Consider the following 49,029-nt stretch of genomic DNA (forward strand, 5'->3'; position numbering starts at 1 on the left):
CATGATCTTGGTGGGGTTTAAAGTCAAGCTCAGAGGTCGCGCGGATAGGCGGGGTGGAGAAAGGAGCGGGTCGAGGGCCGAGTCCGGCAAGGCGGAGAAGGGAGACGCAGCGGAGCTGCGGCGACCGACGACAACGCCGCCAGGCGCGAGTGATCGACCCGCGACGCCGGCCCGCCTATCCGCGCGGCCTCTCAGTCGCCCGCCAGCAGGTCGTCGACCCGGGCCTCGCCCTCGCGGTAGCGGCGGGCGATCTCGGTGCTGCAGCCGTCGACCGTCCGCTGCAGCGACTGCCGGTAGCGCGAGACCTGCTGCTCGTGGCGGACCAGCCGGCCCATCGCGTCGTGGAGTTCCTGGTCGGTGCGGGCCTCGAGGTCGGAGAGCTGGACCTCGGCGAGCATCTCCTCGGCGAGCTGCCGGTAGCGCTCGCTGTGCGGGGTGCCCAGGGTGACGTGGCGGGCCGAGGAGCGGTGCCGGGACGGGGTGTCGGTGAGGATCTCGGAGAGCCGGTCGAGCACGGGGGCGTCCGGGGCGGTGCGCCGGGCGAGTTCGGCGCGGAGGATGTCGATCCGGCCCTGGAGGAGCCGCCGCAGGTACGAGAGGTCGGCCTCCTCCAACTGGGCCTCGCGGCGCGCGGTGCGCAGCCCGTCGAGAGTCAGACCGGCGAAGTCGGGCCTGGGGTTGCCGACGAGGAGGGGGGAGCGCGGGCCCGGTGCCTTGAGCATGCGATCGCCTTCCGCCGTGCCGGTCGTGATGCTGTGCTTCATCGCTGTCCGTCCCCTCGTCCCCCGCGTCGGGCAGATATCGATCGTGCCACCGACTAGCTGCGTCTCGCAGGCACCTGCACCCGAACGGCGGCTCCGGACAGTTGTGCGTGAGTCCAAGCGGGCGTACGGCCTCGGTGCCGCGCGCCCCCGGCGACCCGGGACAATGGCGGTATGCGTGCGGTGGCCCAGCGGGTGAGCGAAGCGAGTGTCGTGGTCGACGGCGAGACGGTCGGCGAGATCGTCGGTCCCGGCCTGTGCGTGCTGGTGGGGGTGACGCACGACGACACGGTGGAGAAGGCGGCCCAACTGGCGCGGAAGCTCTGGGGGCTGCGCGTCCTGCCCGGGGAGAAGTCCTGCTCGGACATCGCCGCGCCGCTGCTCGTGGTCTCCCAGTTCACCCTCTACGGTGACGCCCGCAAGGGGCGCCGCCCCACGTGGAACGCGGCGGCGCCCGGCCCCGTCGCGGAGCCGCTGGTGGACGAGGTCGTGGCACAACTGCGGGCGCTGGGCGCGCACGTGGAGACGGGCCGGTTCGGAGCGGACATGAAGGTCTCGCTCACGAACGACGGCCCGTTCACGGTCGTCCTGGAGATGTGATCCGGCCCGCCGGAGGGATCCGGTCAGACCTGTCGGGCGCTGCTGTCGGGCCCGTCAGGGCTCGACGACCGTCTCCTGCGCCGCCGCCGTCCCGTCCGCGAGCAGCGTCACGTCCACCGGGGTGTTGCGCTTGATCACGGCGAGGGCGATCGGGCCCAGCTCCCAATGGCGGGCGGAGGAGGTGACGGCGCCGACCGGGCGGCCGTCCGGCCCGTCCGAGGCCAGCCGTACGGGCGCGCCGTGGCCGGGCAGCTTGACCTCGCTGCCGTCGAGGTGGAGGAAGACCAGGCGGCGCGGCGGGCGGCCGAGGTTGTGCACCCGGGCGACGGTCTCCTGGCCGCGGTAGCAGCCCTTGTCGAGGTGGACGGCGGTGTCCAGCCAGCCCAGCTCGTGCGGGATGGTGCGGTGGTCGGTCTCCAGGCCGACCCGGGGGCGGTGGGCCTCGATGCGCAGTGCCTCCAGGGCCAGCACGCCGACGGGGCTGCCGGCTTCGGAGAAGAAGCGCGCGGCGCTGTCCGACCCGGTGGCGGACGACGGATGGGAGCGGGCCTCGAGTTCGCCGCGCGGCACGAAGACGTCGCGGCCGTACGGGACCTCGCGCACCGGCCACTCCTCCGGAACGGCGGCGATGCTGCCCGCGGGCAGGTGCACGACGGCGTACTCGCCGGTCCGGTCCGAGACGTCGACCTGGTAGAAGAACTTCATGCTCTCCAGGTACGCGACGAGTTCGCCCTGCGTGCCGGGCTCGACGTGCATCCAGGTGGTGGTGCCGTCGTCGACGAGGTAGAGGGCGTGCTCGATGTGGCCGTGCGCGGAGAGGATGAGCGCCTCGGTGGCCCGGCCGGGCGGGAGGTCGCTGACGTGCTGGGTCAGCAGCAGGTGGAGCCACGCGAGGCGGTCCTGGCCGGCGACGGTGACGACGCCCCGGTGGGAGAGGTCGACGAATCCGCTGCCGTCCGCCAGTGCGCGCTGTTCGCGGAAGAGGTCCCCGTAGTGCGCTGCGACTCCCTCGTCGGGGCCTTCCGCGGGAACGGCACCGGGGAGCGACAGCAGGGGACTGGTCGTTGTTTGGCGCTGCATGCCCACCACCCTACGTCCGGTTACTTGAACCCTCAGGCGTTCGAGGGCTTCCCCGTGCACTCCGCGCAGCGGCCGAAGATCGCGAAGTGCTTCATGTCCGTCTCGAAGCCGTATGTCTCGCGCAGGCGGGAGGTCAGCGGCTCGGCGACGGACACGTCGGCCTCGATGACCGACTCGCAGTCCCGGCACACCAGGTGCAGGTGGTGGTGCCGGTCGGCGAGGTGGTAGGTGGGGGCGCCGTGCCCGAGGTGGGCGTGGCTGACCAGGCCCAGCTCCTCCAGGAGCTCCAGGGTGCGGTACACCGTGGAGATGTTGACGCCGGAGGCGGTCCTGCGCACTTCGGTCAGGATGGCGTCCGGAGTCGCGTGCTCCAGCGTGTCGACAGCCTCCAGGACAAGCTGCCGCTGCGGCGTCAGCCGGTAGCCGCGCTGCCTCAGGTCGCTCTTCCAGTCCGTGGTGACCACGAGGACAGTCTAGGCAAGGGAGGGGGCGATCATGGAGTCCCGATCCCCCACGGCCCTACCCCGGCCCCCCCGGGGGCCGGGGGTGCGCCAAGGGCCGTGGGGCCGGCCGGACCGGCGGCCCGGTGGGTCCGGCGGTTCCGCTCAGCGGAAGAAGGCGATGCCGTCGTCCGGGAGGTCCTTGAGGTCCTTCGCCCACTCGCTGGGGTCGACGACCTTCTTCAGGTGCGCCGACATGTAGGGGCGCAGCGGCACCTCGGGGGTGGCCTTCTCGCCTACCCACATCAGGTCGCTCTTGACGTAGCCGTACAGGCGCTTGCCGCCGCTGTACGCGGGCGCGTCGGCGAGCCGGGCCACGGCGTCGGTGACGAGGTCGATCTGCGGCTTGGACTCGGCGAGCTCGCCGTACCAGATCTCGATGACGCCGTCGTCGCGGGTCAGCGTGACCTCGACCGTGCGGTCCTTGGTGATGCGCCAGAAGCCCGACTCGCTCTCCAGCGGCTTCGACGGCTTGCCCTCGGCGTCCAGCACCCAGGTCTTGGATGTGTACTCCAGGAACGACCGCCCGTCGTGGGCGAAGATCACTTCCTGCCCGAAGTTGCACTTCTCGGCGCCCGGGAAGTCGAAGACGCCCGCGCCCTCCCAGGTGCCCAGGAGGAAGGCGAGGGGAACGAGGTCGGGATGGAGGTCGGAGGGGATCTCGATCATGTTCAGCGCTGTCCCTGGTAGAGCTTCTTCACGGCCAGAGCGGAGAACGCGATGACGCCAAGGCAGACCAGGACGAGCAGGGTGTCGAAGAAGAACTCAATGGCGCTCACGAGCGTGCTCCTCGGGCAGGCGCGGACGGTCGGCGGCCCGGTGGGCCGGATACGAGTCTAGTGGGCGGATACGGGCGCGTCCGCGTGAGGTCCGCCCCACGCGGGCGCGCCCGTCCCCGCGGCCCCGATCCGTACGGAGTCAGCCGAGCAGCTGCGACTGGAGGACCACGGCCTGGTGGAGGGGGACGGCCGGCAGGGTCCCGGGCCTGGCGAGCACGATCACAGCCAGGACGTCGCCGGCCTGGACGTAGGCGTAGCGGACGTGCTCTGCCCCGCGCGGCTTGTCCTCGTCGAAGACGGAGATGTTCAGCTCGGAGTCCTCGACCGGAATCGCCTCCCAGTCGGAGTCGTAGTCGGCCGCCTCGGCCTTCGCCAGGGCGCAGTCGGTGAGAGTGCCCTTGGCGTAGGCCGCGTAGCCGAAGGTCTCGAACTGCAGCAGGTAGACCTCCGCTCGGGTTCCGTCACTCGTGGTCCAGGCGCGGGCCGCGATGTGCCGGAGGGCGTTCTGCTCGAAGGCGGCGGTCAGCTTCCCCCGGTCGTTCTTCCGGTAGAGCTCGACGAAGTCGCCGGTCTGCAGCCACCCGGTGGCGCCTGGGAAGGTCTTGTCGACCTTGGCGCCGGCAGGAGCGGGCAGCAGCAGGCTGCGGACGTCCGCGTAGTGCCGGCGTGCCCGGTTGCGTTCGCCGTCCTGCGGCCGGGGCGCCCCGGCCGGCAGCTTGGGCAGCTTCAGGGCGGGGTAGGTCCAGCGGCCGTCGTGCGGAGTACGCAGACCCGGGATCTCGGTCCGCTCGGGCTGCGTCACGGCGTACGCCGCGGCCCCGCCAAGGGCCGCGAACGCCACGACGGCGGCCGTCCACCGCACGGCGGCGCGCAAGGCCCGTCGATCGCGCAGTCGCTTCCGGGGGCGGTCCGCGACCGCCTCTCCGGACACGGCCCCCACCTCCGGGAGGAGTGCGTCCTCGGCCGCCGTCCCGGCCGAGGGCTCGGTCACTGCCTCCGCCGCGGGCACCACGGGCACGGGCTCGGACACGGCTCCAGGCCGGGCGACCTCGGATCCGGGCTCCGTCGCGACTTCGGATCCGGGCTCCGTCGCGTCCTCGGGCTTCCCGGTGCCCGACGCGGGCTCGGGCTCAGGCTTCATCGTGGGTGCGGCGGGCGGCTCCGCCACCCGCACGTCCTGCGCCCGGCTCGTCGGCGCCGGTTCCGCCGCCTCAGCGCCGGCGGTGCTGGGGACGGCCTCCACGGTGGTCGCCACCGCTGACCCCGCCTGTGCCGCGGCCTTCGCGTCGTCGCTCTGGTTCTGTTCGGTCATGCCGCCTCTCCCGGGTCCTCGACGCGGTCGAGTTGCTGCTTGAACAGATCCGCGGCCTCGTCCTTGGGCAGCGGCGAACGGCCCGAGACGGACATGCGGATCGTCAGGTCGCCCTCGGTCGCCACGCAGATCATGGTGTCGAGCTTCGCGCCGGGCTTCTTGGGTGGCAGGACGCAGCGCGCCTTGTCGTGCCCCTCGACCTTCGGGCCGTTCCTGAAGACCCCGAGCGCCTTGGTGAACTCCGTGAAGACGTCGGTCATCGCGCGGGCCGCGCGCTTGTTCTTCATCTGCACGACCTGCGTCTCGAAGGCGGTCGCCCCCGTCATCTCGCGGTACGTCCGCAGGCCGACACCCTGGATGTGAAGCTGCGCCACGGTCTTGTGCAACCGGTCCCGCTGCTTCTTGGGCAGTCCGGCGAGATCGCCCTCGAAGACGGCTACGGCCTGCTTTCCGGTGAACTCCGCGTCGTTGCCGTACGCGCCCACGTCCGGGCCCGGCATGTAGGTCGAGGGGACGGGCAGCAGCAGTTCGCCGAGGGCACCGTAGTGGCTGCCCCCGGACTGGGTGCCGTACTCGGCGGTCTTCTTCGGCTCGGGTGCCTTCCAGGCTTTCGAGCCGGCGTGACCGCCGTCTTCCTTCTGGTGCTTCAGCACGGCGAAGCCGATGCCACCGCCCGCGACGACGGCGACCAGCGCGGCGGCGAGGCCCAGGGCGAGGCCGCGGCGGCCGCGGCCGGTCGTGGTGACGGCCTCCGGCCTGGTGGAGCCGTCGGCGGGAGCGGGGCCGGCAAGCGGCGACTGCCCGAGCTCGGGCCCGGCCACCGGGCTTGCGGGCCGGCCCTGCGGCTGCGGCTGCGGCTCCGCGGGGGTGGGGATGTTCTCGTCGCTCACAGCCGCTCCCACTGCCGCTCGGCCAGGGACATGATGGTGGACTTCTTGATCGGCCGTGCCGACTGCACCCAGATGTCCATCATGACGGTGCCTTTACGAGCCAGAGCGCGAGCCGCGTACTGGGGCAGGTAGCCCGGCTCGGTCCAGGGCTTGGAGTAGACCCACGCCCTGCCGTCGAAGGTGCCGGGGACGGCCGTCCCCTTGTTGCCCGCGTACTTCTTCCCGCCCATGTACTCCTGCTGCCCCTCGAGCATGTCGGCGGTGTAGGGGTGCGTCTCGTCGCGGAACTGGATGAGGTGGACCTCGGTGGTCACGGAGGTGGCGTAGCCACCCGTCCGCCACGCGGAGACGGCCGCCCGCCGGAAGTCGTTGCCGTTCAGCATCGCGAACATGCCACCCGGCTCCTCGAAGGTGCTCGCGTAGTCGTACAGCGAGTACCAGTGGTCGCGGCCGATGTCGCCGTCGAGGTCCTTGGCGCCCTTCGGCCTCTTGAGCAGCAGCTTGCGCAGGTCGCCGTCGGAGGTGACCAGGGTGTCCTCCGCCGCCGTGAGCGGCTTCGCCGACGGGGCGGCGCCCTTGGGCTGCACGAGCTTCGGCTGGGCGAGCGGGGGAAGCGGGGTCTCGGGGCGGTCGTACTGGATCTTGTAACCGGCGCCGGCGCCCGCCAGGACCCCGAGGACCGCCGCGCAGGCGATCAGCAGGGTGGTCCGGCCGCGTCTGCGGGGCGGGCGGACGGGTGGCCCGCCCGGAACAGGGGCGTCCTGTTCCGGGACGGGGATGTCCTGGGTCAAAGGGTTCTCCACTGGGGTGTTCATCGATGTGGCGGCCGGAGTGCCGGCCGGTGCGAGGCAGGCATGAGGCCGGTCCGGGACGACGCCCGGGCGCGGCCGCTCGGGGGGCGTTGCGTACGGTGCGCCGTACAGCCCGGTCAGCGGCCGGTCTTCAGGCGCCGGTACTGCTGGTCGAGGAGCCGCGCGAGCAGGTCCTTGCCGGGGGTCTTCGCCCCGGTGACGGAGAGGGTGATGTGCACGTCGCCCTGGTGGGACAGGACGATCACCGAGCCGGTGCTCTCCGCGGAGGAGGACGACAGGCGGTACGCCTTGGCGGGGCTGCTCGACGCGGGCAGCGTGATCCGGGGCTCCTGGTAGTAGAAGGCGCTGTAGTAGGCGGTGGCGGAGCCGGCGTCCGCGAAGCGGACGAGCTGCACGGAGACCTCGTAGTCGCCGTCAGCGGTGAGGTAGGTCCGCTGGGCCGCGGCCTTGAAGCCGTGGTCGGCCAGGGCCCGCTCCATCTCGGCGGAGTCCGCCGCCTCGGAGCGGGACAGCTCGGAGCCCTCCTCGTCGCCGTAGACCTCGGCGCCGGCGGGCGGGGTGAGCAGGAAGTAGCGCAGGTCACCGCTGTGCCTGCCGCCGTCCACGGTGCCCTTGAGGGTGTGCGTGGGCGAGGGCGCCGCCGTCGCGGCGGGGCTCGGGGACGCGGTCTTCGACGACGGCCGCGGGTCGGCCGTCCCGGGACCCCGGCTGCTCGGCGCGGCCGCGGCCGGCAGCGCCGCCGACGACGACGACGAACGGCCGAACGCCACGACGGCCCCGGCCGTCACGGTCGCGAGCACAACAAGTCCGACGATCATGGCGATGACGGCGCCGGCACGCGATTCGGTACGCGCTTCCACAGGCCCCCCCGGGCAGACTTCCGCGACCGGCGCGCTGATCGCGCCTACGCGGGAACGCATTATGTCGAGCGTCGGTGAACGCTCCCACTGGTTTTGCCGTGAGACGAGCCACCTTAGGGTATGTGGCATGGCGAAGAAGCTCGTGATCAAGGTGACCGCAGGTGCGGACGCCCCCGAACGCTGCTCCCAGGCGTTCACCGTGGCGGCGGTCGCGGTCGCCAGCGGCGTCGAGGTGTCGCTGTGGCTGACCGGGGAGTCCGCCTGGTTCGCGCTGCCGGGGCGGGCCGCGGAGTTCGAACTGCCGCACGCCGCGCCGCTGCCCGAGCTGATCGAGGGGATCATGGCGGGCGGGCGGATCACGCTGTGTACCCAGTGCGCGGCGCGCCGGGACATCACGGAGAAGGACGTGCTGGACGGCGTCCGGATCGCCGGGTCGCAGGTCTTCGTCAGCGAGGCCATGGCCGACGGGACGCAGGCGCTCGTCTACTGAGCCGCCGTGAGGGTTCGTGCGGGCGGTCCGAGGGCCTCGCGGTCGCGGGATCGTCGGGAGTCCCGTCGGGAGTCCGGGGTCCGCTGAGGCCGCTTTCCGGGCGTCAGCGCTGGTCGCGGTGGTCGTCGCGGCGGTCCAGCTCGCGCCACCACTCGTCGGAGGTCGGGTCGCCGGTCTCGTCCCACCAGCGCTCGTCCCGCCCCCTGCGGTTGGCGACGACGGCGGCGATCGGCGGGATGATCATGGCCACCACGCACATGCCGACGGCCACCGGGACCGACCACAGCCGCACGAGGCTCCACGCCAGGACGAAGAGCAGGACGCAACTGCCCATCATGGCGTAATACCAACGACGACGCCGCCTCGTGGACACCCTTCCACCGTACGACCCGAAGGGCCGCGCTCCCACTCGGTGGCCCGGGTGGGAGCGCGGCCCTTCGATCGTCCGCGCGGCCGCCGGTCAGACGGCGATGGCGACCTCGGTGAGGTTGCCCTGCTGGGCCACGACGGCACGGTCCACCGTCGCGCCCGGCACGAGGGCACGCAGGGTCCACGAGCCGGGGGCGGCGAAGAAGCGGAACTGGCCGGTCGCCGAGGTCGGCACCTCGGCCGTGAACTCGCCGCCGCCGTCCAGCAGCCGGACGTAGCCGGTGACCGGCTCGCCGTCGCGGGTCACGGAACCCTGGATGATCGTCTCGGTCGAAACGTCGATGCCGGCCAGATCAGGGCCGCCGGCCTTCGCTCCACACATGGTGCTGATTCCTCCCGGTCGGGGGTCGGTCTCGTGGGCTTACTTCGCGGCGCCGAGCTCGATCGGCACGCCGACGAGGGAGCCGTACTCGGTCCAGGAACCGTCGTAGTTCTTGACGTTGGGCTGCTCGAGCAGCTCGTGCAGCACGAACCAGGTGTGCGCGGAGCGCTCGCCGATGCGGCAGTAGGCGATGGTGTCCTTGGCCAGGTCCACGCCCTCGTTCTGGTACAGCTCCTTCAACTCGGCGTCCGACTTGAAGGTGCCGTCGTCGTTGGCCGACTTCGACCAGGGGATGTTGCGGGCGGTGGGCACGTGGCCCGGGCGCTGGGACTGCTCCTGCGGCAGGTGGGCCGGGGCGAGCAGCTTGCCGGTGAACTCGTCGGGCGAGCGGACGTCGACGAGGTTCAGGCTGCCGATGGCCGCCACGACGTCGTCGCGGAAGGCGCGGATGGAGGTGTCCTGGGGCTTGGCCTTGTACTGGGTGGCCGGGCGGACGGGGACCTCGGAGCCGTCGACCAGGTCGCGGGAGTCCAGCTCCCACTTCTTGCGGCCGCCGTCGAGGAGCTTGACGTCCTCGTGGCCGTACAGCTTGAAGTACCAGTAGGCGTAGGCCGCGAACCAGTTGTTGTTGCCGCCGTAGAGGACGACCGTGTCCTCGTTGCCGATGCCCTTGGCCGACAGGAGCTTCTCGAAGCCGGCCTGGTCGACGAAGTCACGGCGCACCGGGTCCTGGAGGTCCTGCTTCCAGTCGATCCGGACGGCGTTCTTGATGTGGTTCTTGTCGTACGCCGACGTGTCCTCGTCGACCTCGACGATGACCACCTTCGGGTCGTCGATCCGGGCCTGGACCCAGTCGGCGTCCACCAGGACGTCACTGCGGCTCATTGCTGTCTCCTCCGGGGCAGTTGCGGATGTCTCGGCGCACGGACGGGTGCGCACGGATGCCGGACTGCGCCGCACGGGCGCGTCGCGGCCTTGCGCGGAAAAGGGTGGGGCCTGCGCGCTGCGCCGGCGGACGGCGCAGGGGCCCTTAGGGAACGCGACAGAGCATGGCGGCGACACGGCACAGGTCGACTGCCCGCCGCTTCGTGAGATCCGCCTGTCGCTTCATGGGCTCGATCGTAGGGAAGGGGACCGGCCGGTGTCACCGGCGGTCCGTATCCCGAGATGAGATTGTCCGTGATGCGGGATACGGAGCGAATGCCGGGCCGTGACCTCCGCGGCGGTCACGGGGGTCCGCCCCGCCCGCGCCGGCGGCGCGGGCGGACGCGGCGTCACTGGGCGAGAACGACGTTCTTGCCGGTCGCCGCGATGCTGACGCCGTCGGCGGTCGCGGTCACGGAGGTCAGTTCGATGCCCTGCGGCAGGCCCGACAGGGCGCGGGAGAAGTCGATCCGCTCGCGGATCAGGTCCTCCACGGCCGGGGGCAGCGACTCCAGCCCCGGTATCGTGCCCGCGGTCAGCTTGATGCCGCCCTTGTCGGTCAGGCTGACCTCGCTGACCACGCTGCGCTTGATCGTGCCGACCGGGGTGGAGACCTCGACCCCCACCTTGACCCGGCCCTCGCCGTTCGCCGAGGCGCCGCCGTAGCCGATCGTCACACCGCGCGGGGCGGCCTTGGCCAGATCCTCGTAGCTGACGAGGGCGGTGCCCTCGGCCGTATCGGCGACCGCGCTGCTGAAGCCGCTGCCCAGGCTCACCCCGTGCAGGTCGGCCTGGAAGCGGGCGACGCTCAGCGACTGGTCCCCGGCGCCGGCCCGCACGTCGTCCGCCGTCACCTCGACGTCGTCCAGCTTCTCGGCCAGCACCTGGGTGAGGAACGGAAAGCCCCGGATCTCGATGCCGGGCGGAGAGTCGAGCCCCAGCGTCCGCTGCGCCCGGTCCTTCGCCTCGGACTCCGCGAAGTGCACGGCGATCCGGTCCGCGGCGACGAACAAACCGCCGAGGACCACGACGAGGACGAGCAGGATCCGGACAGCACGCATGGGCCAACCCCCGAGTCGGTGTTCGGACCCCGACCCTAGTGGGTGCCTCAGCCCAGCAGGACCCGGGCCATCACATAGACGGCGGGGGCGGCGGCGGTCAGCGGCAGCGCCACACCAGCCGTGAAGTGGACGAACCGGGACGGGAAGTCGTAGCTGGCCACCCGCAGGCCGATCAGCGCGCAGACCCCGGCGGCGAGCGCGATCAGGGCCGCGTCGGAGGTCTCCAGCCGCCCGAGGGCGATGCCGGCGCCGGTGGCCGCGGCGAGCGCCACCAGGACGGAGACCACCCCGGGCAGCGGGATCGCGCGGGCGAGCGTCGCGACGGCGACCGCGGCCACCGCGGTGACGACGGCGTCGGCGCCCCGCGGGTCCGCCGTGGTCGCCAGGAAGCCGGTGGCCAGGATCGTCAGGAGCGTCGAGGCGGCGGTCGCGGTCAGCGAGGAGAGCCGCTCCTCGGCGCTGCCGCGGTGGCGCAGTTGCAGGACGAGGACGAGCAGCAGCCAGACGCCGAGGGTGCCGATGATCACCGACGGCGCGTTCTGCGCCCCGCCGGCCAGCACCGCGACCTCGGCGGTGACGCCCGCCAGGAAGGCCAGCACGATGCCCTGCCGGGCCGGCCACATGCCGTTCAGCCGGAACCAGCCGGCCGCGGTGACCGCCTGCAGCAGCACCCCCGCCGCGGCGAGCGCGGGACGGCCCAGCAGCACGCCGCCGGCCAGCAGGAGCGCCAGCGCGGCCGTGACGAGGGCGGGCTGCATGCCGGGGGCGATGATCGGCGAGCCGGTGCGGGAAGCCTGGCGGCGGCGGGCGGCGCGGCCGCCGCCGGAAGGCGGCTGCGGTGCGTCCGCGGCGGGCGGGAGGACGGCGGTGGTGTCGTGCGCGGGCATCGGGCCCGCGCCGCGGTCATACCAGTCGTGGGTGTCGGTCACGTGCTCATCCTCCCGCGAACGGCGGGAGCACCTCGACGGTGCCGCCGTCCGCCAGCCGGACCCCGGCGTGGTCGCGGGTGCCGACGGGGTTCCCGTCGACCAGGAACGAGCACCTGGCCAGTACGCGGGCGAACTCGGGGCGGGACGCGTGGCGCTCGCGCGCCGCGTCCAGCGCCTCGGCGAGGGTGCCCTCCCGGTACGGCTCCTCCGCGGCGCCGGCGGCGGCCTTGGCCGCGGCCCAGTACCGGATGGTTCCGTGTGCCGCCATAGCGGTCCTTCCGTTCGCCGGTGCCTGTCCTCCCGCGGTCCATGATGGCGCAGCCCGGCCGCCGCGCGGCGGCCGGGCCCGGGCGCCGGGTCAGCGGGGCGGCCGGGCCTGGCCGGCCCGTTCGGCCGTCCACCCGGCGATGCGGCGCAGGAGGGCGGACGGCGCGGCGTTCTCGGCGTGGCCGAACCCGGGCTCGATCCACAGGTCGGCGGCGCCGCCCGCGGCGTCAGCCAGGGAGAGCGGGTGGTCGAGCGGGAAGTACCCGTCGCGGTCGCCGTGCACGACGAGCAGCGGTGTGGGCGCGATGGAGCGCACCGCCTCGACCGGGGGCACGGGCACGGGGTCCCAGTCCTTGTGGTGGATACGGGTGTGCAGCACCCCTCGGGAGACCAGGCGTCCCACGGGCCGGGTGATCGCCCAGTGCACGCGGCGCATCGGCGCCGTACCCCGGTAGTACCAGCGGGCGGGCGCGCTCACGGAGACCACCGCGTCGACGTGCGCCCCGTCCTGCGCCGGTTTGCGCCCCGCGTGCCGCAGCACGACCGAACCACCCATGGAGAAGCCCACCGACGCCACCGCCGGGTGCCCGAGCCGCCGGGCCCAGCGCACCGCGGCTTCCAGATCGAGGACCTCCCGGTCGCCGACCGTGGAGCGTCCGCCGGAACGGCCGTGCCCCCGGAAGGAGAAGGTCACCACGCCGCCGACGCCCTCCGCATGGGCGAAGATCTGCGCCGCCCGCCGCACGGCGGGCCGCTCCAGGGCGCCGGTGAAGCCGTGCGCCACGACGATCGCCGGACCTCCGGGCGTCGCTCCGGGCAGGTACGCGGCGTCGATGGGCACCCGGTCCTCGGCCGTCAGCACCGCACGCAACCCACCGGAAACGATCGACGGCGCACACGAGCGCACGACGAGGGGCTCACTCACGGACTCCATGTGGGCTATTCTCTTTGGTCAAGAGGATCCGGGCAGCGTCGCCCCCGGGTCCTTTCGTGCTTTCCGGCCCGCCGGAGGGCACAGGTCGGCGCGCACACGTCCTCGCAGGGACCGAGGAGGGTCGCAATGGGCAAGCGGAACACGCATGACCGGACGATGCACGACAGGAGCAGCCGGTGAGCTCTCTCCTCCTCCTGACCAACGCGCTCCAGCCGTCCACCGAGGTGCTTCCCGCCCTCGGGCTGCTGCTGCACGACGTACGGGTGGCCCCGGCCGAGGGCCCCGCGCTGGTGGACACCCCCGGCGCCGACGTGATCCTCGTCGACGGACGCCGCGACCTGCCGCAGGTCCGCTCGCTGTGCCAACTGCTCCGTTCCACCGGGCCCGGCTGCCCGCTGGTCCTGGTGGTCACCGAGGGCGGCCTCGCGGCCGTCACCGCGGACTGGGGCATCGACGACGTCCTGCTGGACACCGCCGGGCCCGCGGAGGTCGAGGCGCGGCTGCGTCTGGCGATGGGCCGCCAGCAGATCGTCGTCGACGACGGCCCGGCGGAGATCCGCAACGGCGACCTGTCGGTGGACGAGGCCACGTACAGCGCCAAGCTCAAGGGCAGGGTGCTGGACCTGACCTTCAAGGAGTTCGAGCTGCTGAAGTACCTCGCGCAGCACCCGGGCCGGGTCTTCACCCGCGCCCAGCTGCTGCAGGAGGTCTGGGGCTACGACTACTTCGGCGGCACGCGCACCGTGGACGTGCACGTACGGCGGCTGCGCGCCAAGCTCGGGCCCGAGCACGAGTCCCTGATCGGCACCGTCCGCAACGTCGGCTACCGCTTCGTCAGCCCGGAGAAGGGCGAGCGGACGGAGCCCGAGGCGGCCTCCGCGCGGACCGAGCAGGAACCGGCGCCCGCGCCGGCGCAGGAGGCGGCCGGAACCGGCTCCCAAGGCGCGTGACCTCGGGCTGATCACGCGGTGGTCACGCCCGTGGACAGACGGTGGGTCGCACGGGTGTACCCGCGTAGACTCAGCCCGTGGCAAAGGTGACGCGTGACGATGTGGCCAGGCTGGCGGGGACCTCGACCGCGGTCGTCAGCTACGTCATCAACAACGGACCCCGGCCGGTCGCACCGGCCACCCGCGAGCGTGTCCTCGCGGCGATCAAGCAGCTGGGGTACCGCCCGGACCGGGTGGCCCAGGCCATGGCGAGTCGCCGTACGGACCTCATAGGGCTGATCGTGCCGGACGCCCGGCAGCCGTTCTTCGCGGAGATGGCGCACGCCGTCGAGAGGGCGGCCGCCGAGCGCGGCAAGATGGTGCTGGTCGGCAACTCCGACTACCTCGACGAGCGCGAGGTGCACTATCTGCGCGCCTTCCTCGGCATGCGGGTCTCCGGGCTGATCCTCATCAGCCAGGGCCTCAGCGAGCACGCCGCGGTGGAGATCGACGCCTGGGACGCGCGGGTGGTGCTGATGCACCGGCGGCCCGAGGCGATCGACGACGTCGCGGTCGTCACGGACGACGTCGGCGGCGCCCAGCTCGCCACCCGGCACCTGCTGGAGCACGGGCACGCGTACGTGGCCTGCCTCGGCGGCACCGAGATCACCCCGAAGCACGGCGACCCCGTCACCGACCACATCGAGGGCTGGCGCCGCGCCATGCAGGAGGCCGGCATCCCCGTCGAGGGCCGTCTGTACTCCTCCCCGTACAACCGCTACGACGCCTACGAGGTCGGCCTGGAGCTGCTGTCCCGGCCCGACCGGCCCACCGCCATCGTGTGCGCGACCGACGACCAGGCCATCGGCCTGCTGCGGGCGGCCCGCGAACTGCGCATCGACGTGCCGGGCGAGCTGGCCGTGGCCGGCTTTGACGACGTCAAGGAGGCGGCGCTCACCGACCCGCCGCTGACGACGGTGGCCTCGGACCGCGAGGCCATGGCCCGTGCGGCGCTGGACCTGGTGCTGGACGACGGGCTGCGGGTCTCCGGCTCGAGGCGCGAGCGGCTGCGGCAGTTCCCGTCCCGGCTGGTCGTGCGGCGCAGCTGCGGCTGCCACTGACCGCCACCCGACCGGCCCGCCCCGACCGATCCGCCGGCCCGCGGGCGGCGGTCTGTGCGGGCCGTATCAGCCCTGGCCCTGACCTGCCGCTTTGTTGTTTATATCGGGCATACGGAACTCTGCCCCGGTTCTCAGGTCACGCTCAGGAAGCTCTCATGTTCGGTGAGCACAGTCATAGACATGAACGAGAGCACCCGTCGCGACGACGCCCACGACCCGCGGCAGCCGCAGCAGTCCCCCGGCGCCGGCGGGTACCCGCCCCGGCCTCCGTACGAGCCGCACGTCCCGTACGGGCACGCGGCGCCCTACGCCCAGCCGCGTCCCTTCTCCCAGCCCCCTGCGCCGCACCCGGCCGCCGCGCCGGCCCAGCCGCAGCCCCGCAGCCGCCGACCCGTGGCGCTGGTCGCCTCCGTGGCGCTGGTCTCCGCGCTGATCGGCGGTGGGGCGGCGGCCCTGGTGGGGCGGGCGACGACCGCGACCTCCGCGGCTGGCGCCGCCACCAAGGTGATCGGCGCCAGCAGCTCCGGCAGCACCGGGGTCGCGGCCGTGGCCGCCGCCGTCGGCCCGAGCATCGTGGAGATCAGCGCGACCTCCGACGCCGGGCAGTCCACCGGTTCGGGTGTGATCGTCAGCGGCGACGGTGAGATCGTCACCAACAACCACGTCGTCTCCGGTGCGGCCTCGGTCAAGGTGACCTTCAGCTCCGGCAGGACGGTCACCGCCGACGTCCTCGGCACCGACAGCGGCAAGGACCTCGCGCTGGTGAAGGCCGCGGGCGTGAGCGGCCTGCCGGTGGCGTCGCTGGGCGACTCCAGCCGGGTCGAGGTCGGCGACCAGGTCGTCGCCATCGGCTCCCCCGAGGGTCTTTCCGGCACCGTCACCAGCGGCATCGTCTCCGCCCTCGACCGCGACGTCACCGTGTCCACCGGCGAGGGGCAGCAGCGGCAGCGGCCCGGCGCCGGCGCCGGCGGGTGGCCGTTCGAGTTCGGCGGCGGCCGTTTCAACGGCGACGTCGGACCCTCCACGACCACGTACAAGGCGATCCAGACCGACGCCTCGCTCAACCCCGGCAACTCCGGCGGCGCCCTGATCGACATGAGCGGCCGGATCATCGGCATCAACTCGGCCATGTACTCGGCCGCCGCCTCCGCCACCGGTCAGGCGGGCAGCGTCGGCCTCGGCTTCGCCATCCCGGTGAACACCGTGAAGGCAGACCTCGGCACCCTGCGCAACGGCGGCAGCGACAGCTGACCGCACCGCTTCGAAGGGAAGTGGGCACCATGAACGTCTTCCTCAGCACCTCCCGCCACCCCGCCGGCGTCCCGTCCGGCCCCGCCGACCGCGCGCTGATCCCCTACCGGGAGCCGGCCGCCCGCGAGCCCGAGATCGCGACCACCCGCCGCTACGCGCGCCGCTACGCCCGCCGGGCGATTGCGGCCCACCGCCTCGCCGCCGTGCAAGGCTGAGAACCGGGCACCCCGCCGGACCCCCGGCGGCGCCCACCGCCCCCGACCCTCATCCCGTGAGGTGGAAGAGCATGAGCCCCGGCGAGAACGGCGAGGCCCCCGCCCGTGTCCTGATCGTGGACGACGAGCCCGCGGTCCGTGAAGCACTCAGGCGCAGCCTCGCCTTCGAGGGATACCAGACCGAGCTGGCGGAGGACGGCCTGGCCGCCCTGGACCAGGTCGCCTCCTACCGGCCCGACGTGATCGTCCTCGACGTCCTCATGCCGCGCATGGACGGCCTCACCACCGCCCGCAGGCTGCGCTCCGGCGGCACCACCACGCCGATCCTCATGCTCACGGCCCGGGACACCGTCGGAGACCGGGTCACCGGTCTTGACGCCGGTGCCGACGACTACCTCGTCAAGCCCTTCGAACTGGACGAGCTGCTCGCCCGGCTGCGGGCGCTGCTGCGGCGCAGCGCGTACGCGACGCTGCCGGGCGGCGACAACGCCGAGGAGGGCGTGCTGTCCTTCGCGGACCTGCGGATGGACACCTCGACCCGCGAGGTCACCCGGGCCGGCGTGCCGGTCGAGCTGACCCGCACCGAGTACACCCTGCTGGAGATGTTCCTCGCGCACCCGCGCCAGGTGCTCACCCGCGAGCAGATCCTCAAGGCGGTCTGGGGCTTCGACTTCGAGCCGAGCTCCAACTCCCTGGACGTGTACGTGATGTACCTGCGGCGCAAGACCGAGGCCGGCGGCCTGCCCCGGCTGGTCCACACCGTACGGGGTGTCGGCTATGTGCTGCGCTCCGCGGAGGGCAAGGGCTGATGCCGCGCATCCCGCGCTTCCGCTCCCTTCCGCTGCGCTCCCGGCTGGCCATCCTCACCGCGGCCGCCGTGGCGGTCGCGGTAGCGGCGTGCGCGCTGGCCTGCTGGTTCATCGTGGAGAAGCAGCTGATGGACCAGCTGGACGAGTCGCTGAGCTCGCCGGGCAACGCGGCCCCCGCCGCCCGGAGCGTGCTCGGCGACTACGGGTGCCTGAGCCGGCCCCGGACGGACGTGGACAACGGGCCGCTCTCCTTCAACCCCAACCACTCCTCCGTGCTGCTCGTCACCGAGAACGGCACGGGCTGCTGGGTGCTCGGCGACGAGGTGCTGCCGGTGACCGCGGCGGATCTCGCCGTGGTCCGGGGCGACTCACCGCAGTCCCTGCAGACCGTGACCACGCGGGACGGCACGAGGATGCGGGTGCTGACGCGGCCCGCGCAGATCGAGTACCCCCGCCAGCGCACGGAGCAGGCGGCGATCTCGGTCGGCCGCCCGCTCAGCGAGGTGACCGGGCCGCTGAACACCCTCGCCCTGATCCTGCTGGCCGTCAGCGGCATAGGGGTGCTCGGCGCGAGCGCGGCGGGGCTGGGCGTGGCCCGCGCGGGGCTGAAGCCGGTGGACCGGCTCACCGACACCGTGGAGCATGTGGCGCGCACCGAGGACCTGAACGTCCGCATCCCGGTCGAGGGCCGCGACGAGATCGCGCGGCTGTCGGCGTCCTTCAACGCCATGACGGCCGCCCTGTCCTCCTCCCGTGTGCTGCAGCAGCAGCTCATCGCGGACGCCGGGCACGAGCTGCGCACCCCGCTCACCTCCCTGCGCACCAACATCGAGCTGCTCGAACGCAGCGAGCTGACCGGCCGGGAGCTGCCCCCGCAGGACCGCCGGGAACTGATGCTCTCGGTGAAGGCGCAGATGGGCGAACTGGCGGCGCTCATCGGCGATCTGCAGGAGCTGTCCCGGCCGGACGCGGCCCACGGCGGCGCGCCTCCGCAGACCGTGGCGTTCCACGAGGTCGTGGAGGCCGCGCTGGAGCGGGCCCGGCGGCGCACCGGCCCCGACCTGAAGATCACCGCGGAGCTGGCCCCCTGGTACCTGCGGGCCGAGCCCTCCGCTCTGGAGCGGGCGGTGATCAACCTACTGGACAACGCCGTGAAGTTCAGCCCGCCGGCCGGAACGGTCGAGGTCGACCTGCACGGCGGCGAGCTGACGGTCAGGGACCACGGCCCGGGCATCCCGTCGGAGGACCTGCCGCACGTCTTCGAGCGCTTCTGGCGTTCGGCCTCCGCCCGCAGCCTGCCCGGCTCGGGCCTCGGCCTGTCGATCGTGGCCCGCACGGTGCAGCAGCTCGGCGGCACGGTCGCCCTGCACCCCGCGCAGGACGGCGGCACCGTGGCGGTCGTCCGGCTGCCGGGGGCGCAGACCCCGCCGCCCGCGACGCCGCCCGGGCCCCCACCCGGAACGCCGCCGACTGCCTGACCGGGAGCCGGGGATCACCTGACCGGGCGCCGACGACGTGACGGTCCGTGCCCCCAGGCGGCCTGGGACGGGACGGGCCGGCCTCCGGCTTCGAGCGGCGTCAGCCGGCCCGGGCCGGCGGTGCGGACGACGCCCGGCGTCGCCGCCGCTCAGCGGATCACGTGCGGCAGGAAGCGCGCGTACGTGTCGGTGACCAGACCCGCCGACTCGCGGATGCCGAGCCCGGCCGGCTCGTCCGCCACGACCCACGCGCCGAGCACCACGTGGTTGCCGTCGAACGCGGGCAGCGGGGCCAGTTCCTGGTAGCAACAGGGCTCCTCGGCGCGCGGCGCGGCGGTCTCGCCCGCCCGGTGCACGGTGACGCCGGCGCCCTCGCGGCCGAGCAGCGGCTTGGCGACCCAGCCGGTGGTCCGGGCGAGTTCGCGGGGACCGTCGAGATAGGCGGCGAGGAGGTTGGGGTGGCCCGGGTAGAGCTCCCACAGGACGGCCAGGAGCGCCTTGTTGGACAGCAGCATCTTCCAGGCGGGCTCGATCCAGCAGGTGGTGCCGGTGCCGCCGCCGTTGTCGAGGGTGTCCAGGACATGGCCGCCGAAGGGGTCGGAGGCCAGCCACTCCCAGGGATAGAGCTTGAAGCAGCTGCGGATGAAGCGCAGCCGGTCGTCGACGAAGCGACCGGACAGCGCGTCCCAGCCGATCTCCTCGACGGACAGGGCGCGGGTGCGAAGGCCGGCCTGCTCGGCGGTCTCCCGCAGGTACGCCACCGTCATCAGGTCCTCGCCGAGCTCGTCGGCCTCGGTGTGCGCGAAATGCACCGGGCCGGGCGGCAGCAGCGGAGCCTGACGCCGCCACGCGTCGACGAGGCGTTCGTGCAGGGAGTTCCACTGGTCGGCGCCGGGAAAACGGTCCTCCATCCAGAACCACTGGGCACTGGCCGCCTCCACCAGGGAGGTGGGGGTGTCGGCGTTGTACTCCAGCAGCTTCGCCGGGCCGGTCCCGTCGTAGCGCAGGTCGAAACGGCCGTAGAGGGAGGGGAGTTCGGCGCGCCGTCGCCAGGACTCGGCGATCCGCCCGGCCAGGCGCGGGTCGTGGACGCCGAGTTCGCGGAAGCGGTCCTCGGCCACGATGTGCTCCGCGGCGGCGAGGCACATGGCGTGCAGCTCCTCGACGGTCTCCTCCAGGGCCTCGACCTCCGGGAGCGAGAACTCGTAGTAGCCGCTCTCGTCCCAGTAGGGCCGCAAGGACCCGTCGGGGTGGCGGGTCAGCGGGTAGACGACGCCCTGGTCCTCGACGATCCGCTGCCAGCCGGGGCGCGGCTCGACGACGTGCCGCCGCATCAGCCGCCGCCGGACCCGTGGTCCGAGCCGTGGCCGCCGAAACCCCCGGTCTTCACCGACGACTTGTCGAAGCTGCCGCCCTCGGCCTTCCCGTTCCGGACTTTGCCGCCGTAGTAGTAGCTGCCCTTGCCGTTGTCGTCGTCGCACTCCTTGGCCGGGAGCGTCCGGTAGGTGTCCGGGTCGACGCAGCGCTTGTCGGGGTCGGAGCCGCACGCGGCCAGGGCGGCGGCCAGCACACCCATGCCGCCCAGGATCACCGCGCCGGACCTGAACCGCCGCCGCTGCGTAGTCGCCATGTCCCCCAGGGTAGGGAGCGCCTACGGGCGGCGGAAGAGCGGGGCGTGTACGGACGGCCGGGGGCGATCGGAGGCGACCGGGAACGGCCGGGGGCGACCGTCGCTGCCGACGGCCGCCCCCGGTGCGGTGCGTGTGTGCGCGGGACCTGCCCGCTCCGCCTCGTCCCTACCGGACGATCGTGATGCGGTCCGCCGCCGGGGCCGCCAGCGGCGCGGAGGCCGAGGAGTTGGCGGTCAGGTAGGCGTTGAGCGCGGCCAGGTCGTCGCCGCCGACGAGTTCGCCGGTGCCCTCGGCCAGCACGCCGAAGCCGTCACCGCCGCCGGAGAGGAAGGAGTTCATCGCGACGCGGTAGCTCGCGGCCGGGTCGATCGGGGCGCCGTTCAGGCGGATCGAGTCGGTCACGACGCGGGCGGCGCCGGTCTTGGTGAGGTCCAGCGTGTAGGTCAGGCCGGCCGATACCTGGAGGATCTTCGGGGCGGCCTCGTTGCTGCCGCTGACCTGCTGCTGGAGCGCGGTGACCAGTTGGGCGCCGGTCAGCGTCCGCAGGTTGACCGTGTTGCTGAACGGCTGGACGGCGAAGCCCTCGGCGTAGGTGACCACTCCGTCGCCCTCGCCGCCGGAGGCCCTGTGCACCAGGTCGGTGCGGATGCCGCCGGGGTTCATCAGCGCGATCGCGGTCGAGGGGTCGAGGGTCCTGGCGTACGCGAGCTGCGCGTCGGCGATGAGGTCGCCGAGGGGGGACTCGTCACCGGCCCGGGTGATGTCCTGCGAGATCCAGCCGACGGTGCGGCCGGCGACGGGAGCGGCCAGCGTCTGCCAGCGGCTGATCAGCGAGGTCATGTCCGCGGCCTTGTTCTGGGTGCGGTCCACGACGTGGTTGGAGCCCCGGACCGAGGCGCGCACGATGTCGTGCGTGCGCAGGTCGTACTTCATGTCCAGCTCGGTGAAGAGCCGGCCGAAGGACGCCGCGCTGGTGACCAGGCGGTCGTTGCCCTTGGGGTCGGGGATGGTGCAGACGTAGGCGTTGTGGGTGTGGCCGGTGACCAGCGCGTCGACGTCCGCCGAGGTGTGCTTGGCGATGTCGACGATCGGGCCGGACAGGCCGGCGCCCGAACCGCCCGCGTCGCAGTCGTAGTTGTACGCGGAGGAGGCGGGGAAGCCTCCCTCGTGCACCAGCGCGACGACGGCGTTGACGCCCTTGTGCTTGAGCTCCTTGGTGTACTTGTTGATCGTCTCGACCTCGTCGAGGAACTTCAGCCCCTTGACGCCCTCGGCGGTGACGATGTTCGGGGTGCCCTCGAGAGTGACGCCGATGAAGCCGACGCGGACGCCCTTGACGTTCTCGATGGTGTAGGGCTTGAGCAGCGGGCGGCCGGTCTTCTCGTCGACGACGTTCGCCGAGAGGATCGGGTAGTCGGCGCCCTTGAACTTGCGGCCCTTCTCGTAGCAGCCCTCGACCGGGTGGCAGCCGCCGTTCTGGAGGCGGAGCAGCTCGTCCTTGCCCTCGTCGAACTCGTGGTTGCCGACGCTGGTGACGTCCAGCCCCAGCTTGTTCATGGCCTCGACGGTGGGCTCGTCGTGGAACAGGCCGGACAGCAGCGGGCTGGCGCCCACGATGTCGCCGGCCGCCACGGTGAGCGAACGCTCCTGCCCCTTGCGGGCGGTGCGCAGACTGGAGGCCAGGTACTCGACGCCACCGGCGTCGACGGTCTTGGAGGTGCCGTCCGCCTGGAGCTCCGTGACGCGGCCGGACGAACCGGCCGGGGGCTCCAGGTTGCCGTGGAAGTCGTTGACGGCGAGCAACTGGAGGTCGACGGTACGGCCGCTGTTGCCGTGGCCCTTGCCTCCGTGGTGGGTCTCGTGGGCCTGGGCGGTCGGGCTCGCTATGACGAGCGCACCGACCGCGGCCAGTCCGGCGGTCGCTGCGGCGACGCGGCGCGCGGCACGGCGACGCGGGTGGGTCACTGACATGGGTCCCCTTGGACGTGGACGTTGGACGTGGACGTTGATGGACAGGCGGAGGACGGAGCGCAGCCTATTGTCAACGCGCGTAGTTGTCAGTGGCCTTGCGGTTACGGGCAGGTTTCGGCTGATCGGTTCGCGACGGGCCGCCAGGAGTGTGTCTCGCATCCTGAAAGGATCTGTCTCGCCATTCAAACCGGCGGCATAGTGGGACCCACCACCCACCGAGGAGGTGCGCGCCATGCGCCGCCGCTGGCTGATGCTCGCCCTGGGCACCGGCGCCCAAACCGCCGCCTGCGCCTTCGTCTACGGAATCCCCTACCTGGCCCCCGCGTTGCGGGACACCGCACACCTGACCCTTCCTCAGATCGGGCTCCTCATCGCCTGCCCGACCGCCGGACTGGTCGCCGCCCTCGTCGCATGGGGCGCCGCCGCGGACCGGTACGGCGAACGCGTCGTCATCGCCACCGGGCTCGGCGGCGCCGCCGCGCTGCTGGCCCTGGCCGCCGGCCCGGTCGGCGCCGGAGGCGGCCGGGCGGCGCTGGGCGCGCTGCTCGTGCTGGCCGGCGCGGCGGGGGCCTCGGTGTACTCCGCGAGCGGACGCCTCGTCATGGGCTGGTTCTCCCCGAAGGAGCGGGGACTCGCCATGGGCATCCGGCAGACCGCCACCCCACTGGGCATGGGAGCGGCCGCGCTCGCCATGCCCCTGCTCGCGGCAGGGTCCGGAGTGCGCGGCGCCTTCGCCTTCCTGGCCGCGGTGTGCGGCATCGTCGCCTGCCTGGTGGCGCTGTTCGCCGCCGACCCGGTACGCCCGCGGGCCGCCCCCGGGGCCGCCCCGGCCGCCAACCCCTACCGCGGCTCAGCCGCCTTGTGGCGGATCCACGGCGCCGGCGCCCTGCTGGTCGTACCGCAGTTCACGGCCGGGGCCTTCGCCCTGGTGCTGCTGGTGGACACCCGCGGCTGGTCCGCGGTGGGAGCCGGCCGGCTGATCGCCGTCGCGCAGGTACTGGGGGCCTGCTCGCGGATCGCCGCCGGACGCTGGTCGGACCGGGTCGGCTCCAGACTGCGGCCGATGCGGCGACTGGCCGCCGCCACTGCCGTGGTGGTCGCCGCGACGGCCCTGACCTCGGCCTTCCCCTCACCGCTCACGGCGGCCGCCCTCGTCCTGGCCGTGGGCGTGACCGCCAGCACCAACGGCCTGTCCTTCACCGCCACGGCCGAACGCGCCGGCCCGGCCTGGTCCGGCCGCGCCCTCGGCGTCCACAACACCGGGCAGAATCTGACCGCCGCCGTCGTCCCGCCGTTGAGCGCCGCCCTGATCTCGGCCTGCGGCTACTGGCCGGCTCTCGCTGCCGCGTCGGTCGTGGCCTGCGGTGCGGCGGCACTGGTGCCGGTGGACGCTGCGCACGCCCAAGCGGTCGTAAGCTCGGTCCCATGACCGACGCAAGCGCGCAGCAGACGGCCGTGAGCCCCCGCCGGATCGACGTCCTCGACGAGTTGGGCCCCGATCAGGCCGACGCCGTTCTGGCCCTGATCGAGGCAGCCGCGGAGACCGACGGCCAGGCCGCGGTCTCCGAGCAGGGCCGTCTGAACCTGCGCGGCGGCGCCCGCGAGGGCGTACGCCACCTGCTGGTCACGAGCGGGGAGGCGCTCGTCGGGTACGCCCAACTGGAGGACGCCGACCCGGTCGAGGCCCCCGCCGCCGAGCTGGTGATCCACCCCGCGCACCGCGCTCAGGGCCACGGACGCGCCCTCGGCCACGCGTTGCTCGCCGCCTCCGGCAAGCGGCTGCGGGTGTGGGCGCACGGCGGCCACCCCGCCGCCCGCCATCTGGCCGGGCTGCTCGGCCTCGCCCTCTTCCGCGAACTGCGGCAACTGCGCCGTCCGCTGCGGGAGGACGCCGGCGCGCCCCCGCTGAGCAAGCCCGCGCTCCCCGCCGGCGTCACCGTGCGCACCTTTGTCCCCGGTCAGGACGACGCCGCCTGGCTGGCGGTGAACGCCGCCGCCTTCGCGCACCACCCCGAGCAGGGCAGCCTCACCCAGCGCGATCTGGACGACCGCAAGGCCGAACCCTGGTTCGACCCGGCCGGTTTCTTCCTGGCCTTCCACGGCGACCGGCTGGCCGGCTTCCACTGGACGAAGGTGCACACGCGCGAGCACCTCGGCGAGGTCTATGTGCTGGGCATCCACCCCGAGGAGCAGGGCGGCGGCCTGGGCCGGGCGCTCACGCTGATCGGGCTGCGCCACCTCGCGCACGACCGCGGCCTGGCGACCGCGATGCTCTACGTCGACGCGGACAACGCCCCCGCCCTCGCCGTCTACGAGCGCCTCGGCTTCACCACGCACGAGGTCGACCTGATGTACCGGACGGAGACCTGAGCACCCTCCGCCCGCAGCCCGGCCCCCGGCCGGGCCCGCGGTGGCGGACCCCCACGTCACGGCCGGTATGCACGGCGATTTCCTGACCGCCACCTGCCCGTTACCGGTGATTCAACCGCGCTTGCGAGCATCTGGGAATGCAGACGCCCGCCCCGACCCCCTTTCCCCCGCTCGACCTGCCGGTATCCCGGCGCGCCGGGGACAATGGAGGCGTGGTCGGTGGCCAGGTTCCGCGCACCACCATCCACGTGAATGACGTGCCGGATCCGGAGGAGGGCTCGCACTCATGGCCTCGATGAACGTCCCGACGAATGCCCGGACCGAGCGGTCCGGCTCCGGTGCCCCGGCCTCGCCCGACACCCCGGCGGAGTCCCCCGCCTACCGCCGGCCGCACGTCGTCCCGCCCCTGCACCCCGAACCCGCGCGCCTGGACGTCCTCTCGCCGGTGCCGCGTCCCGCGCAGCAGACCGGCGACGGCCGCCCGGACGGCGCCGCGGAGGACGAGGGGAGAGGCGACGAGCTCGCGCCGAACCGCTTCCTGGACCGCGAGCAGAGCTGGCTGGCCTTCAACGAGCGGGTGCTGGAGCTCGCCGAGGACCCGGCCACCCCCCTCCTCGAACGGGCCAACTTCCTCGCGATCTTCGCCAGCAACCTGGACGAGTTCTTCATGGTCCGCGTCGCCGGCCTGAAGCGCCGCATCACCACCGGCGTCGCCCAGCGCTCCGCCTCCGGCCTGCCGCCCACCAAGGTGCTGGAGAACATCCTCAGCCGCGCCCGCGAGCTCATGGCCCGGCACGCCGCCTGCTTCCAGAACGACGTGGCCCCGGCGCTCGCCGAGGAGGACATCCACATCATCCGGTGGAACGACCTCACCGAGAAGGAGCAGGCCCGGCTCTTCACCCTCTTCCGCAACAAGATCTTCCCGGTCCTGACCCCGCTGGCCGTCGACCCGGCGCACCCGTTCCCGTACATCTCCGGCCTGTCCCTGAACCTGGCCGTCACCGTGCGCAACCCGGTCTCCGGACACGACCACTTCGCCCGGGTGAAGGTCCCGCCGATCCTGTCCCGCTTCCTCGAGGCCGGCCCGCAGCGCTTCGTCCCGCTGGAGGACGTCATCGCCGCGCACCTCGAGGAGCTCTTCCCGGGCATGGAGGTGCTGGACAGCCATATGTTCCGGGTGACCCGGAACGAGGACCTGGAGGTCGAGGAGGACGACGCGGAGAACCTGCTCCAGGCACTGGAGAAGGAACTGCTGCGCCGCCGCTTCGGCCCCCCGGTCCGCCTGGAGGTCGAGGAGTCGATCTCCCCGCAGGCCCTGGACACCCTGGCCCAGGAACTGAAGATCGCGGACGCCGAGGTCTTTCCCCTGCCCGGGCCGCTCGACCTGACCGGGCTGTTCGCGATCGCCGGGCAGGACCGTCCGGAGCTGAAGTACCCGAAGTTCATCGGCGGCACCCACCCGGATCTGGCCGAGGTCGAGTCCGCGCACGCCACCGACGTCTTCGCGGCGCTGCGTGAGCGCGACGTGCTGCTGCACCACCCGTACCACTCCTTCTCCACCTCCGTGCAGCGGTTCCTCGAGCAGGCCGCGCAGGACCCGGACGTGCTGGCCATCAAGCAGACGCTGTACCGCACCTCCGGCGACTCCCCGATCGTGGACGCCCTGATCGACGCCGCCGAGGCCGGCAAGCAGGTGCTGGTGCTGGTCGAGATCAAGGCGCGCTTCGACGAGCAGGCCAACATCAAGTGGGCCCGCAAGCTGGAGGAGGCGGGCTGCCATGTCGTCTACGGCCTGGTCGGGCTGAAGACGCACTGCAAGCTCTCGCTGGTCGTCCGCCAGGAGGGCGACACCCTGCGCCGCTACAGCCACGTCGGCACCGGCAACTACCACCCCAAGACCGCCCGGCTCTACGAGGACCTCGGGTTGCTGACCGCCGACCCGCAGGTCGGCGCCGACCTGTCCCACCTGTTCAACCGGCTCTCCGGCTACTCGCGCCGCGAGACCTACAACCGGCTGCTGGTGGCCCCGCGCAGCCTGCGCGACGGGTTGATCCAGCGGATCCTCGCGGAGATCACCCACCACCGCGAGGGTCGGCCCGCGTACATCCGGATCAAGGTCAACTCGATGGTCGACGAGGCCGTCATCGACGCGCTGTACCGGGCGTCCCGGGCGGGTGTGCCCGTCGACGTCTGGGTGCGCGGCATCTGCGCGCTGCGCCCGGGTGTGCCGGGCCTCTCGGAGAACATCAGGGTGCGCAGTGTGCTCGGCCGCTTCCTGGAGCACTCCCGGGTCTTCGTCTTCGGCAACGGAGGCGACCCCGAGGTGTGGCTCGGCAGCGCCGACATGATGCACCGCAACCTCGACCGCCGCATCGAGGCGATGGTCCGGGTCTCCGACCCGGCGCACCGGACCTCGCTGAACCAGCTGCTGGAGACCGGCACCTCGGACTCCACCTCGTCCTGGTGGCTCGGTCCGGACGGGGAGTGGACCCGGCACAGCACGGACGCCGAAGGGCGTCCGCTGCCCCACATACAGGAGATGCTCATCGAAGCGCGGAGGCGCCGGCGTGGCCCAGCGACACCCTGACGCGGCAGCGACGCCCACCGGCCTGATGTCCGGCGGGCTCACCGACCGTGAGGCCGGCGCCGTCCTCGGTCAGTACCTGCGGGACGAGGCCACGGCCTTCCTGCGCGCGCTGGCGTCACGCGAGGGCGAACCCGGCCGGCCCCCGGACGACACCGCCGAGACCGGGCGGCGGATGCGCCGCTCGGCCCGCCGCATCTCCGGCGCCCTGCACACCTTCGGGTCGCTCACCGACCCCGGCTGGGCGGACCCCCTGCGCGTCGAACTCGGCTGGCTCACCGAAACCCTCGGCCGCGAGCACCGCCACGCCGCCCGGCTCGCCCGGCTGATCGGCGCGCTCCAGCGGCTGGCCTCCGCCGAGGATCTCGGTGGCCCTCCCGCCAGTGCCGTCCCCACCGACGACGACCTCGGCCCGTGGCTGCCGGGGTCCGGCGCGCCGGACCCTGCGGCGGCGACCCGTGGTGCCGGGACCGCGGGCGCCACCGCGGCCGCGGTGCCTGCCGAGGTCGCGGAGTCGGCGACCTCGGGCACCCACGCGTCGGGGCACGCCGCGGGGGCCCGTCGCGCCCCCGCCCCGTCGCAGGCCGGCGAGCGCGGCGGCGCCGGGGGCGGCCCGCTCGCCGTGGGCGCCGCCCGGGCCGGCGCCCTGCTCGAGCGCCAGCTCACCCTCGCCCGGACCCGGGCGCACTCCGCCGCCCTGCAGGCCGTGGGCTCCTCGCGCTTCCACGCGGTCGTGGACGCGGTGGCGGTGCTCGCCTCCGAGGTGCCGCTGTCCCCGGCCGCGCGCGAGCCCGCCGCCTCCGTGCTGCCGCTGCTGGCGGAGCAGGCCCACAGCCGTCTGGCCGAGGCCGCGGCCGCGCTGCCGCTGACGCGCGCCCTGCACCCGTACAACGGCGGGACACTGCACACCTCGCTCTCCGGCGAACCGCCCGCCGAACGGGAGGACGCCGCGTGGAACCGGGTCCGGGTCCTGCTGCGACTGCGGCGCTACGCCGAGGAGGTCCTCGCCCGCGGCACCGCGTACGACGAAGGGTCCACCGCCCGGCTGGCCGCCGCGGCGCGGATGCTGGAGCAGCAGCGGGAGGCGGCGGAGGCCGCGGCCGCCGTCACCGCCGCCGCCCGCACCCCGCGGATCGCCCCGGCGACCGCCTACGCGCTGGGGGTGCTCCATGCCGACCAGCGCCTGGAGGTGGAGGCGGCCCGGTACGCCTTCGCCCACCTGTGGACGCGCTGACCCTCCGGCCGCCCCTCCCGCCGCGCCGGCCGGCGTTCCGCCGCCCGACCGCCCGACCCGTCGATGCCGCTGATCCCGTCCAGCCCGTCCCGCGGGCGCGGCACGACCCGCGCGACCCGCAGCCCGGAAAGGAGCACCGCCATCGCCTCCACCGGCGCCGCCGGCACCCCGATCCTCGCCGCCGGGGCGGTGCTGTGGCGCCGCTCGCCGGTCGACGGCGGCCTGGAGATCGCCCTGGTCCACCGTCCCAAGTACGACGACTGGTCGCTCCCGAAGGGCAAGCTCAAGCGCGGGGAGACGGCGCTCGACGGTGCGCTCCGCGAGGTCGAGGAGGAGACCGGGTTCGACTGCGTGCCCGGCCGGGAGCTGCCGTCCACCACGTACCCCGTGCAGGGACGCACGAAGATCGTGCGCTACTGGGCCGCCGAGGCGCGCGAGGGTTCCTTCGCCCCCAGCCGCGAGGTCGACCGTATGGTGTGGCTGCCGCCGACCGCCGCGCGCAACCGGCTCACCCACGAGCGGGACCGTGCCGTCCTCGACGCGTTCCTCCGCGGAACGGCCCTGTGAGGGTGGCACGCTGAGACGTACACCACTGGGCGCGCGAAGAGCACCGCACTGATATGCGAGGTTCACCTTGCGTTCACCCTCGGCCGTCGACCGCTTCACCTGATCTGCCTAATTTCGGCCTTACCGGTGAGCGAGCAGCCGCCGGGTGGATGCAGAAATCCATACCTCTGCTTCGCCGTCCACCGGCGGGCTTCAGGAAGGAATCACCAAAGGTGAAGCTTCAGCGTAAGAGCGGGCTCCGCGCCCTGGCCGTCGGCGCGGTCGCGGTCTCCGGTGCCCTCATGCTCACTGCGTGCGGTTCGGACGACAACACGAGCCCGGGCGCCGAAGGCAGCAAGGCGCCCGCCACGTCGTCCAGCAGCATCAAGTGCGCGGACAAGGGCGGCCAGCTCCTCGCCTCCGGCTCCTCGGCGCAGCAGAACGCCATGGACGCCTGGGTCAGGAACTACCAGCAGGCCTGCTCCGGCGCCCAGATCAACTACAAGGCGTCGTCCTCGGGCGAGGGCATCGTCGACTTCAACAACGGCACGGACGGCTTCGCCGGCTCCGACTCGCCGCTGAAGCCCGAAGAGGTCGAGGCGTCCAAGAAGATCTGCACCAACGGCACCGGCATCAGCATCCCGATGGTCGGCGGCCCCATCGCCATCGGTTACAACGTGGCCGGCGTGGACAACCTCGTCCTCGACGCCCCCACCCTGGCCAAGATCTTCGACTCGAAGATCACCAAGTGGGACGACGCGGCCATCAAGAAGCTGAACCCGGACGCCAAGCTTCCCAGCACCAAGATCCAGACCTTCCACCGCCAGGACGAGTCCGGCACCACGGACAACCTGACCAAGTACTTCAACGGCGCCGCCAAGGCCGAGTGGCCGTACGAGCACGCCAAGGCGTGGGCGGGCAAGGGCGGCCAGTCCGCTGCCAAGTCCGCCGGTGTCGCGGCCCAGGTCAAGCAGGTCAACGGCTCGATCGGCTACTTCGAGCTCTCCTACGCGACCGCCAACAGCATCAAGACGGTGAAGATCGACACCGGCGCCTCCGCCCCGGTCGAGGCCACCGCCGACAACGCCTCCGCCGGCATCGCGCAGGCCAAGGTCGTGGGCACCGGCGCCGACCTGTCCCTGGACATGTCCGCCGCCTACACCACCAAGGCCGACAACGCCTACCCGATCGTCCTGGTGACCTACGAGATCGCCTGCGACAAGGGCAACAAGGCCGAGACCCTGCCGCTGGTCAAGTCCTTCCTGGGCTACACCGCCTCCGAGGAGGGCCAGTCGATCCTCGCCGAGGCCGGCTACGCGCCGCTCCCGGCCGAGATCGCCACGAAGGTCCGCGCCACCGTGGACGCCCTGTCCTGACCCAGTCGGCCGGCCCCGCGACGTGATGTCGCGGGGCCGCCGCACTTCCGGTGCACCGCCGCCGGGGGAGCCATCCCCCACCCAGACCGGAGAAATGACCGATGGCTATAACCGCACAGACCCCCACCCCACCGCCGCCCGCGAAGCCGGCCGGGGCCACTGTCACGCGCCCGGGCGACAGAATCTTCTCGGGCCTCTCCCGTGGTTCCGGCATCCTGCTGCTGCTGATCATGGCGTCGATCGCGATCTTCCTGACGATCCGCTCGGTCAACGCGATCTCCAAGGACCACGGCAACTTCCTGACCACCTTCGAGTGGAACGCCGGCGCCAACCCGCCGGTCTTCGGCATCGCCGTGCTGGCCTACGGCACGATCGTCAGCTCGATCATCGCGATGGTCATCGCGGTCCCGATCGCGGTCGGCATCGCGCTGTTCATCTCGCACTACGCGCCGCGCCGCGTCGCCTCCCCGCTGTCGTACATCGTCGACCTGCTCGCCGCCGTGCCCAGCATCATCTACGGCCTGTGGGGCGCGCTCTTCCTGGTGCCGCACCTGACCGGCCTCAACATGTGGCTGGACAAGTACCTCGGCTGGACCGTCGTCTTCGACAAGGACGACCCGCAGGGCGCGGCCCGCTCGATCTTCACCGTCGGCATCCTGCTGGCGATCATGATCCTCCCGATCATCACCAACGTCAGCCGCGAGGTCTTCCGGCAGGTGCCGCGGATGCACGAGGAGGCCGCCCTGGCCCTCGGTGCGACCCGCTGGGAGACCATCCGCATGTCGGTGCTCCCCTTCGCCCGCTCCGGCATCGTCAGCGCCTCGATGCTCGGCCTCGGCCGCGCGCTCGGCGAGACGATGGCCGTCGCCACGGTGCTGTCCGCCTCCCCCGTCCTGTCGCTGCACATCCTGGACCCGGTCGGCGGCACCTTCTCCCAGAACATCGTCGCCAAGTTCGGTGAGGCCGACGAGTTCGGCCGTGACGCGCTGATCGCCTCCGGTCTGGTGCTCTTCGTCATCACCCTCCTCGTCAACGGCGCCGCCCGCGCGATCGTCGCGCGGCGCAAGGAATACTCGGGGGCCAACGCATGAGCCACGCAGTAGCAGACGAGCGCTCCGCCCCCGTGGTGCCGCAGCGCGCCCTGGCCCAGCGCCGTCTCCCGAACTGGGCCCCGCTGGCCATCGCGGCCGGCGCGATCGTGCTCGCCGTCGGCATCGGCCTCGGCGCCGGCCTGGACAGCAAGCTCCAGTGGGGTCTGATCGCCGTCCTGCTGTTCGTCCTCGGCAGCTATGTGATCGCCACCGTGGTCGAGGGCCGCCGCCAGGCCAAGGACCGGGTCGCCACCAGCGTGATCTGGGCGTCCTTCGTCCTCGCCGCGCTCCCGCTGTACTCGCTGATCCAGACCACGGTCAGCAGGGGAATCAAGATCCTCGACGGCGCCTTCCTGACGCACTCCATGAACGGCGTGCTGACCATCGGCGAGGGCGGCGGCGTCTATCACGCCATCATCGGCACCCTGGAGCAGGTCGGCATCGCCACCGCCATCGCCGCCCCGATCGGCATGCTGACCGCCGTCTACCTGGTCGAGTACGGCAAGGGCCGGCTCGCCACGGCCGTGACCTTCTTCGTCGACGTCATGACCGGCATCCCGTCGATCGTCGCCGGTCTGTTCATCCTGTCGACCTGGAACCTCCTGCTCGGCTTCGGCCCCTCGGGCTTCGCCGGCTCCATGGCGCTGGCCATCCTGATGATGCCGGTCGTCGTCCGCTCCACCGAGGAGATGCTCAAGCTCGTCCCGAACGAGCTGCGCGAGGCCTCGCTGGCGCTCGGCGTCCCCAAGTGGCGCACCATCGTGAAGGTGGTCGTCCCGACCGCGATCGGCGGCATCACCACGGGCGTCATGCTCGCGGTCGCCCGCATCGCAGGTGAGAGCGCCCCCATCGCGCTGTTGGTCTTCGGCAACAACCTGATCAACAACGACCCGTTCGACGGCCCCCAGGCCTCGCTGCCGTTCTACATCTACCAGCAGTATCAGAACGGCAACGAGCCGAGCTACGACCGGGCCTGGGCGGCGGCACTCGTGCTGATCGCCTTCGTCATGATCCTCAACCTCCTGGCACGCGGCATCGCGCGCTGGAAGGCCCCGAAGACCGGTCGCTGACGCGGCCGACATCAGCGACCACAGGATTGCGAGCATCACCACCATGGCCAAGCGAATCGACGTCAGCGGACTCTCCGCCTACTACGGCGGCTTCAAGGCGATCGACGACATCTCGATGAACATCGAGCCGCGCACGGTGACGGCCTTCATCGGCCCGTCCGGCTGCGGCAAGTCCACCTTCCTGCGCACCCTCAACCGCATGCACGAGGTCACCCCCGGCGGCCGCGTCGAGGGCAAGGTCCTCCTGGACGACGAGAACCTCTACGGCCCGGGTGTCGACCCGGTCTCGGTGCGCCGCACCGTCGGCATGGTCTTCCAGCGCCCCAACCCGTTCCCGACGATGTCGGTCTACGACAACGTCGCGGCCGGCCTGAGGCTCAACGGCGTCAAGAAGAAGGGCGACCTCGACACGATCGTCGAGAAGTCGCTGCGCGGCGCCAACCTCTGGAACGAGGTCAAGGACCGCCTGAACAAGCCCGGCTCCGGACTGTCCGGCGGTCAGCAGCAGCGTCTGTGCATCGCCCGCGCCATCGCGGTCGAGCCCCAGGTCCTGCTCATGGACGAGCCCTGCTCCGCGCTCGACCCGATCTCCACCCTCGCCATCGAGGACCTGATCGGGGAGCTCAAGGAGCGCTTCACCATCGTCATCGTGACCCACAACATGCAGCAGGCCGCGCGCGTCTCGGACCGCACCGCCTTCTTCAACCTCTCGGCGGTCGGCCAGCCCGGCAAGCTCATCGAGATCGACGACACGGAGCGGATCTTCTCCAACCCGTCCGTCCAGGCCACCGAGGACTACATCTCCGGCCGCTTCGGCTGATCGACCGGTCGGCCGATCGGCTTCGTACCGACCGGCCGGCCGATCGCTTCCGCGGCCGTCCCGAGCCGTCCTGCGGTGCTGCATGGCGGTGCCACCGCAAGGCGAAGGCCCGCCCCCCGAACGGGGGGGCGGGCCTGTTTGCGTCGTGCTCGTCGTGTCGGTGTCGTGCCGCGTCCGGCTCAGCCGAAGGCCACGTGCACCACGGCGTAGACCAGCGCGGCGACCGCCGCCGCGGCCGGCATCGTGATGAACCAGCCGATCACGATGTTCTTGGCGACGCCCCAGCGGACCGCGTTGACCCGCTTCGTCGCGCCCACGCCCATGATGGCCGAGGTGATGACGTGGGTCGTGGAGATCGGCGCCTTGAAGATGTAGGCGGTCGTGTACAGGATCGACGCCGCCGTCGTCTCCGCGGCGAAGCCCTGCGGCGGGTCCAGCTCGATGATCTTGCGGCCGAGGGTCCGCATGATCCGCCAACCGCCCGCGTAGGTGCCCAGCGACAGCATCGCGGCGCAGGTGAACTTCACCCACAGCGGGATGCCGTCGCCCTCCTCCTGGACGTCGGCGATGGTGAGCGCGAGGACGACGACACCCATCGTCTTCTGCGCGTCCTGCAGTCCGTGGCCGAGCGCCATCCCCGCCGCCGAGACGGTCTGCGCGATGCGGAAGCCCCGCTTGGCCTTGTGGGGGTTGGCCCGGCGGAAGAGCCACAGGATGAGCAGCATCACCAGGTAGCCGACGACCAGGCCGACGATCGGCGACAGGAACATCGGCAGGATGATCTTGTCCACCACCCCGGACCACAGGACGTCCGTCCCGCCGGCCAGCGCGGCGCCCACCAGGCCGCCGAACAGCGCGTGGCTGCTGGAGGAGGGCAGACCGTAGTACCAGGTGATCAGGTTCCAGACAATCGCCCCGACCAGCCCCGCGAAGAGGATCGCCATGCCGGTCTGCCCGTGCGGCGTCTCGATCAGGCCCTCGCTGACGGTGTGCGCGATGCCGGTGCCGAGGAAGGCACCGGCGAGGTTCATCACCGCGGCCATCGCCAGCGCGGCCCGCGGGGTCAGCGCCCGGGTCGACACAGAGGTGGCGATGGCGTTCGCGGAGTCGTGGAAACCGTTGGTGTACGTGAAGAAGAGCGCGACGCCGACCGTCACGATCAGGGAGAAGGTCTGCACCGGGGTCAGGACTCCTTGACCGCGATGGTCTCCACGGTGTTGGCCACGTGCTCGAAGGCGTCCGCCGCCTCCTCCAGGACGTCCACGATCTGCTTGAGCTTGAGCACCTCGATGGCGTCGTACTTGCCGTTGAAGAGGTGGGCCAGCAGCTTGCGGTGGATCTGGTCCGCCTGGTTCTCCAACCGGTTGACCTCGATCCAGTACTCGGTGAGGTTGTCCATGGTGCGCAGGTGCGGCATCGCCTCGGCGGTCAGCTCGGCCGCCCGGGCCAGCACCTCGATCTGCTGCTCGACCCCGCGGGGCAGCTCATCGATCTGGTACAGAACGACCAGGTCGACGGCCTCCTCCATGAAGTCCATGATGTCGTCGAGGGACGACGCCAGGGTGTAGATGTCCTCGCGGTCGAAGGGCGTGATGAAGGAGGAGTTCAGCTGGTGGAAGATCGCGTGGGTCGCGTCGTCGCCCGCGTGCTCCGCCGCGCGCATCCTTTCCGCGATCTCCGAGCGCGTGGCCGGATCGGCCCCGAGCAGTTCCATGAGGAGCTTCGACCCTGTGACGATGTTGTCCGCGGATGCGGCGAACATGTCGTAGAAGCTCGTCTCCCTGGGGGTCAGACGAAAGCGCACGTGAAGTCCTCGGAATACATCGGTTTCGGTCGCATTGATGCTAGGCGCATCATCCGGCCACAACTAACCGGCGTCCTACAGTGTCGCTCATCGTCAAGGGTGCGCCCCAGCAGGGGTTCTCCGGGCACTCTCGCACATCGGGGCGAATTGGGTACGATATACCCGACTGGGGTATCGGGGGCAGGAGGAACATCATGACGGTCACCGAGACCGGCGGCGCCGCGGAGTCGCAGCAGTCGCCGGCGGACGTCGCCGGGCACGTCGACACCGCCGGGGCCACCCCGGAGCACGGGCACGACGCGCACCAGCACGGCTACGCCAAGCAGAAGGACCAGCACCTCAAGCGGCTGCGCCGCATCGAGGGGCAGATCCGCGGCCTGCAGCGCATGGTCGAGGAGGACGTGTACTGCATCGACATCCTCACCCAGGTGTCGGCCGGCACGAAGGCCCTGCAGTCCTTCGCCCTGCAGTTGCTGGAGGAGCATCTGCGGCACTGCGTCGCCGACGCCGCGGCGAAGGGCGGACCGGAGGCGGACGACAAGGTGGCCGAGGCCACGGCCGCCATAGCCCGGCTGCTCCGCAGCTAGCGACCGGCCCCCGCCGACCGCCTGGTCCCCTGCGCGGGCACGCGGGGGAACACGTCCAGCACCTCGTCGATACGCTCGGCACTCAGCCGTTCCTCGGTCGTCGCCGACGCCGCGATCATCAGCTCGCAGCACAGCTCGATCTCCGCGAGGGCCACGTGGACCTGGTCATCCTGGTCCAGGAGCCACACCGCCACGCGCACCACCTCCCTCCCCGCCCAGCGTAGGGATCGGTGCACGGTCCGTGCATGACACAGACGGGCCATTTCCGGCAAGCCCTCAGGGGCGGTGCGGGCCATTCCGGCGGGCCCTCAGGTGCCGGACGCGGGAACGATCTGCCCGGTGTAGATGTCGGTCCCTCGGGGCAGCATGACCCGCACCGGGGCACCGAAACCGTACATTCCGGTCGTCGAGACCACCGTGACCTGCGCCGGCGCGCTCCGCGTCCCCGCGCCCGCGCCATTGCTGAAGGTGAAGCGCTGCCGCACCTTGCGCAGCCGCCCCTCCTCGTCGAGCCAGGCGTCGAAGGGCACACTGGTCACGGTGAAGCCCTTCGCCGCGGCCGCGAGCTCCGCCCGCACCAGCGGGGAGGCGACGCGAGCCGCGTCCACGATGTCCGTGACCCCCTGGTAGCGGCGCACCCGCACCCCGTCCAGGGTCTCCGACCCGGTCTGCCGCACCTCCCGCGCCGCCCGCAGCAGCTCCGCGGCCACCAGGGGATCGGTCGCGCCGCCGGTGACGAGGTTGCCGTCCGGCAGCCGGGTCGTGTCGACCCGCACCCACTTGTCGGCGGGGACGCCCTCGCCGCGGTTCTTCATGTAAAGGGCGCCCGGCGTCAGCAGCTCCGTGACCGGCGCGTGCTCGACGTCCCCGGCCGCGTCCGGCGGCAGGACGACCTGGATGCGGCCGCGCCGCCCGGCGTAGTCGAAGGAACCGGTGCCCCTGATGGCGATCTTCGTGCCGCCGCTGGCCATCTCCATCGACGTACGGATCTTCGAGCTGCCCTCGGCGACCAGCGCGTCCACCGCCCGCCGCAGCGCGTCCCCGGAGTCCACCGGCACGCTGTCCACCTCGGCGGCCTCACCACTGACCGAGCAGCCCGCCACCGCCAGCACGCACAACCCCAGACCCACGGCTGCCGCAGTCGCCCGGCCGAGCTGCCCCATCTCCGCCAACCCCCCGCACCATGCCGCGCCTCGGACGTCGTCGGGCTTAACGAGGGTCAGGGCACCACGTCACGGCCGGTAGCTTTGTGGGGTGCCTCCGAGTGATCCGCCCCCCACCGCCCACCGCGCGACCACCCTGGAGAAGGGCGCCTTCTCCCACGCGACCTGCGTCTGCGGCTGGCGGGGACCGGCCCGGCGCGCCCGCGACCGCGCCCGCCGCGACGCCGCCGAGCACGAGCAGGGCTGAGACGGCACGCGCAGGGCCCGACGCGGTCCGACGTACGTCACACTCCCCACCCGCAACCGGACACCGCGTCCCCGCCGTCCTCATGGACGACCATACGGGGGCGAACAGAGCGGAAGGCCCCATGTTGAACCGACGATCCGTGATCCGCGGCGGCGCGGGCATCGCCGCCGCGGGCTGGCTGGCCGCGGCCTGCGGCCCGGGCGGCGGTCGCCCTGCCGGCACCGCGAGCCCCACGCCCAGTGCCCCGGGGGCCCCCACGACGGCCGGCGGGAGCCCCTCCGCCAGTGCCTCGCCGACCGCCCGCCCGGACTGGAAGGCCCTGGGCCGCACCCTGGACGGCCGCCTCGTCCTGCCCGACGACGCCGACTACGCCACCGCCCGCCTGCTGTACAACACCCGCTTCGACGGTCAGCGCCCCGCCGCCGTGGCGTACGTCTCCGGCACCGAGGACATCCGCGCGTGCCTGGACTTCGCCCGCCGCACCGGCGTCCCCGTCTCGGTCCGCAACGGCGGGCACTCCTACGCGGGCTACTCCGGCGGCAAGGGCCGGCTCGTCCTCGACGTCTCCTCCATGGCCTCGGTCGACCTGTCCGGCGGCACCGCGACCATCGGGGCCGGGGCGAAGCTCATCGACGTCTACACCCGGCTCGGCTCGAGGGGGCGCACCCTGCCGGCCGGCTCGTGCCCCACGGTCGGCATATCCGGCCTCACCCTGGGCGGCGGCCACGGAGTGCTCAGCCGCGCGTACGGACTGACCTGCGACAGCCTCTCCGGCGCCGAGATCGTCACCGCGGACGGCCAGGTGCTGCGCTGCGACGCCGACGAGAACCCGGATCTGTTCTGGGCGCTGCGCGGCGCGGGCGGCGGCCAGTTCGGCGTGGTGACCAAGCTGACCTTCGACACGCATGCCTCCCCCCAGGTGGTCACCGGCTATCTGACCTGGCCGTGGAGCAAGGCCGCCGCCGTCCTGCGCGCCTGGCAGGAGTGGGGGCCCACCCAGCCCGACGAGATCTGGTCGGCCCTGCACCTGGACAGCTCCGGCTCCGGGTCCCCGCAGATCAGCATCGCCACCGTGGGCATCACCTCGCGCGACGGGCTCGCGAACGCCGTCGACCGGCTCGCCGACAGCATCGGCGCCTCCGCGACAAGCGTCTCCCTGCACCCACGCACCTACCTCGACGCGGCCCTCGCCTACGCCGGCTGCTCGAACCTGAGCACCGCCCAGTGCCACCTGCCCGGCAGCACCCCAGGCCGCAGCCCCTCCGGCCGGCTCGGCAGGGAGACCTACACGGCACGCTCCGACTTCTACGACCGCTCCCTGTCCGAGACCGGCATCCAGACCCTGCTGTCCCAGGTGGAAGGGCTCCGCTCCGGCTCGGGCAGCGTCTCGCTCACCGCGCTCGGCGGCGCCGTCAACCGCGTCTCGCCCACGGCCACCGCCTTCGTCCACCGGCGCTCGCGCTTCCTGGCCCAGTACATAGAGACCCCCGGCACCACGAACTGGCTCGCCGGGCTCCACGCGGCCATGCGCCGCCATGCCTCCGGCGCGGCGTACCAGAACTACACCGACGCCTCACTGACCGACTGGCGCACCGCCTACTACGGTTCAGCAGCCGACCGCCTGACCCGGCTGAAGACCCGATACGACCCCGCGCGGCTCTTCGACTTCCAGCAGGCGCTCTGACCGCTCCGCCCGGCCGCCCCGCCGCGTGCGACGCGTAGGACGTGCGGGGCGCGCCCGCGGACGTCAGGCCGCCAGGTCCTTGTCGACCGCCGACGGCTCCGGGTACGGCTCGCCCCGGCGGCGGTCCGCCCGCCCCGGCGCCGCCTGCACGAGGAAGCCCAGGCGCGAGTCGGCCACGGCCCGGGCCAGCGGGGTCAGCGCGGCCAGCGCCGCCGGGGCGAGCAGCAGCGCGACAGCGGTCCCGAGGGCGAAGCCGCCCAGGACGTCCGTCGGGTAGTGCACGCCCATGTAGACGCGGCAGAAGCCCTCGGCCAGCGCGACGGCGATGGCGGCCAGACCCCACCTGCGGCTGACCATGAACAGGCCCACGGCGACGGCCATCGTCAAGGTGGCGTGGTCGCTGACGAAGGAGAAGTCGGTCTTCCCCTTCACCAGGACGTCGATGCCCTTGTGTTCCAGGAAGGGACGCGGCCGTTCGACGAAGTTGCGCAAGGGGACGTTGAGCACCAGCGCGACCGCCGCCGCCAACCCGGACCAGAGCACGCCCGCCACGGCCGCCGGCGCCTCGGCGCCGCTGCGACGCGCCACGCGCCACCAACACCAGCCGGCGATCAGCACCATGAGCAGGACCAGGCCGTACTCGCCGACGCCCTCCACCATGCGGTCGAACCAGCGCGGGGCGTCCTTGGCGAATCCGTTGATGTCGCGGAGCAGGCTGACGTCGGGGTTCGAGCCGTCCAGCGAGAGCTCTGCCACCGAAGTCCCCTAACTGTCTTCTTCCGCCGCACCCCCGTGCACGTCCGTGTGGGGGTCGATTCTCCACCCTTCAACGGGCGGCACGGTACGCGCCGTTCCGGTCTCCACCGGATGATCACCAAGGTGTTACCGAAGGGAGACACGTTCCCGCATGCCGGTGCCCGGTGTCCACTCACAGCGGCGCGGCGCGCGGGGCGCGGGGCGGCTCACACCGCCGCCGCGCCCGCCGCCGTCACACGCGTCGCCCCGATGTAGTCCGGGGTGTCGATCCTGTCGAAGCGGATCACCGCGCCCGTGTAGGGAGCGTTGATCATGTAGCCGCCGCCGACGTAGATCCCCACGTGGTGGATGGACCGCGGGTCGGTCAGGTCGTCCGCGAAGAACACCAGGTCGCCCGGGAGCAGCTCGTCCCGCTTGGGGTGCGGTCCGGCGTTCCACTGGTCGTTGGCCACCCGCGGCAGCTCGATCCCCACCGAGTGGTACGCCGCCTTCGTCAGGCCCGAGCAGTCGAACCGGCCACCCTGCTCCGGTGTGCCGTTCCCGCCCCACAGGTACTTCGTGCCCAGCTTCTGCTGCGCGTAGTAGATCGCGCCCGCCGCCTGCCGCGACGGTGCGACCGGGCCCACCGGGGCCGCGAAGCTCTTCTGCAGTGTCGTGATGATCCGGACGTAGTTCTGCGTCTCCCGGATCCTCGGCACCCCGCCGGACCGGATGACCCGGTACGCGCCGGCGTTGTAGGCGGCGAGCATGTTCTCCGTCAGGTTCCCCGGGACGTCCTTGACATAGCCGGCCAGCGTGCAGTCGTAGGAGGCCGCCGAGGGGATGGCGTCCGCCGGGTCCCACACGTCGCGGTCCCCGTCCCCGTCCCCGTCCACGCCGTGCGTGGCCCACGTGCCGGGGATGAACTGCGCTATCCCCTGCGCCTGCGCCGGGCTCTGCGCCCTCGGGTTCCAGCCGCTCTCCTGGTAGAGCTGGGCCGCCAGCAGCGCCGGGTTGATGGCGTCGCAGAGGTTCCCCCACTTCTGCACCAGGTTCTGGTACGCCGCCGGCACGGCGCCCTGAGCGAGCGTCACCGCCCCGCCCCCGCCCGTCAGCTTGGCCGCCACCAGGAACGTGCCGACGACGAGCAGCATGACGAACGACATGAAGAGGCCGCCCACGACCCCTGCCACCAACCAGGCCTTCCGCGCGGTCCGCGAAGCCGCCGTCACCCGCCCCACCCCTTCGTCGCTCCACCCTGCCCGACGCGGAAAGTGACGGCACGCCAGGCCTCCGGGAGCATCCCCACCCGCAGCGCCGCCAATCGTTGCCCTCCGCTCACCACCGTGATACACAGAGTAGTCAACAACGTCTCATCGAACACCGGATCGCACGCCAGTGTGTCCAGTCTGACGATTGCGGCCCGGATCACACGGGGGAATGGCTGAGAAAGTCGCTGAGTCGACATACGACGGCGGCATCCTCCGCCAAGATAGACCTTGGCTCCTTGCGCCCCGGCGAGGATGCCAACTGATCTAGCGTGGTGGTGAGTTCTCATGTTCCTGGCAGCCGAGAAGGGCGACATCAACACCATCATCGGTGGCATCGCCCCGGACTGGGGGCCTTTCGGGTCCCTTGGGAACGAGGCGCGCGTCATGATCGAGGTGGTCATGGCAGTGGCGATCCTGCTCTGCCTGGCCATCGCGATCTGGGGCGCGGCCAAACAGCGCATCGGAGCGACGGCGCTCCGCGACACCTTCAGTGCGGAGCAGGGCAAGGGACTGATCATCGCCGGCCTGACCGGCGTGTTCATCATCGGGTCCCTCGGCACGCTCTTCACCATCGTCTACGGGATGGCGGTCTAGCGACCCACACGTCGGCTCCACCCCGTCCCCCGCGCACTGTCCCCGAGGGGCCCGTCCCGGCCCCGCACCCCACCCGAGGCTGTCTGCTGATGCCCACTCACCCCATGACCCCCGAGGGGGCGAGCCCCCGATGAGCCTCGGCCAGGACGGGCCCCCGACCCGTACCCGCCTCCCCGAGCCCGTACCCGGCACGGGCGGCCCTTCCCGCCGCCCGCAGCGCTCCAGCCGCAACCTCGTCACGGTGGTCGGCGTCGTCGTGCTCCTCATCGCGGCCATCGCCTTCGCCAACCGCGGCGGCGGCTCCCCCGCGGACTCCGCCGCCCCGGGCGGAGTCGGCGGCCAGGGCGGCGGCACTCCCCACGGCGCCCGTTCCCAGCCCACGGCCCCCACCGGCACGAAGCCGGTGGACGGCAAGAACGCCGGCATCCCCACGGGCTACGCCCGCACCGACCAGGGCGCCCAGTCCGCCGCGGCGAACTACGCGGTGGCGCTGGGCTCCGACGGCATGTTCGACACGGCCCGGCGTCACACGATCGTCGCGACGATCCACGCCCCCGAGGTCGCGGACCGCCTGCAGGCCGACCTGGACCGCGCCTACTCCCCCGGCTTCCTCGCCAACGTGGGGCTCAACGAGGACGGGAGCGTGCCGGACGGCTACACGTTCGTCTCCCGCACCGTCCCCGTGGGCACCCGCGTGACGGACTTCTCCAGCAGCGCCGCGACCGTCGAGGTGTGGAGCACCGGCCTCGTCGGCCTGGCCGGCGAGGGCTCGACCAAGCCCGTGAGCCAGACGTGGTTCACCATCACTGAGCAACTCATCTGGGTTGACGGGGATTGGAGAATCGAGAGGTCCAGCCAGAAGGAGGGTCCCGCGCCCGTCAACGGCGACAACCGGGCCTCCGGTGCCGACGAGATCGCCAACGCGGTCCGTGGTTATGGGGGGTTCACATATGCCAGGTAGCCACCGGCGCCGCACGCTGTCCTTGACGGCACTCCTCGCCGCGGCCCAGACGACCCTCGTCCTAGCCGCCTCGCGCGCTACCGCCGCCCCCAGTCCCACGCCCACCCCGAGCGGCAGCAACAGCGCGTGCGATCTGATCGTGGGCCAGGCCCGCGACTACTGCGAGGGCGGCACCGGTTCGGAGAACACCCCCTCTGTCGCGGACCCGCTCGACCCCCTGGACTCGCTCGCGCGCGGCTGCGCCGACGCCGCCGCCTGGGTCATCGACGGCCTGTCCAAGGCGGTCAACAAGACCGCCGCCGTGGACTTCACCAACAAGGCGTTCCTCACCCAGTACGCCGTCGTCTTCGCCGCCTCCACCTTCCTCACGCTCCTCCTGTGGCTGCTGGCCGTCGCCAAGCGCGCCGTGCGCGGAGTGCCGCTCACGGAGGCCCTGACCGAGGCGGTCGGCTTCCTCTGGCTCACCGTGATCGCCTCCGCCTTCACGCCGCTGATCCTCTACACCGTCGTGTCGGCGACCGACGGCATCACGGAGGTCGTCGCGTCCGGCACGGCCGCCGACACCGACACCTTCTTCGGCTCCTTCCGGGACGCGCTGACCAAGGACTCCGACATCGGCGGCGGCCCGATCATGCTCATCGTGGTCTCTCTGGTCTCCGTGCTCGCCGCCGGCGTCCTGTGGCTCGAACTCGTCATCCGCGCCGCGCTTCTGTACGTCGGCGCACTGCTCGGCACCGCCGTCTACTCCGGCCTGGTCGACAAGAACATGTGGCACCACGTGCGCCGTTGGGCTGGAATCATGATCGCGGTGATCCTGGTCAAACCCGTGATCGTGGTCGTACTCGGCCTCGCGGGCGCGCTCAGCGGCTCCGACGGGCCCACCGCGTTCGGCGCCGTGGTGTCGGGTCTGGCCATCATCCTGCTGGCCATCTTCGCCAGCGCCATGATCTACCGCTTCGTCCCCGGCTTCGGCGACGACGTGGCCACTCTCCGCAGCAACCGCAAGGCGAGCGCCGAGTCCCAGGCCGCCGCCGTCATCTCCTCCCCCGCCGCGCTGGTCAAGCAGGGCATCAAGACCCACAGCACCCGCGGCGGCCCGCAGGAGCAGACCACGGGCGGCGGCGCTCCGCCCGCGAACGCCGTACCAAGCGGCATCGCCGCGCACAGCAGCCGCAACGGCACCGCCCCGGCACCGGCCCCCGCGCCCCGCACGAACCCTGACCGCGGCAACGGCGGCGGGACCAGAAGCAACACAGCAGGAGGCGAAAGCCGGTGACGTCCCAGCCCTACGCCCCACCGCAGCAACGCCGCACGTACCTGATCGGCAAGGCACGTCCCAACGCCATCGTCGGCAAGAACCGCGAGACCGGCGAGATCGCCCTGATCGTCGTCGGCGCGTTCCTCGGCATGATGTGCGGCCTGCTGATCCCCGTGCTGCCGCTGCGCATCCTCGGCCTGACGGGCTGGCCGCTGCTCGCCTTCGCCGCCGTCTACATGCCGTACCGGCGCCGCACCTTCTACCGCTGGTTCGAGATCAACCGCAGCTACCGCCGTACGCTGCGCACCGCCGCGACCTACCGCTCCACCGCCGCGGAGGCCGGCACCCGGCTCGACGGCCGCGAGGTCGAGATCGGCCCGCCGCCCGGCATCGGACGCATCACCTGGCTGTCGGCGCCCTTCGGCCCGGACGAGATCGCCGTACTGCTGCACGTCGACCGGCGCACCGTCACCGCCGCCATCGAGATCGAGGGCCCCGGCGTCGGCCTGCGCGACAGCGAGGACCAGGAAGCCCTGGTCGAGCGCTTCGGCACCCTGCTCAAGCACGTCGCCAACGGCGACGGCTTCGTCACCCGGCTGCAGATGCTCGCCCGCACCCTCCCCGCCGACCCCGACGCCCACGCCAAGGACGTCACCCAGCGCGGCGACGACCGTGCCGAGCAGTGGCTCAAGGACTCCTACGACCAGCTGCAGTCGATGGTGTCGACCTCGTCCGAGCAGCACCGCGCCTACCTCGTCGCCTGCATGCACTACAGCCGCGAGCTCGCCGCCGAGGGCACCGCCATCGCCCGCGCCGCGGGCGGCGGCCGCAAGGCCCTCGACAAGGACGCGGGCATCGCGGCCGTCATGGCCCGCGAGCTGACCGACATCTGCGCCCGCCTCACCGAGGCCGACATCCGGGTCCGCCAGCCGCTGGGTCAGGCACGGCTGGCGTCCCTGATCCACTCCATGTACGACCCGGACCACCCGATCGACCACATCCAGGCGATGACCCGCCGCAACGCCTGGCCGGCCGAGCTGGACGCCACCGAGCCGACCTTCCTCCAGGCCAAGACCCGCGAGTCCACCACCCGGGCCCCCTGGTGCCACTCCACGGCCTGGGTCAAGGAATGGCCGCTGACCCCCGTCGGCGTCAACTTCCTCGCACCGCTGCTGGTCCACACCCCGGACGTGATCCGCACCGTCGCGGTCTGCATGGACCTCGAGCCGACCGACGTCGCCATCGAGCGCATGCTCACCGAGAAGACCAACGACGACGCCGAGGCCAGCCGCGCCGCCAAGATGAACCGGGTCGTCGACCCGCGCGACATCGCGCACCACTCCCGCATCGACCAGCGCGGCGAGGACCTCGCCTCCGGCGCGGCGGGCGTGAACCTGGTCGGCTACATCACGGTCTCCTCCCGCTCCCCGGAGGCGCTGGCCCGCGACAAGCGCACGATCCGCGCCTCGGCGGGCAAGTCGTACCTCAAGCTGGAGTGGTGCGACCGGGAGCACCACCGGGCGTTCGTCAACACGCTCCCGTTCGCGACCGGCATCCGCCGCTGAGGGGCCGGGAGGTAGCACCATGCGCCTGTGCGCACTTGACGCTCCGTCCCCCGGGACGGCGCCATTGGGAAGGACGACAGGGACAACGATGCCACGCCGGAGCCCGCGCCCCGGGCGCGACGACCGCTGACGCCGAGGAGGCGCTCCACCCATGGCCATGCCGGATCCCCTCGCAGCGATCACCGACGCCTTCACCAGCTTCCTCTTCGGCAAGGTGGAGACCACCCGACTCCCCGTCCGCACCTCCACGGGCCAGGCCCAGGCCGTCTACCTGCCGACCGCCGCACCCGGGCTGGGCGACTCCGGCGTGATCATCGGCCGCGAGGTCTACTCCGGCAAGGGCTACATCTACGACCCGTTCCAGCTGTACGGGCAACAACTCCCGGCGCCCCACTGGCTGGTCCTCGGCGAGTCCGGCAACGGCAAGTCCGCCCTGGAGAAGACGTACGTCCTGCGGCAGCTGCGCTTCCGCGACCGCCAGGTCGTCGTCCTCGACGCGCAGGGCGAGGACGGCGTCGGCGAGTGGAACCTCATCGCCAAGGCCCTCGGGATAACTCCCATCCGCCTCGACCCGATGGCGGCCCTCGACGGGGGCATCAAGCTCAACCCGCTCGACCCGGCGATCACCACCACGGGCCAGCTCGCGCTGCTCCGCACGATCATCGAGGTCGCGATGGGCCGCGGCCTGGACGAGCGCTCCGGCTTCGCGCTGAAGGTCGCCCACGCCTACGTCCACGGCACCGTCACCGACCGCCAGCCGATCCTCACCGACATCGTGGAGCGGCTGCGGCACCCCATGGCCGACTCCGCCGAGTCGATGAACGTCGCCCTGGAGGACGTCCGCGCCTGGGGCCTGGACGTGGCCCTCGTCCTGGACCGGCTCGTCGACGGCGACCTGCGCGGCATGTTCGACGGCCCCACGACCGCCGGCATCGACCTCGACTCCCCGCTGATCGTCTTCGACCTCTCCCACATCGACCGCAACTCCATCGCCATGCCGATCCTCATGGCGATCGTCGGCGTCTGGCTGGAGCACACCTGGATCCGCCCCGACCGGAAGAAGCGCATCTTCCTGGTCGAGGAGGCCTGGCACATCATCAACAGCCCCTTCGTCGCCCAGCTCTTCCAGCGGCTGCTGAAGTTCGGCCGCCGCCTGGGCCTGTCCTTCGTCGCCGTCGTCCACCACCTCTCCGACGTGGTGGACGGCGCCGCCGCCAAGGAGGCCGCGGCGATCCTCAAGATGGCGTCCACGCGCACGATCTACGCCCAGAAGGCCGACGAGGCGCGCGCCACCGGCCGGGTGCTCGGCCTGCCCCGGTGGGCGGTGGAGATCATCCCCACCCTCACCCCCGGCATCGCCGTCTGGGACGTCAACGGCAACGTCCAGGTCGTCAAGCACCTCATCACCGAGACCGAGCGACCGCTGGTCTACACCGACCGCGCCATGACCGAGTCCTCGAGCGCCGAGCTCGACGGGCCGGACGCGAAGGGCCGGTTCGACGAGCCCGGGGTCTCCCTCGACAAGCAGCTGGCAGACGACGCGGTGGCCTGAACGGGGACCGATCCATGGCGAGAGCGCAGCATCACGGACAGCGGCACGAGGGCGGGGTCCCCGACGGGCTGATCCTCGGCCTCATGGGCTTCCTTCTCGGCATGACCGTCCTGGTCTGGACGGGCACCGGGATAGCGGGCCTCGTCTCCCACGGGGCGTGGCCCGCCGAGGTCCACTTCACGCGCACGCCCGTGGCCATGCGCCACCTCGTGGCCGACCCCCACGACATCGCCGGGGCCTGGCAGCCGGCCCCGCCGGGGGAACTGCCCGGCTCCGGGCTGTTCTGGGGCGTGTTCATCGGGCAGTTGATGGTGCTCTTCGTCCTCACCATCTTCGTGATGGGCGTCGTCACGCGCACCCGCCTGCGCCGCGCGGTGCGCCGCAAGGCCGTCCTGAGCACCGCGGAAGCGGCTGTGGAGCCCGAGACCCGGGTCCCGCCCCGACAGGCCGCACAGCGGCCCGTGGAGGCCGTCGAGGCCCCGGTCCCGGCCACCCGCGCCCCGGAGCCCGCACCGGTCGACCCGGCCACCCCTGCGCCGGCCGCCGGCCCCGCCGGCGCCTCGGTCGCCCCCGACCGCGAACTCACCCGTACCTACGCGGTCTTCGCCACGCCCCGCGGCGACAAGGGCAAGCGCCTCGTCCAGCCGGCCGTCCTGGGGGCGGCGGGGCCCGTCCTCGTCACCACCGCGGACCCGGACACCTTCCACCAGACCGTCGGCAACCGCGCCAAGCTCGGCCCGGTCCACGTCTACGACCCCGCGCACCTCGTCGACACCCCGGCCCGGCTCCGCTGGGCCCCGCACTCCGGCTGCGAGGACGTCCCCACCGCCGTCACACGCGCCCGCGCCCTGCTCTTCCCGGTGCGTCCGCGTGCCACACTCGACGCCGCGATGTTCGACGCGGCCGAGACCCTCCTGCGCTGCTGGCTGCACGCCGCAGCCGTGGACGGCCAGCCGTTCCGCCAGGTGCACCGATGGGCGGGCGGTGCCTCCGCCCAGGACGCCGTCCGCATTCTGCGCACCCATCCCAAGGCCGCCTCCGGCTGGAGCGGTGAGCTCGAGTCCGTCCTCCACGCCCACACGCACCGCCGTGACGCCGCACAGGCGCTCGTCCACCGCGCCCTGGAGTCCCTCAACTCCGTGCACATCCGGGACGCCTGCACACCGGGACGCACGGACGGCCTCGAGGTGGAGTCATTCCTCAAGGATCCGGGCACCCTGTATGTGGTGGGCGAGCCCAACGAGGACCCGCGCACCCACCCGGGTGCGATGCCGCTGCTCACCGCACTCGTCTCCAGCGTGGTCGAGCACGGCCGGCGCATGGCCGCAGGGTCATCCTCCGGTCGGCTCGACCCACCAATGACCCTCGTCCTGGACGACATCGCGGCCCTCGCCCCGATCCCGGAGCTTCCCGACCTCCTGGCCACCGGCACCTCCGCAGGCCTGCCCACCCTGGCCGTGCTGCGCTCCCCGGAGCAGGCCCGCGAGCACTGGCGGAGCCCCCTGTGGCAGCGCGCCGACGTCCGCCTCGTCCTAGGGAACCAGCCTCCCGGCCTCCTCGACGAGGTCCCCGACGCGGTCCGGCTGCCCTAGGCCGTGCCGTCCGCCCTCCTACGGCCGCGCCAGCTCCATCTCGTACTCCGTCTGCGATGCGTCCAGCGGGAAGGCCATCGTCCTGCCCGTCCTGACGAAGCCGAGACGCTTGTAGAAGGCCCGCGCCCGGTGGTTGTCCTCGTGGACCCACAACCGCACGCGCCGCACCCGCTCCGGCAGTTCCCACGACCATGCGATCGCCGCGCCCAGCAACTCCTCGGCGAGCCCGCCGCCGCGGAACTCCGGCCGCACGTACACACCGACCAGATGCGTCTGCGGGACGTCGAACTCCTCACCCGTCTCGACGAGTACGGCCACATTGGCGACGCGCTCGCCGACCTCGTCCTCCGCGATGAACGCCTGCGTCTGCGCTCGCTGACGCCACTTCTCGTCGTCGAACGCCGCTTCGGTGTCATGGGGGTTGACGAAGGCCACGCCGGCGGCCGGGTCCTTCAGCGCCTCGAGTCGCAGTGCCCGCTGGGCACGCCATTCCTCGGGACGGGACGCACGTATGGTGTAGTCGCTCATACCGCGATCGTACGCAAAAAAGCCCCGGTTCCCGAGTCGATA

General features: G+C 72.2%; 52 protein-coding genes. 26 read left to right on the top strand and 26 right to left on the bottom strand.

Going from position 1 to position 49,029, the window contains the following annotated elements:
* Positions 1-191: 191 nt before the first annotated feature.
* Positions 192-722 carry an ABC transporter substrate-binding protein gene (locus tag ACRWND_RS18815; RefSeq protein WP_431950890.1) on the bottom strand — a complete coding sequence of 177 codons (531 nt, stop codon included), beginning with the start codon at positions 720-722 and terminating at the stop codon, positions 192-194.
* Between the two features lie 213 nt (positions 723-935).
* On the opposite strand from ACRWND_RS18815, the gene dtd reads away from it, so the two are divergent.
* Positions 936-1,361 (top strand): D-aminoacyl-tRNA deacylase, encoded by a 426-nt coding sequence (gene dtd / locus ACRWND_RS18820; protein ID WP_431950803.1) that lies wholly within the window; start codon positions 936-938, stop codon positions 1,359-1,361.
* A gap of 54 nt (positions 1,362-1,415) precedes the next feature.
* Here dtd and ACRWND_RS18825 read toward each other — a convergent pair whose 3' ends face one another.
* The 7 genes from ACRWND_RS18825 to ACRWND_RS18855 all read right to left on the bottom strand — a co-directional run bounded on the left by ACRWND_RS18825 (position 1,416) and on the right by ACRWND_RS18855 (position 7,594).
* On the bottom strand, positions 1,416-2,441 hold the full coding sequence (locus ACRWND_RS18825; protein ID WP_431950805.1) for a YgfZ/GcvT domain-containing protein: 1,026 nt from the start codon (positions 2,439-2,441) through the stop codon (positions 1,416-1,418).
* A gap of 32 nt (positions 2,442-2,473) precedes the next feature.
* A complete protein-coding gene (locus tag ACRWND_RS18830; RefSeq protein ID WP_431950807.1) occupies positions 2,474-2,905 on the bottom strand; it encodes a Fur family transcriptional regulator in 432 nt (143 codons plus the stop codon).
* 141 nt (positions 2,906-3,046) lie between these two features.
* Positions 3,047-3,610, bottom strand: coding sequence for an FABP family protein (locus ACRWND_RS18835; RefSeq protein ID WP_431950809.1), 564 nt, complete (start codon positions 3,608-3,610; stop codon positions 3,047-3,049).
* A 249-nt stretch (positions 3,611-3,859) separates the two neighbouring features.
* Entirely contained in the window at positions 3,860-5,032 is a 1,173-nt protein-coding gene (locus ACRWND_RS18840) for a hypothetical protein (RefSeq protein WP_431950811.1), read from the bottom strand.
* The gene (locus ACRWND_RS18845) at positions 5,029-5,922 is read right to left on the bottom strand and encodes a hypothetical protein (protein WP_431950813.1); all 894 of its coding nucleotides are present in this window, start codon (positions 5,920-5,922) and stop codon (positions 5,029-5,031) included. The genes ACRWND_RS18840 and ACRWND_RS18845 overlap by 4 nt, the downstream gene beginning before the upstream one ends.
* A complete protein-coding gene (locus ACRWND_RS18850; RefSeq protein WP_431950815.1) occupies positions 5,919-6,713 on the bottom strand; it encodes a hypothetical protein in 795 nt (264 codons plus the stop codon). Before ACRWND_RS18850 ends, ACRWND_RS18845 begins: the two co-directional genes overlap by 4 nt.
* 137 nt (positions 6,714-6,850) lie before the next feature.
* Entirely contained in the window at positions 6,851-7,594 is a 744-nt protein-coding gene (locus tag ACRWND_RS18855; protein WP_431950817.1) for a hypothetical protein, read from the bottom strand.
* A gap of 127 nt (positions 7,595-7,721) precedes the next feature.
* Between ACRWND_RS18855 and ACRWND_RS18860 the strand changes: the two genes are divergently transcribed.
* The gene (locus ACRWND_RS18860; RefSeq protein WP_431950819.1) at positions 7,722-8,084 is read left to right on the top strand and encodes a DsrE family protein; all 363 of its coding nucleotides are present in this window, start codon (positions 7,722-7,724) and stop codon (positions 8,082-8,084) included.
* A gap of 103 nt (positions 8,085-8,187) precedes the next feature.
* Here the strand turns inward: ACRWND_RS18860 and ACRWND_RS18865 are convergent, their stop codons facing one another.
* The 8 genes from ACRWND_RS18865 to ACRWND_RS18900 all read right to left on the bottom strand — a co-directional run bounded on the left by ACRWND_RS18865 (position 8,188) and on the right by ACRWND_RS18900 (position 12,950).
* Positions 8,188-8,421: a hypothetical protein gene (locus tag ACRWND_RS18865; RefSeq protein WP_431950892.1), complete on the bottom strand. Its 234-nt coding sequence runs from the start codon at positions 8,419-8,421 to the stop codon at positions 8,188-8,190.
* Between the two features lie 123 nt (positions 8,422-8,544).
* On the bottom strand, positions 8,545-8,835 hold the full coding sequence (locus ACRWND_RS18870) for a DUF1416 domain-containing protein (protein ID WP_431950821.1): 291 nt from the start codon (positions 8,833-8,835) through the stop codon (positions 8,545-8,547).
* Positions 8,836-8,874: 39 nt separating this feature from the next.
* Positions 8,875-9,720: a sulfurtransferase gene (locus ACRWND_RS18875; protein ID WP_431950823.1), complete on the bottom strand. Its 846-nt coding sequence runs from the start codon at positions 9,718-9,720 to the stop codon at positions 8,875-8,877.
* A gap of 145 nt (positions 9,721-9,865) precedes the next feature.
* Positions 9,866-9,946 carry a putative leader peptide gene (locus tag ACRWND_RS18880; protein WP_354797803.1) on the bottom strand — a complete coding sequence of 27 codons (81 nt, stop codon included), beginning with the start codon at positions 9,944-9,946 and terminating at the stop codon, positions 9,866-9,868.
* A gap of 163 nt (positions 9,947-10,109) precedes the next feature.
* On the bottom strand, positions 10,110-10,820 hold the full coding sequence (locus tag ACRWND_RS18885) for an LmeA family phospholipid-binding protein (protein WP_431950825.1): 711 nt from the start codon (positions 10,818-10,820) through the stop codon (positions 10,110-10,112).
* Positions 10,821-10,867: 47 nt separating this feature from the next.
* Positions 10,868-11,749, bottom strand: coding sequence for a hypothetical protein (locus ACRWND_RS18890; RefSeq protein WP_431950827.1), 882 nt, complete (start codon positions 11,747-11,749; stop codon positions 10,868-10,870).
* A gap of 4 nt (positions 11,750-11,753) precedes the next feature.
* A complete protein-coding gene (locus ACRWND_RS18895) occupies positions 11,754-12,017 on the bottom strand; it encodes a MoaD/ThiS family protein (protein WP_431950829.1) in 264 nt (87 codons plus the stop codon).
* A 90-nt stretch (positions 12,018-12,107) separates the two neighbouring features.
* On the bottom strand, positions 12,108-12,950 hold the full coding sequence (locus tag ACRWND_RS18900) for an alpha/beta hydrolase (RefSeq protein WP_431950831.1): 843 nt from the start codon (positions 12,948-12,950) through the stop codon (positions 12,108-12,110).
* A gap of 176 nt (positions 12,951-13,126) precedes the next feature.
* On the opposite strand from ACRWND_RS18900, the gene ACRWND_RS18905 reads away from it, so the two are divergent.
* From ACRWND_RS18905 to ACRWND_RS18930, 6 genes are all read left to right on the top strand, one after another.
* Positions 13,127-13,900, top strand: coding sequence for a response regulator transcription factor (locus tag ACRWND_RS18905; protein ID WP_431950833.1), 774 nt, complete (start codon positions 13,127-13,129; stop codon positions 13,898-13,900).
* A 77-nt stretch (positions 13,901-13,977) separates the two neighbouring features.
* On the top strand, positions 13,978-15,000 hold the full coding sequence (locus ACRWND_RS18910; RefSeq protein ID WP_431950835.1) for a LacI family DNA-binding transcriptional regulator: 1,023 nt from the start codon (positions 13,978-13,980) through the stop codon (positions 14,998-15,000).
* 180 nt (positions 15,001-15,180) lie between these two features.
* Positions 15,181-16,251: a trypsin-like peptidase domain-containing protein gene (locus tag ACRWND_RS18915; protein ID WP_431950837.1), complete on the top strand. Its 1,071-nt coding sequence runs from the start codon at positions 15,181-15,183 to the stop codon at positions 16,249-16,251.
* A gap of 29 nt (positions 16,252-16,280) precedes the next feature.
* Positions 16,281-16,466, top strand: a complete 186-nt coding sequence (locus tag ACRWND_RS18920; protein ID WP_431950839.1) for a hypothetical protein — start codon at positions 16,281-16,283, stop codon at positions 16,464-16,466.
* A gap of 71 nt (positions 16,467-16,537) precedes the next feature.
* The gene (locus tag ACRWND_RS18925; RefSeq protein WP_431950841.1) at positions 16,538-17,275 is read left to right on the top strand and encodes a response regulator transcription factor; all 738 of its coding nucleotides are present in this window, start codon (positions 16,538-16,540) and stop codon (positions 17,273-17,275) included.
* On the top strand, positions 17,275-18,753 hold the full coding sequence (locus tag ACRWND_RS18930; RefSeq protein WP_431950843.1) for a sensor histidine kinase: 1,479 nt from the start codon (positions 17,275-17,277) through the stop codon (positions 18,751-18,753). The genes ACRWND_RS18925 and ACRWND_RS18930 overlap by 1 nt, the downstream gene beginning before the upstream one ends.
* A gap of 149 nt (positions 18,754-18,902) precedes the next feature.
* Here the strand turns inward: ACRWND_RS18930 and ACRWND_RS18935 are convergent, their stop codons facing one another.
* From ACRWND_RS18935 to ACRWND_RS18945, 3 genes are all read right to left on the bottom strand, one after another.
* Positions 18,903-20,087: a glutathionylspermidine synthase family protein gene (locus ACRWND_RS18935; RefSeq protein ID WP_431950845.1), complete on the bottom strand. Its 1,185-nt coding sequence runs from the start codon at positions 20,085-20,087 to the stop codon at positions 18,903-18,905.
* Complete coding sequence (locus ACRWND_RS18940) at positions 20,087-20,383, bottom strand: hypothetical protein (RefSeq protein ID WP_431950847.1); 297 nt, start codon at positions 20,381-20,383, stop codon at positions 20,087-20,089. The genes ACRWND_RS18935 and ACRWND_RS18940 overlap by 1 nt, the downstream gene beginning before the upstream one ends.
* Positions 20,384-20,549: 166 nt before the next feature.
* Positions 20,550-22,355 carry a bifunctional metallophosphatase/5'-nucleotidase gene (locus ACRWND_RS18945; protein ID WP_431950849.1) on the bottom strand — a complete coding sequence of 602 codons (1,806 nt, stop codon included), beginning with the start codon at positions 22,353-22,355 and terminating at the stop codon, positions 20,550-20,552.
* Between the two features lie 232 nt (positions 22,356-22,587).
* Here ACRWND_RS18945 and ACRWND_RS18950 point away from each other — a divergent pair, with 232 nt between their 5' ends.
* The 9 genes from ACRWND_RS18950 to pstB all read left to right on the top strand — a co-directional run bounded on the left by ACRWND_RS18950 (position 22,588) and on the right by pstB (position 33,446).
* Complete coding sequence (locus tag ACRWND_RS18950) at positions 22,588-23,784, top strand: MFS transporter (protein WP_431950851.1); 1,197 nt, start codon at positions 22,588-22,590, stop codon at positions 23,782-23,784.
* Positions 23,781-24,725, top strand: a complete 945-nt coding sequence (mshD, locus tag ACRWND_RS18955; protein ID WP_431950853.1) for a mycothiol synthase — start codon at positions 23,781-23,783, stop codon at positions 24,723-24,725. The genes ACRWND_RS18950 and mshD overlap by 4 nt, the downstream gene beginning before the upstream one ends.
* Positions 24,726-25,011: 286 nt before the next feature.
* Positions 25,012-27,312, top strand: a complete 2,301-nt coding sequence (locus tag ACRWND_RS18960; RefSeq protein ID WP_431950855.1) for an RNA degradosome polyphosphate kinase — start codon at positions 25,012-25,014, stop codon at positions 27,310-27,312.
* Positions 27,293-28,543: a CHAD domain-containing protein gene (locus tag ACRWND_RS18965; protein WP_431950857.1), complete on the top strand. Its 1,251-nt coding sequence runs from the start codon at positions 27,293-27,295 to the stop codon at positions 28,541-28,543. Before ACRWND_RS18960 ends, ACRWND_RS18965 begins: the two co-directional genes overlap by 20 nt.
* 63 nt (positions 28,544-28,606) lie before the next feature.
* Positions 28,607-29,110, top strand: coding sequence for an NUDIX hydrolase (locus tag ACRWND_RS18970; protein ID WP_431950859.1), 504 nt, complete (start codon positions 28,607-28,609; stop codon positions 29,108-29,110).
* A gap of 212 nt (positions 29,111-29,322) precedes the next feature.
* Entirely contained in the window at positions 29,323-30,465 is a 1,143-nt protein-coding gene (gene pstS / locus ACRWND_RS18975) for a phosphate ABC transporter substrate-binding protein PstS (protein ID WP_431950861.1), read from the top strand.
* Between the two features lie 101 nt (positions 30,466-30,566).
* Entirely contained in the window at positions 30,567-31,556 is a 990-nt protein-coding gene (gene pstC / locus ACRWND_RS18980) for a phosphate ABC transporter permease subunit PstC (protein ID WP_431950863.1), read from the top strand.
* Positions 31,553-32,626, top strand: coding sequence for a phosphate ABC transporter permease PstA (pstA, locus tag ACRWND_RS18985; protein ID WP_431950865.1), 1,074 nt, complete (start codon positions 31,553-31,555; stop codon positions 32,624-32,626). The genes pstC and pstA overlap by 4 nt, the downstream gene beginning before the upstream one ends.
* A gap of 43 nt (positions 32,627-32,669) precedes the next feature.
* Entirely contained in the window at positions 32,670-33,446 is a 777-nt protein-coding gene (gene pstB / locus ACRWND_RS18990; RefSeq protein WP_431950867.1) for a phosphate ABC transporter ATP-binding protein PstB, read from the top strand.
* Between the two features lie 179 nt (positions 33,447-33,625).
* On the opposite strand, the gene ACRWND_RS18995 is transcribed toward pstB, so the two are convergent.
* Together ACRWND_RS18995 and ACRWND_RS19000 are read right to left on the bottom strand one after the other, a co-directional pair.
* A complete protein-coding gene (locus tag ACRWND_RS18995) occupies positions 33,626-34,624 on the bottom strand; it encodes an inorganic phosphate transporter (protein WP_431950869.1) in 999 nt (332 codons plus the stop codon).
* 5 nt (positions 34,625-34,629) lie between these two features.
* Positions 34,630-35,250, bottom strand: coding sequence for a DUF47 domain-containing protein (locus tag ACRWND_RS19000; protein WP_431950871.1), 621 nt, complete (start codon positions 35,248-35,250; stop codon positions 34,630-34,632).
* Between the two features lie 194 nt (positions 35,251-35,444).
* Here ACRWND_RS19000 and ACRWND_RS19005 point away from each other — a divergent pair, with 194 nt between their 5' ends.
* The gene (locus ACRWND_RS19005) at positions 35,445-35,837 is read left to right on the top strand and encodes a metal-sensitive transcriptional regulator (protein ID WP_431950873.1); all 393 of its coding nucleotides are present in this window, start codon (positions 35,445-35,447) and stop codon (positions 35,835-35,837) included.
* On the opposite strand, the gene ACRWND_RS19010 is transcribed toward ACRWND_RS19005, so the two are convergent.
* A complete protein-coding gene (locus tag ACRWND_RS19010) occupies positions 35,834-36,040 on the bottom strand; it encodes a hypothetical protein (protein WP_431950894.1) in 207 nt (68 codons plus the stop codon). The genes ACRWND_RS19005 and ACRWND_RS19010 overlap by 4 nt on opposite strands.
* A gap of 105 nt (positions 36,041-36,145) precedes the next feature.
* Positions 36,146-37,000: a hypothetical protein gene (locus ACRWND_RS19015; protein ID WP_431950896.1), complete on the bottom strand. Its 855-nt coding sequence runs from the start codon at positions 36,998-37,000 to the stop codon at positions 36,146-36,148.
* A gap of 91 nt (positions 37,001-37,091) precedes the next feature.
* On the opposite strand from ACRWND_RS19015, the gene ACRWND_RS19020 reads away from it, so the two are divergent.
* Together ACRWND_RS19020 and ACRWND_RS19025 are read left to right on the top strand one after the other, a co-directional pair.
* Positions 37,092-37,247: a hypothetical protein gene (locus tag ACRWND_RS19020; RefSeq protein ID WP_431950875.1), complete on the top strand. Its 156-nt coding sequence runs from the start codon at positions 37,092-37,094 to the stop codon at positions 37,245-37,247.
* Between the two features lie 124 nt (positions 37,248-37,371).
* Positions 37,372-38,931: an FAD-binding oxidoreductase gene (locus ACRWND_RS19025; RefSeq protein WP_431950898.1), complete on the top strand. Its 1,560-nt coding sequence runs from the start codon at positions 37,372-37,374 to the stop codon at positions 38,929-38,931.
* Positions 38,932-38,994: 63 nt separating this feature from the next.
* Here ACRWND_RS19025 and ACRWND_RS19030 read toward each other — a convergent pair whose 3' ends face one another.
* Positions 38,995-39,687, bottom strand: a complete 693-nt coding sequence (locus ACRWND_RS19030) for a phosphatase PAP2 family protein (RefSeq protein WP_431950877.1) — start codon at positions 39,685-39,687, stop codon at positions 38,995-38,997.
* Positions 39,688-39,893: 206 nt separating this feature from the next.
* Entirely contained in the window at positions 39,894-40,832 is a 939-nt protein-coding gene (locus ACRWND_RS19035; protein WP_431950900.1) for an NlpC/P60 family protein, read from the bottom strand.
* A gap of 390 nt (positions 40,833-41,222) precedes the next feature.
* Here ACRWND_RS19035 and ACRWND_RS19040 point away from each other — a divergent pair, with 390 nt between their 5' ends.
* From ACRWND_RS19040 to ACRWND_RS19065, 6 genes are all read left to right on the top strand, one after another.
* On the top strand, positions 41,223-41,531 hold the full coding sequence (locus ACRWND_RS19040) for a hypothetical protein (protein ID WP_018559685.1): 309 nt from the start codon (positions 41,223-41,225) through the stop codon (positions 41,529-41,531).
* A gap of 130 nt (positions 41,532-41,661) precedes the next feature.
* Entirely contained in the window at positions 41,662-42,492 is an 831-nt protein-coding gene (locus ACRWND_RS19045) for a hypothetical protein (protein WP_431950880.1), read from the top strand.
* Entirely contained in the window at positions 42,482-43,768 is a 1,287-nt protein-coding gene (locus ACRWND_RS19050) for a hypothetical protein (protein WP_431950882.1), read from the top strand. The genes ACRWND_RS19045 and ACRWND_RS19050 overlap by 11 nt, the downstream gene beginning before the upstream one ends.
* A complete protein-coding gene (locus ACRWND_RS19055; RefSeq protein WP_431950884.1) occupies positions 43,765-45,315 on the top strand; it encodes an SCO6880 family protein in 1,551 nt (516 codons plus the stop codon). Before ACRWND_RS19050 ends, ACRWND_RS19055 begins: the two co-directional genes overlap by 4 nt.
* Before the next feature lie 157 nt (positions 45,316-45,472).
* Positions 45,473-46,867 (top strand): ATP-binding protein, encoded by a 1,395-nt coding sequence (locus ACRWND_RS19060; protein WP_431950902.1) that lies wholly within the window; start codon positions 45,473-45,475, stop codon positions 46,865-46,867.
* 14 nt (positions 46,868-46,881) lie between these two features.
* Positions 46,882-48,459, top strand: a complete 1,578-nt coding sequence (locus tag ACRWND_RS19065) for a type IV secretory system conjugative DNA transfer family protein (RefSeq protein WP_431950886.1) — start codon at positions 46,882-46,884, stop codon at positions 48,457-48,459.
* An 18-nt stretch (positions 48,460-48,477) separates the two neighbouring features.
* Here ACRWND_RS19065 and ACRWND_RS19070 read toward each other — a convergent pair whose 3' ends face one another.
* Entirely contained in the window at positions 48,478-48,987 is a 510-nt protein-coding gene (locus tag ACRWND_RS19070; protein WP_431950888.1) for a GNAT family N-acetyltransferase, read from the bottom strand.
* Positions 48,988-49,029: the final 42 nt, after the last annotated feature.

Source organism: Actinacidiphila sp. bgisy167, from assembly GCF_965342175.1.
Taxonomy (GTDB): Bacteria; Actinomycetota; Actinomycetes; order Streptomycetales; family Streptomycetaceae; genus Actinacidiphila.

Bases quoted from the DNA above. Each gene is read 5' to 3' on its own strand.
- ACRWND_RS18815 (WP_431950890.1), bottom strand. From the start codon at position 722: ATGCTCAAGGCACCGGGCCCGCGCTCCCCCCTCCTCGTCGGCAACCCC.
- dtd (WP_431950803.1), top strand. From the start codon at position 936: ATGCGTGCGGTGGCCCAGCGGGTGAGCGAAGCGAGTGTCGTGGTCGAC.
- ACRWND_RS18825 (WP_431950805.1), bottom strand. From the start codon at position 2,441: ATGCAGCGCCAAACAACGACCAGTCCCCTGCTGTCGCTCCCCGGTGCC.
- ACRWND_RS18835 (WP_431950809.1), bottom strand. From the start codon at position 3,610: ATGATCGAGATCCCCTCCGACCTCCATCCCGACCTCGTTCCCCTCGCC.
- ACRWND_RS18840 (WP_431950811.1), bottom strand. From the start codon at position 5,032: ATGACCGAACAGAACCAGAGCGACGACGCGAAGGCCGCGGCACAGGCG.
- ACRWND_RS18860 (WP_431950819.1), top strand. From the start codon at position 7,722: ATGGCGAAGAAGCTCGTGATCAAGGTGACCGCAGGTGCGGACGCCCCC.
- ACRWND_RS18865 (WP_431950892.1), bottom strand. From the start codon at position 8,421: ATGATGGGCAGTTGCGTCCTGCTCTTCGTCCTGGCGTGGAGCCTCGTG.
- ACRWND_RS18870 (WP_431950821.1), bottom strand. From the start codon at position 8,835: ATGTGTGGAGCGAAGGCCGGCGGCCCTGATCTGGCCGGCATCGACGTT.
- ACRWND_RS18875 (WP_431950823.1), bottom strand. From the start codon at position 9,720: ATGAGCCGCAGTGACGTCCTGGTGGACGCCGACTGGGTCCAGGCCCGG.
- ACRWND_RS18880 (WP_354797803.1), bottom strand. From the start codon at position 9,946: ATGAAGCGACAGGCGGATCTCACGAAGCGGCGGGCAGTCGACCTGTGC.
- ACRWND_RS18885 (WP_431950825.1), bottom strand. From the start codon at position 10,820: ATGCGTGCTGTCCGGATCCTGCTCGTCCTCGTCGTGGTCCTCGGCGGT.
- ACRWND_RS18895 (WP_431950829.1), bottom strand. From the start codon at position 12,017: ATGGCGGCACACGGAACCATCCGGTACTGGGCCGCGGCCAAGGCCGCC.
- ACRWND_RS18900 (WP_431950831.1), bottom strand. From the start codon at position 12,950: ATGGAGTCCGTGAGTGAGCCCCTCGTCGTGCGCTCGTGTGCGCCGTCG.
- ACRWND_RS18915 (WP_431950837.1), top strand. From the start codon at position 15,181: ATGAACGAGAGCACCCGTCGCGACGACGCCCACGACCCGCGGCAGCCG.
- ACRWND_RS18920 (WP_431950839.1), top strand. From the start codon at position 16,281: ATGAACGTCTTCCTCAGCACCTCCCGCCACCCCGCCGGCGTCCCGTCC.
- ACRWND_RS18925 (WP_431950841.1), top strand. From the start codon at position 16,538: ATGAGCCCCGGCGAGAACGGCGAGGCCCCCGCCCGTGTCCTGATCGTG.
- ACRWND_RS18930 (WP_431950843.1), top strand. From the start codon at position 17,275: ATGCCGCGCATCCCGCGCTTCCGCTCCCTTCCGCTGCGCTCCCGGCTG.
- ACRWND_RS18935 (WP_431950845.1), bottom strand. From the start codon at position 20,087: ATGCGGCGGCACGTCGTCGAGCCGCGCCCCGGCTGGCAGCGGATCGTC.
- ACRWND_RS18940 (WP_431950847.1), bottom strand. From the start codon at position 20,383: ATGGCGACTACGCAGCGGCGGCGGTTCAGGTCCGGCGCGGTGATCCTG.
- ACRWND_RS18945 (WP_431950849.1), bottom strand. From the start codon at position 22,355: ATGTCAGTGACCCACCCGCGTCGCCGTGCCGCGCGCCGCGTCGCCGCA.
- ACRWND_RS18950 (WP_431950851.1), top strand. From the start codon at position 22,588: ATGCGCCGCCGCTGGCTGATGCTCGCCCTGGGCACCGGCGCCCAAACC.
- mshD (WP_431950853.1), top strand. From the start codon at position 23,781: ATGACCGACGCAAGCGCGCAGCAGACGGCCGTGAGCCCCCGCCGGATC.
- ACRWND_RS18960 (WP_431950855.1), top strand. From the start codon at position 25,012: ATGGCCTCGATGAACGTCCCGACGAATGCCCGGACCGAGCGGTCCGGC.
- ACRWND_RS18970 (WP_431950859.1), top strand. From the start codon at position 28,607: ATGCCGCTGATCCCGTCCAGCCCGTCCCGCGGGCGCGGCACGACCCGC.
- pstC (WP_431950863.1), top strand. From the start codon at position 30,567: ATGGCTATAACCGCACAGACCCCCACCCCACCGCCGCCCGCGAAGCCG.
- pstA (WP_431950865.1), top strand. From the start codon at position 31,553: ATGAGCCACGCAGTAGCAGACGAGCGCTCCGCCCCCGTGGTGCCGCAG.
- pstB (WP_431950867.1), top strand. From the start codon at position 32,670: ATGGCCAAGCGAATCGACGTCAGCGGACTCTCCGCCTACTACGGCGGC.
- ACRWND_RS19005 (WP_431950873.1), top strand. From the start codon at position 35,445: ATGACGGTCACCGAGACCGGCGGCGCCGCGGAGTCGCAGCAGTCGCCG.
- ACRWND_RS19015 (WP_431950896.1), bottom strand. From the start codon at position 37,000: ATGGGGCAGCTCGGCCGGGCGACTGCGGCAGCCGTGGGTCTGGGGTTG.
- ACRWND_RS19035 (WP_431950900.1), bottom strand. From the start codon at position 40,832: ATGTCGTTCGTCATGCTGCTCGTCGTCGGCACGTTCCTGGTGGCGGCC.
- ACRWND_RS19040 (WP_018559685.1), top strand. From the start codon at position 41,223: ATGTTCCTGGCAGCCGAGAAGGGCGACATCAACACCATCATCGGTGGC.
- ACRWND_RS19045 (WP_431950880.1), top strand. From the start codon at position 41,662: ATGAGCCTCGGCCAGGACGGGCCCCCGACCCGTACCCGCCTCCCCGAG.
- ACRWND_RS19050 (WP_431950882.1), top strand. From the start codon at position 42,482: ATGCCAGGTAGCCACCGGCGCCGCACGCTGTCCTTGACGGCACTCCTC.
- ACRWND_RS19060 (WP_431950902.1), top strand. From the start codon at position 45,473: ATGCCGGATCCCCTCGCAGCGATCACCGACGCCTTCACCAGCTTCCTC.
- ACRWND_RS19065 (WP_431950886.1), top strand. From the start codon at position 46,882: ATGGCGAGAGCGCAGCATCACGGACAGCGGCACGAGGGCGGGGTCCCC.
- ACRWND_RS19070 (WP_431950888.1), bottom strand. From the start codon at position 48,987: ATGAGCGACTACACCATACGTGCGTCCCGTCCCGAGGAATGGCGTGCC.